The organism is Bacteroides sp. MSK.18.37 (assembly GCF_019129155.2).
GTDB lineage: Bacteria > Bacteroidota > Bacteroidia > Bacteroidales > Bacteroidaceae > Bacteroides > Bacteroides ovatus.
In genome coordinates this window covers 5,536,464-5,594,134 of the sequence record NZ_JAHOIB020000001.1, presented here as the reverse complement: position 1 = coordinate 5,594,134, position 57,671 = coordinate 5,536,464, and the positions used below count along the sequence as shown (strand labels likewise).

General features: G+C 41.9%; 41 protein-coding genes and 1 pseudogene (2 of these 42 cut by a window edge). 21 read left to right on the top strand and 21 right to left on the bottom strand.

Annotated elements, in window-relative coordinates:
- On the bottom strand, nucleotides 1-1,956 hold the 5' portion of the coding sequence (gene uvrA / locus KSX81_RS21580; protein ID WP_004317904.1) for an excinuclease ABC subunit UvrA. Its footprint begins 870 nt before the window's first position; 1,956 of the gene's 2,826 nt are visible here — the first part of the coding sequence; the start codon lies at nucleotides 1,954-1,956; its stop codon lies off the left edge, out of view.
- 158 nt (nucleotides 1,957-2,114) lie between these two features.
- Between uvrA and KSX81_RS21575 the strand changes: the two genes are divergently transcribed.
- Nucleotides 2,115-3,881, top strand: a complete 1,767-nt coding sequence (locus KSX81_RS21575; protein WP_004317903.1) for a LysM peptidoglycan-binding domain-containing protein — start codon at nucleotides 2,115-2,117, stop codon at nucleotides 3,879-3,881.
- A 7-nt stretch (nucleotides 3,882-3,888) separates the two neighbouring features.
- A complete protein-coding gene (locus KSX81_RS21570) occupies nucleotides 3,889-4,623 on the top strand; it encodes a porin family protein (protein WP_004299987.1) in 735 nt (244 codons plus the stop codon).
- A gap of 129 nt (nucleotides 4,624-4,752) precedes the next feature.
- On the opposite strand, the gene KSX81_RS21565 is transcribed toward KSX81_RS21570, so the two are convergent.
- From KSX81_RS21565 to KSX81_RS21545, 5 genes are all read right to left on the bottom strand, one after another.
- Entirely contained in the window at nucleotides 4,753-5,196 is a 444-nt protein-coding gene (locus KSX81_RS21565) for a DUF4293 domain-containing protein (protein ID WP_004317902.1), read from the bottom strand.
- A gap of 108 nt (nucleotides 5,197-5,304) precedes the next feature.
- Nucleotides 5,305-5,640 (bottom strand): DNA-directed RNA polymerase subunit omega, encoded by a 336-nt coding sequence (locus KSX81_RS21560; RefSeq protein ID WP_004299989.1) that lies wholly within the window; start codon nucleotides 5,638-5,640, stop codon nucleotides 5,305-5,307.
- 14 nt (nucleotides 5,641-5,654) lie between these two features.
- Nucleotides 5,655-6,458 (bottom strand): outer membrane protein assembly factor BamD, encoded by an 804-nt coding sequence (locus KSX81_RS21555; protein WP_004299990.1) that lies wholly within the window; start codon nucleotides 6,456-6,458, stop codon nucleotides 5,655-5,657.
- Between the two features lie 330 nt (nucleotides 6,459-6,788).
- Nucleotides 6,789-7,214 (bottom strand): amino acid-binding protein, encoded by a 426-nt coding sequence (locus tag KSX81_RS21550; RefSeq protein ID WP_004299992.1) that lies wholly within the window; start codon nucleotides 7,212-7,214, stop codon nucleotides 6,789-6,791.
- A gap of 130 nt (nucleotides 7,215-7,344) precedes the next feature.
- The gene (locus tag KSX81_RS21545) at nucleotides 7,345-8,643 is read right to left on the bottom strand and encodes a phenylacetate--CoA ligase family protein (RefSeq protein ID WP_004317901.1); all 1,299 of its coding nucleotides are present in this window, start codon (nucleotides 8,641-8,643) and stop codon (nucleotides 7,345-7,347) included.
- A 135-nt stretch (nucleotides 8,644-8,778) separates the two neighbouring features.
- Between KSX81_RS21545 and uvrB the strand changes: the two genes are divergently transcribed.
- Nucleotides 8,779-10,809 (top strand): excinuclease ABC subunit UvrB, encoded by a 2,031-nt coding sequence (gene uvrB / locus KSX81_RS21540; RefSeq protein ID WP_217725801.1) that lies wholly within the window; start codon nucleotides 8,779-8,781, stop codon nucleotides 10,807-10,809.
- Between the two features lie 399 nt (nucleotides 10,810-11,208).
- Here uvrB and KSX81_RS21535 read toward each other — a convergent pair whose 3' ends face one another.
- Nucleotides 11,209-11,913: an SGNH/GDSL hydrolase family protein gene (locus KSX81_RS21535; protein WP_004299998.1), complete on the bottom strand. Its 705-nt coding sequence runs from the start codon at nucleotides 11,911-11,913 to the stop codon at nucleotides 11,209-11,211.
- A 943-nt stretch (nucleotides 11,914-12,856) separates the two neighbouring features.
- On the opposite strand from KSX81_RS21535, the gene KSX81_RS21530 reads away from it, so the two are divergent.
- From KSX81_RS21530 to KSX81_RS21515, 4 genes and pseudogenes are all read left to right on the top strand, one after another.
- On the top strand, nucleotides 12,857-13,492 hold the full coding sequence (locus tag KSX81_RS21530; protein WP_004300005.1) for a vancomycin high temperature exclusion protein: 636 nt from the start codon (nucleotides 12,857-12,859) through the stop codon (nucleotides 13,490-13,492).
- A 108-nt stretch (nucleotides 13,493-13,600) separates the two neighbouring features.
- Nucleotides 13,601-14,407: pseudogene (locus KSX81_RS21525) on the top strand (KilA-N domain-containing protein).
- A 3-nt stretch (nucleotides 14,408-14,410) separates the two neighbouring features.
- Complete coding sequence (locus KSX81_RS21520; RefSeq protein WP_004303639.1) at nucleotides 14,411-14,887, top strand: hypothetical protein; 477 nt, start codon at nucleotides 14,411-14,413, stop codon at nucleotides 14,885-14,887.
- 271 nt (nucleotides 14,888-15,158) lie between these two features.
- Entirely contained in the window at nucleotides 15,159-15,587 is a 429-nt protein-coding gene (locus KSX81_RS21515; RefSeq protein ID WP_004300008.1) for an Hsp20/alpha crystallin family protein, read from the top strand.
- 97 nt (nucleotides 15,588-15,684) lie between these two features.
- On the opposite strand, the gene KSX81_RS21510 is transcribed toward KSX81_RS21515, so the two are convergent.
- The 5 genes from KSX81_RS21510 to KSX81_RS21490 all read right to left on the bottom strand — a co-directional run bounded on the left by KSX81_RS21510 (nucleotide 15,685) and on the right by KSX81_RS21490 (nucleotide 21,659).
- Nucleotides 15,685-16,800, bottom strand: coding sequence for an ABC transporter permease (locus tag KSX81_RS21510; protein WP_004303641.1), 1,116 nt, complete (start codon nucleotides 16,798-16,800; stop codon nucleotides 15,685-15,687).
- A 77-nt stretch (nucleotides 16,801-16,877) separates the two neighbouring features.
- Entirely contained in the window at nucleotides 16,878-17,981 is a 1,104-nt protein-coding gene (locus KSX81_RS21505) for an ABC transporter permease (RefSeq protein WP_004300010.1), read from the bottom strand.
- 2 nt (nucleotides 17,982-17,983) lie between these two features.
- Nucleotides 17,984-19,453, bottom strand: a complete 1,470-nt coding sequence (locus KSX81_RS21500) for an ATP-binding cassette domain-containing protein (RefSeq protein WP_186968161.1) — start codon at nucleotides 19,451-19,453, stop codon at nucleotides 17,984-17,986.
- 24 nt (nucleotides 19,454-19,477) lie between these two features.
- Nucleotides 19,478-20,383 carry an HlyD family secretion protein gene (locus KSX81_RS21495; protein WP_004325720.1) on the bottom strand — a complete coding sequence of 302 codons (906 nt, stop codon included), beginning with the start codon at nucleotides 20,381-20,383 and terminating at the stop codon, nucleotides 19,478-19,480.
- Nucleotides 20,384-20,399: 16 nt separating this feature from the next.
- Entirely contained in the window at nucleotides 20,400-21,659 is a 1,260-nt protein-coding gene (locus KSX81_RS21490) for a TolC family protein (RefSeq protein ID WP_217725802.1), read from the bottom strand.
- A 159-nt stretch (nucleotides 21,660-21,818) separates the two neighbouring features.
- Here KSX81_RS21490 and KSX81_RS21485 point away from each other — a divergent pair, with 159 nt between their 5' ends.
- On the top strand, nucleotides 21,819-22,715 hold the full coding sequence (locus tag KSX81_RS21485; protein ID WP_217725803.1) for an AraC family transcriptional regulator: 897 nt from the start codon (nucleotides 21,819-21,821) through the stop codon (nucleotides 22,713-22,715).
- Nucleotides 22,716-22,718: 3 nt separating this feature from the next.
- On the opposite strand, the gene KSX81_RS21480 is transcribed toward KSX81_RS21485, so the two are convergent.
- The 5 genes from KSX81_RS21480 to glmS form a co-directional block, all read right to left on the bottom strand.
- Complete coding sequence (locus tag KSX81_RS21480; RefSeq protein ID WP_217725804.1) at nucleotides 22,719-23,765, bottom strand: mannose-1-phosphate guanylyltransferase; 1,047 nt, start codon at nucleotides 23,763-23,765, stop codon at nucleotides 22,719-22,721.
- A 206-nt stretch (nucleotides 23,766-23,971) separates the two neighbouring features.
- Nucleotides 23,972-27,199: a carbamoyl-phosphate synthase (glutamine-hydrolyzing) large subunit gene (gene carB / locus KSX81_RS21475; RefSeq protein WP_217725805.1), complete on the bottom strand. Its 3,228-nt coding sequence runs from the start codon at nucleotides 27,197-27,199 to the stop codon at nucleotides 23,972-23,974.
- Nucleotides 27,200-27,201: 2 nt separating this feature from the next.
- Complete coding sequence (gene carA / locus KSX81_RS21470; protein ID WP_032845223.1) at nucleotides 27,202-28,347, bottom strand: glutamine-hydrolyzing carbamoyl-phosphate synthase small subunit; 1,146 nt, start codon at nucleotides 28,345-28,347, stop codon at nucleotides 27,202-27,204.
- A gap of 27 nt (nucleotides 28,348-28,374) precedes the next feature.
- Nucleotides 28,375-30,258, bottom strand: coding sequence for an amidophosphoribosyltransferase (locus KSX81_RS21465; protein WP_217725806.1), 1,884 nt, complete (start codon nucleotides 30,256-30,258; stop codon nucleotides 28,375-28,377).
- A 28-nt stretch (nucleotides 30,259-30,286) separates the two neighbouring features.
- Nucleotides 30,287-32,131 (bottom strand): glutamine--fructose-6-phosphate transaminase (isomerizing), encoded by a 1,845-nt coding sequence (gene glmS, locus KSX81_RS21460; RefSeq protein WP_217725807.1) that lies wholly within the window; start codon nucleotides 32,129-32,131, stop codon nucleotides 30,287-30,289.
- 362 nt (nucleotides 32,132-32,493) lie between these two features.
- Here glmS and gltB point away from each other — a divergent pair, with 362 nt between their 5' ends.
- The 4 genes from gltB to KSX81_RS21440 all read left to right on the top strand — a co-directional run bounded on the left by gltB (nucleotide 32,494) and on the right by KSX81_RS21440 (nucleotide 41,332).
- Nucleotides 32,494-37,044, top strand: a complete 4,551-nt coding sequence (gene gltB, locus KSX81_RS21455; protein ID WP_195645707.1) for a glutamate synthase large subunit — start codon at nucleotides 32,494-32,496, stop codon at nucleotides 37,042-37,044.
- Between the two features lie 126 nt (nucleotides 37,045-37,170).
- Nucleotides 37,171-38,511, top strand: coding sequence for a glutamate synthase subunit beta (locus tag KSX81_RS21450; RefSeq protein ID WP_004303693.1), 1,341 nt, complete (start codon nucleotides 37,171-37,173; stop codon nucleotides 38,509-38,511).
- Between the two features lie 214 nt (nucleotides 38,512-38,725).
- The gene (gene asnB / locus KSX81_RS21445; RefSeq protein ID WP_004317886.1) at nucleotides 38,726-40,393 is read left to right on the top strand and encodes an asparagine synthase B; all 1,668 of its coding nucleotides are present in this window, start codon (nucleotides 38,726-38,728) and stop codon (nucleotides 40,391-40,393) included.
- Between the two features lie 171 nt (nucleotides 40,394-40,564).
- On the top strand, nucleotides 40,565-41,332 hold the full coding sequence (locus tag KSX81_RS21440) for a glycerophosphodiester phosphodiesterase family protein (RefSeq protein WP_004300081.1): 768 nt from the start codon (nucleotides 40,565-40,567) through the stop codon (nucleotides 41,330-41,332).
- 246 nt (nucleotides 41,333-41,578) lie between these two features.
- Here KSX81_RS21440 and KSX81_RS21435 read toward each other — a convergent pair whose 3' ends face one another.
- Nucleotides 41,579-41,875, bottom strand: a complete 297-nt coding sequence (locus KSX81_RS21435) for a thioredoxin family protein (protein WP_004300083.1) — start codon at nucleotides 41,873-41,875, stop codon at nucleotides 41,579-41,581.
- Nucleotides 41,876-42,289: 414 nt separating this feature from the next.
- Here KSX81_RS21435 and dapF point away from each other — a divergent pair, with 414 nt between their 5' ends.
- The 6 genes from dapF (at nucleotide 42,290) to KSX81_RS21405 (ending at nucleotide 49,460) form a co-directional block, all read left to right on the top strand.
- Nucleotides 42,290-43,099 (top strand): diaminopimelate epimerase, encoded by an 810-nt coding sequence (gene dapF / locus KSX81_RS21430; RefSeq protein WP_122138857.1) that lies wholly within the window; start codon nucleotides 42,290-42,292, stop codon nucleotides 43,097-43,099.
- Nucleotides 43,100-43,159: 60 nt separating this feature from the next.
- Nucleotides 43,160-44,392 carry an LL-diaminopimelate aminotransferase gene (locus KSX81_RS21425; protein ID WP_032854219.1) on the top strand — a complete coding sequence of 411 codons (1,233 nt, stop codon included), beginning with the start codon at nucleotides 43,160-43,162 and terminating at the stop codon, nucleotides 44,390-44,392.
- Nucleotides 44,393-44,524: 132 nt separating this feature from the next.
- Entirely contained in the window at nucleotides 44,525-45,286 is a 762-nt protein-coding gene (locus KSX81_RS21420; RefSeq protein WP_217725760.1) for a hypothetical protein, read from the top strand.
- A gap of 144 nt (nucleotides 45,287-45,430) precedes the next feature.
- On the top strand, nucleotides 45,431-45,787 hold the full coding sequence (locus KSX81_RS21415) for a P-II family nitrogen regulator (protein WP_004300089.1): 357 nt from the start codon (nucleotides 45,431-45,433) through the stop codon (nucleotides 45,785-45,787).
- A 48-nt stretch (nucleotides 45,788-45,835) separates the two neighbouring features.
- Nucleotides 45,836-47,224, top strand: a complete 1,389-nt coding sequence (locus KSX81_RS21410) for an ammonium transporter (RefSeq protein WP_217725761.1) — start codon at nucleotides 45,836-45,838, stop codon at nucleotides 47,222-47,224.
- Nucleotides 47,225-47,270: 46 nt separating this feature from the next.
- Nucleotides 47,271-49,460: a glutamine synthetase III gene (locus KSX81_RS21405; RefSeq protein WP_007761654.1), complete on the top strand. Its 2,190-nt coding sequence runs from the start codon at nucleotides 47,271-47,273 to the stop codon at nucleotides 49,458-49,460.
- Between the two features lie 79 nt (nucleotides 49,461-49,539).
- Here KSX81_RS21405 and KSX81_RS21400 read toward each other — a convergent pair whose 3' ends face one another.
- Nucleotides 49,540-50,118: an HdeD family acid-resistance protein gene (locus KSX81_RS21400; RefSeq protein WP_004303713.1), complete on the bottom strand. Its 579-nt coding sequence runs from the start codon at nucleotides 50,116-50,118 to the stop codon at nucleotides 49,540-49,542.
- A 173-nt stretch (nucleotides 50,119-50,291) separates the two neighbouring features.
- Here KSX81_RS21400 and KSX81_RS21395 point away from each other — a divergent pair, with 173 nt between their 5' ends.
- The 3 genes from KSX81_RS21395 to KSX81_RS21385 all read left to right on the top strand — a co-directional run bounded on the left by KSX81_RS21395 (nucleotide 50,292) and on the right by KSX81_RS21385 (nucleotide 54,085).
- Nucleotides 50,292-52,361 carry an RNA degradosome polyphosphate kinase gene (locus tag KSX81_RS21395; RefSeq protein WP_032846627.1) on the top strand — a complete coding sequence of 690 codons (2,070 nt, stop codon included), beginning with the start codon at nucleotides 50,292-50,294 and terminating at the stop codon, nucleotides 52,359-52,361.
- A complete protein-coding gene (locus KSX81_RS21390; protein WP_004317877.1) occupies nucleotides 52,358-53,284 on the top strand; it encodes an exopolyphosphatase in 927 nt (308 codons plus the stop codon). Before KSX81_RS21395 ends, KSX81_RS21390 begins: the two co-directional genes overlap by 4 nt.
- Before the next feature lie 153 nt (nucleotides 53,285-53,437).
- Nucleotides 53,438-54,085 carry a GNAT family N-acetyltransferase gene (locus KSX81_RS21385; protein WP_004303716.1) on the top strand — a complete coding sequence of 216 codons (648 nt, stop codon included), beginning with the start codon at nucleotides 53,438-53,440 and terminating at the stop codon, nucleotides 54,083-54,085.
- Nucleotides 54,086-54,929: 844 nt separating this feature from the next.
- Here KSX81_RS21385 and KSX81_RS21380 read toward each other — a convergent pair.
- Both KSX81_RS21380 and KSX81_RS21375 read right to left on the bottom strand, forming a co-directional pair.
- Nucleotides 54,930-57,275, bottom strand: a complete 2,346-nt coding sequence (locus KSX81_RS21380; protein ID WP_032854220.1) for an LruC domain-containing protein — start codon at nucleotides 57,273-57,275, stop codon at nucleotides 54,930-54,932.
- Between the two features lie 366 nt (nucleotides 57,276-57,641).
- Nucleotides 57,642-57,671: the 3' end of an SLC13 family permease gene (locus KSX81_RS21375; RefSeq protein WP_004300098.1), read on the bottom strand. 1,830 nt of this gene lie beyond the right edge of the window; 30 of the gene's 1,860 nt are visible here — the last part of the coding sequence; the start codon falls outside the window, past its right edge; its stop codon occupies nucleotides 57,642-57,644.

The window sequence follows — 57,671 nt, the reverse complement described above, 5'->3', positions numbered from 1 at the left end:
TTCATTAATCAAGGTGGATTTTCCACTTCCTGATACACCAGTTACGCAAATCAGTTTACCCAACGGAAATTCAACATCTACATTCTTCAGGTTATTCCCCTTCGCTCCTTTCAGCCAGATAGATTTCCCATTTCCTTTTCTACGCTTGGCAGGGATTTCTATCTTCATCTTGCCATTCAGATATTGCGAAGTCATCGTATCTGTATTCAGCATCTCCTGCGGGGTTCCGGCGAAAACGACTTCGCCTCCGAGACGTCCGGCTTTCGGACCCATATCGATGACATAATCGGCAGCCAGCATCATATCCTTATCATGTTCCACTACAATCACGGAGTTCCCCATGTCGCGGAGTTCTTTCAACGAGTTGATAAGACGCAGATTATCACGCTGATGCAGACCGATACTCGGCTCGTCGAGAATATAAAGTACATTCACTAATTGCGAACCAATCTGTGTAGCCAAGCGGATACGCTGACTCTCACCACCGGAAAGACTAACAGAGCTACGATTCAATGCCAGATAATCCAGACCCACGTCCAGCAAGAACTTCAAACGTGTGCGAATCTCTTTCAGAATCTCCACCGATATTTTCTTCTGCTTATCGGACAGGAACTCATCCACCTTCATCAACCAGTCGTACAACTCGTTGATGTCCATATTCGCCAACTCATTGATATTCTTATCATGGATACGAAAATGCAAAGCTTCTTTATTCAAACGAGCCCCTTTACATTCGGGACAAACCGTTGTTTTGGCAAATTGTTCCGCCCATTTCTGTGCTGTTGCAGAAGCATCCTTTTCCTGCAACATCTGAATATACTTCACCACTCCTTCGTAAGTAACAAAGTAATCGGAGGAAGTACCGATCAGCGAACTCTTGATTTTAATCCGTTCATCAGAACCGTACAAGACTTCATCAATCGCATCGTCCGGTAACTCCTTTATCGGAGTTTTCAGTGTTGCGTCGTACTTCTCGAGCAAAGCACCGATTTGCCAGAAAATCATCGCATTCTTATATTTTCCCAAAGGTGCTATCGCTCCTTCATAAATGGAAAGTTCACGATCGGGAATCACTTTGTCCACATCAATCTGATTGACTACTCCCAATCCCTTACACTTCGGACATGCTCCTTGCGGTGAATTGAATGAGAAGTTATGCGGAGCCGGTTCACGATAAGACAATCCGGTGACGGGACACATGAGCCGCTTACTATAATGACGGATACTTTCAGATTGGGCATCCAGAATCATCATCAACCCATCTCCCTGGCGCATAGCGGTTGCCACACTCTGTTTCAAGCGCCGGTCATCTTTCTCCGCTACCACTAATTTATCAATAACCACTTCTACATCGTGATTTTTATAGCGGTCGAGTTTCATACCATGCGTGATTTCACGCACTTCTCCGTCCACCCGCACATACAGGTATCCTTTTTTACGTATTTGTTCGAAAAGTTCCCTGTAATGTCCCTTACGTGAACGAACTAGCGGAGCCAGCAGATATATTTTCTTTCCTTTATAATCTTTCAGAATCAAGTCCAGAATCTGCTCTTCGGTATATTTCACCATCTCCTCACCCGACAGATACGAATAAGCCACTCCCGCACGGGCATACAGCAAACGGAGATAATCATATATCTCCGTAGTCGTTCCTACGGTAGAACGGGGATTTTTATTCGTTGTTTTCTGTTCAATGGAGATAACCGGACTCAAACCTGTTATCTTATCGACATCCGGACGTTCCAGATTGCCCAAGAAGTTACGGGCATACGCTGAAAAAGTTTCGATATAACGACGCTGTCCTTCGGCAAAAATCGTATCGAAGGCTAAAGAAGATTTTCCACTACCGCTCAATCCGGTGATAACAGTCAAACTGTTACGGGGAATTTCGGCATCAATATCCTTTAAATTGTGCACGCGCGCACCGTACACATTAATATATTCTGTTTCCTGCATATTCATATCCTTCCATAAATGTTGCAAAATTAATGTTTCCGCCCGAAATATGCTCCTAAAAAAGCACAATATTATTTTCTTAACTCAAATCTTATGAAGATATAGGGCATTATTTGTACCTTTGTTCCTTGATTTCAAGAACCAATAGTTATAATTTGATGAAACCGATAAACCGTATATTCTTATTTTTGCTTTTTATAAGCGTTTCATATGCTATCAGTTATGCACAAGAAAACCAATCATATTTCTTGCATACCATCGAAAAAGGACAAAGTTTATACTCCATCTCCAAGATGTATAATGTCACTACATCAGACATTATACGTCTGAATCCGGGCTGTGACGAAAAGATCTATGCCGGACAGACAATCAAAATTCCTACGGGAAAAGAGAGTCAGAAGGGAGAAACATTCCATACGATTCAAGCCGGAGAAACACTATACAAACTGACAACCATGTATAATGTATCCGCCAAAGATATTTGTGAAGCAAACCCCGGTTTGAGTGCCGAAAATTTCCGCATCGGACAGGTCATCCTGATTCCGCAGAAAAAAGAAGAGCAAACTGCTACTGCAACTCAAACGCCTACCGAACAGACCACCATTCAAGGTCCTGTTGTGCCGAAATGCAAGGATATGCATAAGGTAAAACGCAAAGAGACTATTTTTAGCGTGAGCCGTGAATATGGAATCAGCGAGCAGGAGTTAATTGCAGCTAACCCGGAACTGAAAAAAGGCATGAAAAAGGGACAATTCCTTTGCATCCCTTACCCGGCAGCAACGACCGTGCAACCTACACAGAAGGAAGATCCTTACGCTATTCCTCCCAGCAATAGCGAGCTTTTCCGCAAAAGTAAAGAGACTCCCCAAAAGCTGTCTACCATTAAAGCAGCTTTATTGTTGCCTTTCCAGGAAGACAAACGCATGGTGGAATATTACGAAGGTTTCCTGATGGCAGTAGACAGTCTGAAGCGTACAGGTATTTCTCTTGATCTATATGTATATGATTGCGGAAAAGAGGTTTCTACATTAAATACGATTCTTGCCAAGAACGAGATGAAAAGTATGAATATCATCTTCGGTCCGATGCATCAGAATCAAATAAAGCCATTGTCCGACTTCGCAGAGAAGAACGACATACGCCTGGTGATTCCTTTCTCTCAAAAAGGAGAAGAGGTATTCAACAACCCAGCTGTTTATCAGATCAATACGCCTCAATCTTACTTATATTCAGAAGTTTACGAGCACTTCACCCGTCAATTTCCCAATGCAAACGTTATCTTCATAGAACCGGCGAGCGTTGATAAGGAGAAAGCGGAATTTATCAGCGGCTTGAAACAAGAGTTGAAAAGTAAAGGAATTCCAATGAGAACCGTCAGTGAAAGCGCAACGAAAGAAACGTTGAAAGCAGCGCTCCGCAGTGATAAAGAAAACATCTTTATTCCGACATCAGGCAACAACGTCTTACTAATTAAGATACTTCCTCAACTGACGCTGTTAGTCAGAGAGAATCCTGCAGAGAATATTCATCTGTTCGGCTATCCGGAATGGCAGACCTATACCAGAGATCATCTGGAAAACTTCTTTGAATTGGATGTATATTTCTATTCTTCATTCTATACGAATACGTTGTTCCCGGCAGCTGTGCAGTTTACCAATGCTTACCATAAATGGTATAGCAAAGATTTGGCAAGCAAATACCCTAATTACGCAATGCTGGGTTTTGACACCGGCTTCTTCTTCCTGAAAGGATTATCGCTTTATGGCTCGGAACTGGAAAACAATCTGCCTAAAATGAACCTGACTCCTATCCAGACCGGATTCAAATTCGAGCGTGTAAACAACTGGGGAGGATTTATTAATAAAAAGGTGTTCTTCATACGTTTCACTAAGAATTTTGAATTAGTAAAACTTGACTTCGAATAATACGAAAATGATAAAGATAAAACCATTTTTGATCGCAACACTCCTACTTACAGGATTTGCCCTTCCTGCTGTCGCTCAAATCGGAGAAGCACGAAACAATTTATCGGTAGGTATCAATGGAGGTGTCAATTTAAACAGTGCTTCTTTTACTCCCACCATCAAGCAAAATAGCCTGATGGGAATTACCGGAGGTTTGACAGCACGTTATATATCCGAGAAGTATTTTGCCATGATTTGTGGCGCACAGGTCGAGTTGAATGTCTCGCAACGAGGCTGGGACCAATTATTTGAAACAATATCACTGGACGCCAACGGATATGAAGTCACTTCGAAGGACCCTACTAAAACTTACACCCGCAAAATGACTTATATAGATATTCCTTTCCTCGCTCACCTCGCTTTCGGACGAGACAGAGGATTGCAATTCTTTGTCCATGCAGGTCCTCAAATCAGCTTTCTAATCAGTGAATCGGAAACAATAAAAGGTATTGATATGAATAGCTTATCTGATACACAGAAAGCCCTGTACGGAGTTAAGATTCAAAATAAATTTGACTATGGTATTGCCGGTGGTGGTGGTGTAGAACTTAGAACAAAGAAAGCTGGTAGCTTCATCGTTGAAGGCCGTTATTACTTTGCCCTGTCTGATTTCTACAGCACTACTAAGAAAGATTATTTCGCCCGTGCAGCGCATGGAACCATTACCATAAAGCTCACATATTTATTTGATTTGAAGAAATAACCCCTCTTTCAAGGAGGAAGAGATTAAAACCTCTTATTTAAAGATCTCATTCACAACGAACTAAAAAAAATCCCCACTAACTCTAAACGAATTAGCGGGGATTTCTATTTCTGGGGGCTTTAGCCCTTTTTATCGCAATCTATCCGCAGCTTTTACCATCACCTCATCCCGTCCGATAGCACGGATAACCAGTATGTTCAGGATGATAGAAACAAGCGGCAAACACAATGCCCAGCCTATACGGAACATATTTTCATCATTCTTCAATGCAAAATAAAAAGCAAGGGCAGCAATGTAATAACCTACCAATAATAAGCTATTGAAAATTGTCATACGAATCTGCAGCATACGGTTCTTATACAAAAAGATAGTAGCCACAGCCACGATGGTGCTAACCATCAGAATTCCGAATAAGCCCCATGTAGACTGAATAGCACCGTTTACTTCCAATCCTAATGCCTTAAAAGGATGTTCTCCCATCGCATCAATGAAGTAGCCCATCGGCAAACACATGGCTGTAATCAGCAATCCTACAACAATCAATAAATAAACAGTTTGAATTCGTTGAATCATAAGTATTCTAAATAGTAGTTGAGTTAAACAATAATAGCCAAGCAATAAGGATCAGGGATCATCATCCCACTTACTACTTGACTATCAAATTCTTCGTCAGAAAATAAATTACTGAAGTTTTTCTTTCTCCTTAGCCGGATTTCTATAATATATTTTCCCTTCGATGTATTCTTGCGTAGCAATCAAGTCCGGTTTCGGCAATTTCTCATAATAACGAGAAATTTCGATTTGCTCTCTATTTTCAAACACTTCTTCCAAATTGTCATTGTAAGAAGCAAACTCTGCCAGTTTCTTAGAAAGATCGTTTTTGATTTCTACACTGATCTGATTAGCACGCTTACCAATAATGGCAACTGTTTCATAAACATTACCTGTATCAGCACAGAGTTCCATCATGTCACGGGTTACTGTTGTAGCAGGAGCATTCGTTTTTTTGTAGTCCATAAATCTATTTAAATTTAGTCTTTAATTACTTTCTGTGATTCATTGAATATCTTCTCGGCTTCTTTCAAATATTTACTTTCAGGAAATTCATTCTTAAAAGCGTAATATTCATCAATCGTTTCGCGGTAACGATCCATCTTCTTGTCTTCAACGCTATAGATAGCCATTTCGTGTCTTGCACGCAGAACCAAAATGGAAAGTTCTTCACGATAATCAGTATAAGGATAATCCTTCAATGCATTTTGAGCTGTGATTACACAAGACTCATAGTTATTGCCTAAATAATTACCCAGATTATAATATAGCCTTGCTGAATAAAGCTCTTTCAAAACCAGCTTATCCTGTAAAGCAAAAATCATATCCTGTGCTTCCTGCTTTTTTGTGCTGTTCGGGAAATACTCCATGAACATCTGCAACTGCTGGATAGCCTGATAAGTGCTTGACTGATCCAAACGTGGTTCCGGAGTATCCAGGAATAAAGCCTTACCTGCATGGAAACGTGCCAATTCGGTAAAAGTACCACGAGGATATGTATTGAAATAGGTGATAAATGTCTGGGCAGCTGTCTGATAATCTTTCTGATTATAGTAGCTCATTCCCAACATATACAAAGATTCTTCCGCTTTATCGGTTCCTTTCAGAATGGTTATCAACTCATTCAGCAACGTAGCTGAACGATTATACTGTCCCTTCGCAAAATAGTTTTTGGCGGCTTCGTACTTGTATTCGTAATCGGTGCTTTTCAGCAATTTATTATACTCCCCACATGATGTAAGAGTAGCCGCTGCAAGCAAAGTTATAATGATATTTTTCTTCATCCTATTTAAAAATAATGCGCAAAGTTACTTATTCGCTGGGAATTTAGCAATTAATCTGTGTTTTTTAATACATAAAAGGCGTTAAACATCGACAAAAGGAGAGAAAATGACGTCGAATTACAAACGACAAACTATAAACAGCAGATTATAAACGAATCACAATAGTGACGGTATGTGTTCGGGATAGTGACGGTATCGTTGGCATATACCGTCGCTATCTTCACCGGATAGCGTCACTATATTTATAGTAAAAACGGTAAGCAATTGCGTTGTCCTTGAATTGGATAACACAACTGTTTACCGTTCATTATTCATTGCTCACTGTTATATTTACAGCTTATACAAGTCACTTGCAGCCAATAGATCGACTTTCTTTTCTTTCAATACCTCGATACACTTATCCAGGTTGCTGGGGCGAATCACTACGTTTGCAATATGATTATTGGCAAACGAATACATATATTCAATAAATACGCCCTCTTCTGATAAATATCCCAGCACTTTTGCCAAAGCACCTGGTATATTGGGACAGCTTATACCTACTACATCAGTCACATTCACTGCAAAATGATTATCTTTTAAAGCTTTGTATGCTCTATCCGGATCGGATACAATTCCACGCAAAATACCAAAATCAGCATTTTCGGCAATGCACAAGGCAGAAAGATTGATATTTTCTTTCGCCAGCACTTCAGTCACTTCCGTCAAACGGCCTGACTTATTTTCCAAAAAAATAGAAAGTTGTTTTGCTACCATATTTATTAAAGTATTAAGTAATAAGTATTAAGTATTAGGTAACAAGCATTAGGTATTAGGTAACAAGTATTACCGTAGTTCCAAGATCACCCGCATGGTCAATACTTAATACTTAATACCTAATACTTATTTACATTTTTCTGTTATCAATTACACGTTTCGCTTTACCTACGCTGCGTTCAATGCTGCGAGGCTCTACCAGTTTCACGTTGACTCCCAGTCCGAGTACGCTTTGCAAACGTCCTCCCAGTTTCTTCTTCAAAGCCAGCATTTTGTTGATCTCATCCGAATAGAATTCCGGACGTACTTCAACCTGGAGTTCCATTGTATCGGTATTGTTTTCACGACCTACTATCAACAAATAATGCGGTTCAAACTCTTCCATTTCAAGAATGACTGATTCAATCTGCGTCGGGAATACATTCACACCGCGGATAATCAACATATCATCACTACGTCCCAAAATACGATCCATACGTACCAATGTACGGCCACAGGAACATTTATCATGATGCAAGGCCGTCAAATCACGCGTACGGTAACGAAGCAACGGCATACCCTCTTTGGTTAAATGAGTAAATACCAGTTCGCCCGTTTGACCGGATTCCACCGGTTGCAATGTATTCGGGTCGATGATTTCCGGGAAGTAATGGTCTTCATTCAAGTGAGTCCCGTGCTGACATTCGCACTCGTACCCGACACCCGGTCCGGCAATCTCACTCAAGCCATAAATATCGTATGCTTTGATTCCCAACTTTTCTTCTATCTCATGACGCATATTTTCCGTCCAGGGTTCTGCACCGAAAGCACCGACTTTCAGTTGGAATTCTTCACGCGGCAAACCGGAATCTTTGATTGCATCTGCCAGATAAAGCGCATAGGAAGGAGTACAACAAAGCACTGTCGATCCGAAATCATGCATCAAGGTTATCTGTTTTTCCGTGTTACCACTGGACATCGGAATAACAGAAGCACCGATATTTTCGGCTCCTGCATGTGCTCCCAATCCGCCCGTGAACAGTCCGTATCCATAAGATACCTGAAAAATATCAGAACGCCCCGCTCCATAAGCGGTAAAAGCACGCGATATACATTCCGCCCATGTAGACAAGTCCTTACGGGTATATCCGACAACCGTCGGTTTTCCGGTTGTTCCGGAAGAAGCATGAATACGTACAATTTGACTCATCGGCACGGCACAAAGTCCGAACGGATAATTATCTCTTAAATCATGTTTCGTGGTAAACGGCAGTTTTACAATATCATCAATACTATTGATGTCATCGGGAGTAATCCCCATTTCCTGCATCTTCTTTCGATAGAAAGGCGTGTTGTGATAAACGTAATCTACAATTTTCTTGAGTCGTATGCTTTGAATCTTGCGAAGACTTTCGCGGTCCATACACTCAATGCTCTCATTCCAAATCATGTGTTTCTGGTATTACTAGTTGTATGAATCTGTTTTTTGATATTAATATGTTGCAAAGTAAAGGATTTATTTGGAAAAATGATTTGTTATCTCGATTATTTTACCGAATATTGCTCCACTTTTTAGGATTTAACTATGAATTATGAACTAACATCAGCTTATAAACCTACCGGAGATCAGCCGGAAGCTATAGCACAACTTACTGAAGGGGTACTTCAGGGAGTTCCCGCACAGACTTTATTGGGAGTGACCGGGTCGGGAAAAACATTTACCATTGCCAATGTGATCGCCAATATCAATAAACCCACCTTGATTTTGAGCCATAACAAAACACTGGCTGCCCAGCTCTACAGTGAGTTTAAAGGTTTTTTCCCAAACAATGCGGTAGAATATTACGTTTCTTACTATGATTATTACCAGCCGGAAGCTTATCTGCCGAACAGTGATACATATATAGAGAAAGATCTCGCCATCAATGACGAAATCGACAAGCTCCGACTCTCTGCCACTTCCGCCCTACTCTCCGGGCGAAAAGATGTGGTAGTGGTTTCTTCCGTATCTTGTATCTACGGTATGGGAAATCCTTCGGACTTCTACAAAAATGTCATCGAAATAGAACGGGGACGGATGATGGACCGCAATGTGTTTCTACGTCGTTTGGTAGACAGTTTGTATGTTCGCAATGATATCGACTTGAACCGTGGCAATTTCCGGGTCAAGGGCGACACGGTGGATATTTATCTGGCTTATACCGACAACCTGCTCCGCGTCACCTTCTGGGGGGATGAAATTGACGGCATCGAAGAGGTAGACCCTATCACAGGAGTCACTATCGCACCATTTGACGCCTATAAGATTTATCCGGCCAACCTGTTCATGACTACCAAAGAGGCTACTCTCCGTGCTATTCATGAAATAGAGGATGATTTGACCAAGCAAGTAGCTTTCTTCGAATCTATCGGCAAGGAATACGAGGCCAAACGATTGTATGAGCGAGTAACTTACGATATGGAAATGATCCGGGAATTGGGACATTGTTCCGGAATTGAGAATTATTCCCGTTATTTCGACGGCCGTGCTGCCGGTACCCGCCCCTATTGTTTGCTCGATTTCTTTCCGGATGATTTCCTGATCGTTATCGACGAAAGCCACGTAAGCGTACCCCAAATCCGTGCAATGTATGGAGGAGACCGTGCGCGAAAAATCAATCTTGTGGAATATGGTTTTCGATTGCCTGCCGCTATGGACAACCGTCCGTTGAAATTTGAAGAGTTTCAGGAGATGGCAAAACAAGTAATCTACGTCAGTGCTACACCGGCGGATTATGAATTGATTCAGTCGGAAGGAATCGTCGTGGAACAGGTGATTCGTCCTACCGGTCTGCTTGATCCTATCATCGAAGTACGTCCGAGTCTCAATCAGATTGACGATTTAATGGAAGAAATCCAGCTCCGTATTGAAAAAGAAGAACGCATACTCGTCACTACACTAACCAAACGAATGGCAGAAGAACTGGCAGAATATCTTCTTAATAATAATGTGAGATGTACCTATATCCATAGTGATGTCGACACACTGGAACGTGTGAAGATTATGGATGATCTCCGGCAAGGAGTTTATGACGTACTTATCGGGGTCAACCTGCTTCGTGAGGGTCTCGACCTTCCGGAAGTGTCTCTCGTCGCTATTCTCGATGCAGACAAAGAAGGATTCCTCCGCTCCCACCGTTCGTTGACACAAACTGCGGGACGTGCCGCGCGTAATGTGAACGGTAAGGTAATCATGTATGCTGATAAGATGACGGATAGTATGAAACTGACGATTGATGAAACGAACCGTCGCCGCGAAAAGCAGTTGGCATACAATGAGGCAAACGGAATTACCCCGCAACAGATTAAAAAGGCCAGAAACTTGTCTGTATTCGGTAATGCAAAAGAGGCAGATGAGCTGTTGAAAGAAAGACATGCTTATGTAGAACCTTCTACTCCGAATATCGCAGCAGATCCGATAGTGCAGTATATGAGTAAAGCGCAGATGGAAAAGAGTATCGAGCGTACCCGCAAACTGATGCAGGAAGCAGCCAAGAAACTTGAATTTATCGAAGCCGCACAATATCGTGACGAATTATTGAAACTGGAGGACTTGATGAAAGAGAAATGGGGATAAAATTTCCCCATTGTTCACCTATTATAGCCTGATTGTTAAGGGCTGAAACTCTTAACAAACCTGTAACTTCGCATTTAGTCTATTAATTAGTGTTATAAAAACACCAATTAAGGGCTGATAATTTGCAAAGTTACCGGAATCCCGTATCTTTGCACTGTGTTTTTCATAGTATTAGATTTAAGGTTAACAAAGGTTGGAGCAAGGCGTTGCTCCTTTTTTTATGTCTATACGTCACCTTCAATGAAAAATATAAAATTGAAAAGACATAATGTACCACTCTCTAAAGCATAAATTAAGGAGGATTGCAGATATAGACTGATCGTTCATTACGACTGAATCTATTCATGCAATCCTCCCATTTCTTATAGTTGGATTATTCCTACTTCAAGCGATGATAAATCAAAGAGCCTTCTCTATGGCATTTTTAATCAACGGTTCCATAATATCATACCCTTCGCTCGTTGGGTGAACTCCATCTTTAGTATATTGAGGATTCAAGGCCTGATTTTCGTCAACCACCATTGCCTTGTAATAATTAACAAACGGAATTTTATTTGCTCTTGCATAAGCCTCTATCCGGTCATTTAAAGATTTAATTTTCTGCGGAACATCTTTTATTTCCATTCTCCACTTAAATGCAGCAGCAGGCAATACGGAAGTCAAAATTACTTTTATTTTATTTGCTTTTGCCAGTTCCGCCATAGAAACAATGTTTCCGAATGTATAATCTTCATTATACGCTTGTGTATTTTCAGCGACATCATTTGTTCCAGCATTAATCACCACTAAAGCAGGAGAAAGATTAATCACATCTTCCCGGAACCGTAACAAGAATTGATAGGAAGTCTGCCCACTGATTCCACGGCCAATGTAACCATTTGATTTGAAAAAATCCGGATGAGTCCTTACCCATCCTTCCGTAATGGAATTTCCCATAAAAATAACCCGTTTGTCTTTCTTTGTCGCTTGTGGAAGTGCAGCATTTTCTTTTGAATAACGACGTAGATTAGCAAAATCATTTTTCTGTGCATAGCTTTCTCCTATCGAGAAACTCAAGCAAACAACAGCCAATAATATCCATTGGCCCCATCTTCTTTTATTCATGTTTATATTAAGTATTAGTAATATTATATTTCATGCAAAGATAAAAAGAAAAGCGATGCACTATACTTTGTATGGCCATTTTTTGTGCATTTCCATGCCATAATGTGCTGATAAATGTCAGACGGGAGAGATTTTTTCTGCATATTTGTTATTGTTTTCAGTTTTCCTGCAAAAATACGCCATACGCGGGGAGCTTCTAAACTCATCGGTTCTTTTCAGTTGGTTTCGGTTCTAAATAGTCATATACGTTCGCATATTAATAACCTTTCTTTGGGGAAGCAAAAGTTAGAGGCTCCATTTACTTGAAACAAAGCCTCTGAATGTATCAAACGGAGGCTCTGCCGCATGAGTTTAGAGCCTCCATTTGGGGGATAAAAAAGCGCCTTTTTGCCGAACGCATAGTGGAACGCTCTCCAAAGGCAGATAACTCGCTATATGGCAGCCGGTTACACCTACCTAAAAAAGTCCCCCTTGAACACTTACCGGTATTATTATAAATATATAAATAATAAACTATATATTAAAATATATAGTTCGATTTTTCTATTTTTTGAATCTTTATAACGCAAATCGCATGTGCTAAAATTTATTTGTAGCTTTGCTTTTTTCGAATAAATTCAGCTGTTAAATCAGTTCATAGTAATTATTAAAAAAGTTGATGAAGAAAGAAGAATGGAGCATCCACATTTGTCTATCGCCCAAAACATCGAATAACCGTTAAGGCGAAGGTACTTTTTCTTAATCAATGTTATATAACATACGTTTTTTCTTGGATTATTTGCTAATTTCACGATAGTCCGTATCTTTGCACTGTGTTTTTCATAGTATTAGATTTAAGGTTAACAAAGGTTGGAGCAAGGCGTTGCTCCTTTTTTTATGTCTATATGCTTGATTTCCTAAAAAAGAATGGTATTTTTGTGAAGTCACAATTATTATCCGAAACATGAAACGCAAACTGCTTTATACCACTCTAATAATTGCTATCCTGTGTGTAATCAGCATAGTTGTATGTAACAGGACGATCAAGAAACACACAGTCTCCAAACTATATACGGAAGTAAATACCATCCCTTCCAACAATGTAGGATTACTTCTCGGAACTTCTCCCAAGTTGAAAAGTGGAAATAACAATTTATACTTCGATTATCGGATTCTTGCAACAGTGGAGTTATATAAAGCCGGAAAAATTAAATATATCCTCATCAGCGGCGATAACCGTAAAGAGGATTACAATGAACCGGAAGAAATGAAGAAAGCACTCATGCAAAAAGGTATTCCTGAAAAATCCATTTATTTAGATTATGCCGGATTCCGGACTCTCGACTCTGTTGTACGTGCCAAAGAAGTGTTTGGACAAAATCGTCTGACCATCATCTCCCAACGTTTCCATAACGAACGAGCGATCTATCTTGCAGAGAAAAATGGAATAGACGCCATCGGGTACAACGCCCCAAATGTAAATGCTTATGCCGGACTGAAAACTAACATCCGGGAATTACTTGCAAGAGTCAAAATGTTTATAGATTTAGGTATAGATAAACAACCTCATTTCTTGGGAGAGAAAATAATAATTGAATAAGCGAGATACCTCCGATGCATGGAAGTGAGTTTAACATATTCTGAATAAAAAGTGATATACGTTTCTTTATTCCCAAATATAGCTCTACCTTTACTGAAAAATCAGAATATGGCAAAGATTACAGTTCAGAAAACAGATGTTACTATCCTAAAAATCAACGATACAGATTACATTTCCTTAACCGACATAGCTAAATACAAGACGACAGATGCCAATGCTGTTATTGCCAACTGGCTACGTAATAGAATGACCATTGAATATTTAGGATTATGGGAGATATTGTACAACCCCCATTTTAAACCCCTCGAATTCGAGGGGTTTAAAAAAGAAGCAGGACTAAATGCGTTTACTCTTTCCCCTCAAAAATGGATAGAAACCACCTGTGCTATTGGAATTATATCCAAATCAGGACGATATGGGGGCACTTTTGCTCACAAAGACATTGCATTCAAATTTGCAAGTTGGATTTCCGTTGAATTTGAATTATACATAGTAAAAGAATTCCAACGTCTCAAAGAGCAAGAGCAAGCTCAACTTGGTTGGTCGGCAAAGCGAGAATTATCTAAAATTAATTACCATATTCATACTGATGCAATCAAACAACATCTTATCCCTCAAGAAATCACTTCACAGCAAACATCTATGATTTATGCCAGCGAAGCTGATGTCCTTAATGTAGCCATGTTTGGAATGACAGCCTTAGAATGGCGGGATACACACCCTGATTTAAAAGGAAATATCCGCGATTATGCCTCAATCAACGAACTTATCTGCTTATCAAATATGGAAAACTAAAATGCAGTTTTCATAAACGAAGGTTTGGCACAAAAGGATAGACTCATCAAATTAAATCAAATAGCAATTCAACAAATGAACATATTAGAAGATATTAAAAATAAAAAGTTATTGAAATAATTTATGGAACAACAAATTCAACTCAACGATCACAACAAGCAGGAATACCCTCCTATGCATACAGCAGAGCATTTACTCAATGCCACCATGGTGAAAACCTTTGGCTGCCCACGTTCTCGCAATGCCCACATCGAAAGAAAAAAAAGCAAATGTGACTATATACTTTCGTCATGTCCGACAGCGGAACAAATCCAGTCTATTGAAGATAGAGTGAACGAGGTAATCAGTCAGAACCTACCTGTGACTGTTGAGTTTATGACTCATGAACAGGCCAAAGATATTGTAGATTTAAGTAAGCTACCTGCCGATGCAAGCGAAACTCTTCGCATTGTCCGCATTGGAGATTATGATGCCTGCGCCTGCATCGGATTGCATGTATCCCACACTTCTGAAGTGGGTACCTTCAAAATCATTAGTTATGATTATGACGAAGAAAGGCAAACACTAAGAATAAGGTTCAAACTGATCGAGAAGAAGTAAACAGGTTATCAAATTAATATCTATCTTATATAAAATAAATAAAAACAGGATACATTTTGTCATTTATATTGCAAAAATGACATTATAAAAATGACAAATAGACAATTTTAGTCTCTAAAATCTCTTGGCATAAGGTTTGCATTTATAGAAGCGAACAACGGTTCGAGAGCGGACGATGGAAGGCGGGATAACCGATACCATCGGAAGTGAAAATGCCGAAGTTCTAAATTTATTAATTGAATGTTTAACTTAAAGATAGGAGACTAAAATTATGATGCCTGTTAGAAGAACTCAAAGTTGGTTACCAAGTATCTTTAATGATTTCTTTGATAACGATTGGATGGTAAAAGCAAATGCTACTGCACCTGCAATTAATGTTTTGGAAACAGAAAAAGAGTACAAAGTGGAATTGGCTGCTCCTGGTATGACGAAGGATGATTTCAATGTTCGCATTGATGAAGACAACAACCTCGTTATCAGCATGGAGAAGAAGACTGAAAACAAGGAGGAAAAGAAAGACGGTCGCTATCTGCGTCGCGAATTCTCATACTCTAAGTTCCAGCAAACAATGATTCTACCGGACAATGTGGACAAAGAAAAAATTGCTGCATCCGTAGAACATGGTGTTTTAAACATCGAACTTCCGAAACTCTCTGAAGAAGAAGTGAAGAAGCCCAATCGGCAAATCGAAATAAAGTAATACGGTAACCACTTGCTGTTCACCGGAAACGGTGATAAGAAGTAATAAAACAGCTCTTTCCCTGAAAAGGAAACGAGCTGTTTTTATATTATTATCCTTAGTTATTCTTCCGATAACTAATCACTGCCCAACTATTAAACACTACTGCAAAAAACAACAATACTCCAAACTGTGGCAGTAAATCAAAGAAACCACTCCCCTTTAAATACACCATTCGCATCACTTCCATAAAATACCTCAAAGGATTGAGCCTAGTAATTAGTTGAGCCCATTCCGGCATACTGCTAATGGGAGTAAACAAACCACTCATCAAAATTACAACCAACAAACAGAACCACATAACAAACATAGACTGTTGCATCGTTGCCGAGTAGTTGGAAATAACAAGTCCGAAACCGGACATTACCAGAACGAAAAGAACTGCGAAAAAGTAAATCAATAGAAAATGACCGACCGGCACTATGCCATAAATTAACCAAGCTAATATGAAACATACAGTCAGCACCACAAAACCAATCAACCAGTAAGGCAGGAGCTTTGCCAAAATAAAGATAAACTTCGGAACCGGCGTCACATTGATTTGCTCAATCGTTCCTACTTCCTTCTCGCTAACTATATTCAATGCAGGCAAGAAACCACAAATCAAAGTTAATAACATGACCATCAATGCCGGAATCATATAGAGTTTATAGTTCAGATTCGGATTAAACAACCCCTGTGTATCAATGCCTATCGAAGGGAAAGCACCGGAGACTGTAGCAGTTGCAGGATATTCCGAACGCAGCTCGGCTGCATAATCATTAATAATAGAAGATAGATAAGAACTCCCCAGCCCTCCTTTTGTCCCATTCACAGCATTGGCTGCTATCAGTATGTGGGTATCTTCTCCATTCATCCAATCCCGTTCCAGATGCCGCGGAATTTCCATCACAATATCCGCCGTTCCAATTTCAATATTCCGTAGGCCTTCTTCATACGAAGCCGGCACTTCCACCAGACGGAAATAGGTAGAGGCGGCAATCTTATTGACTAAACGTTGTGAAATAGCCGAATGGTCATTATCCACAATATTCAGCTGTATATTCTTGATTTCCAGATTTACCGCCCAAGGCATCAGCAGCATAATCATGCATGGAAATACAAGAATCAATTTCGGAAGAAACGAATTGCGAAGCAATTGTTTAAACTCTTTTTCTATCAGGAACTTTATCATAAATAATTCTTCCATTTATCAATCTGCCCATTAGCACACTGTATAGTATTCATGCAGCCAATTGGCATATCGACATATTATTCCAATCTATACTTAAATTTCTTGATACTGATCGTAATAAGTACCGTCGCCATCAATAACAAGATACCAATCTCTTTATACACCAATGCAACTGGTACTCCTTCAATCATCAGTTTACGCACAGCCTGTATATACCAACGTGCCGGAAGTATATCCGAGATCCATTGAAGTATCACCGGCATACTCTCTATAGGGAAAATCATGCCCGATAAAAGCATTGTGGGCATCATCAGCATCAATCCGGAAACCAGCATGGCCGCAACCTGTGTACGTGTGACCGATGAAATCAATAAGCCCAATGCCAAGGATACGAAGATAAACAGCAAAGATACGGTGATTAACCAGAACAAACTTCCTACCACCGGAACATCCAACACAAAGACCGAAAGCAAAAGGATCGTTATCAGATTGACAAACGACAGCACAAAATAAGGTACAGCCTTTGCCAAAATAATAAATAGCGGCTTCACAGGTGAAACCAATAATACTTCCATCGTACCTGTTTCTTTCTCACGAACAATGGAAATCGAGGTCATCATGGCGCAAATCAGCATCAGGATCAGGCCCATCACTCCCGGAACAAAGTTATAAGCACTCTTCATCTGCGGGTTGTAGAGCAATTTGATATCAGGAGTCAGGCGGGCAGCCGACATATTCGGGGGAATCATCTCCTGGCCTACCATAGAAACGATTCCTGTCGCATAATTAACTTGCGAAGTCGACATATTGGGATCTGTTGCATCTACTATCAGCTGTACACGAGCATCACCCGTATAGAGATCATCCGCAAACCGTTCGCTAAAGACAATCGCCATATCAACTTCATTCTTTAGGAAAGCAGCTTCCATTTCCTGGGGCGAATGAAAACGTGCAGTAACGGTGAAATACTCACTGGCATCCAAACGATCAATTATTTTTCGCGTTACCACATCATTAGAAGGATCGAGCACCGCCAACCGAACATTCTTCACTTCCGTGCTGATAGCAAAACCGAATAGAATAATTTGCACGACAGGCATCCCCAACAAAATCAGCATGGTTCGCCGGTCACGGAAAATATGATAAAACTCTTTCTTTATAAAAGCTATAAACTGTCTCATAATCAATCTGCTTTGCGCACCGCACCGCGGGCTAATTTCTGAAAAACGTCATCCATCGTTTCCGCACCGAATTGTTGTTTCAGACGGGCAGGTGTATCAAGTGCTTTTATCTGACCGTCCACCATGATAGATATCCGGTTGCAATATTCCGCTTCATCCATATAATGGGTAGTGACAAACACGGTAATACCCTGATCGGCTGCCTGATAGATCAATTCCCAGAACTGTCTTCTCGTAGCAGGATCTACTCCGCCTGTCGGCTCATCCAGAAAAACGATTCTCGGTTCATGGAATATTGATACTGAAAAAGCCAATTTCTGTTTCCATCCCACCGGAAGGCTCTTCACCAGAGTATCCCGTTCGGCAGTAAGCTCCAAACGATCCAACAATTCTTCCGTCTTCCGTTCTATGTCTTGTTCCTTCATGCCATAAATTCCGGCAAACAGACGGATATTCTCCCACACTTTCAGATCTTCATATAGCGAAAACTTTTGGCTCATATATCCGATATGTTTCTTAACTTGTTCGGCCTCCCGGTAAATATCATATCCTGCCACCTTTCCGATGCCTGATGTCGGTTTACTTAATCCGCAAAGCATACGCATAGCTGTCGTCTTTCCTGCTCCATTAGCACCCAGAAAGCCAAATATCTCGCCCCGGTTCACCTGAAAGGAGATATGATCTACTGCAGTAAAATCTCCAAAACACTTTGTCAACTGTTCCACCTCAATGACCGGAGCTACTTCATGCTTCACTTCCTCCCGCTCCAAGGAAGGAGGGCAAAGGATAGACGCAAATTGATGAAGAATACGTTCGGGGGTATCAATGCCATGAATCTGTCCATGATTGATGAAAGCAATCCGGTCACATTGCCGGGCCTCATCCATGATGGGAGTAGAAACAACAATGGTAATACCCTGTTCCCGTAAGTTTCGGAGCATTTGCCAGAATTCCTTACGCGACACGGGATCTACTCCGGTAGTGGGTTCATCCAGAAATAAAATATCCGGTTTATGGATCAATGCACAACTCAATGCCAGTTTCTGCTTCATACCACCTGACAAAGCCCCTGCCCTTCTTTTCCTGAACGGTTCTATCTGTTGGTAGATATCTTTAATTAAATCATAATTCTCCTGAACTGTCGTATGGAACACGGTAGCAAAAAACTCCAGATTCTCTTCTACGGAAAGATCCTGATAAAGTGAAAAACGACCGGGCATATATCCCACTTTCGTACGAATCTGTTTATAATCCGTTACCACATCCAGCCCGGCAACCATGGCCGTTCCTTTATCCGCCAGCAACAAAGTAGTCAGAATACGGAATAAGGAACTCTTACCGGCACCATCAGGCCCTATCAGACCAAAGATTTCTCCCCGTTCCACAACGAAAGAAACTTCTTTCAGCGCCTCCACTGTTCCATAGTTCTTGCCGACTTCTTTCACAACCACTATGGGTTCTCCCTTTTCCATCTCCTCTCCTTTAATTTTTAATCATTAATTTTTCAATGTCACTCCTCCGTACATACCAATCTTCAATGCTCCGTCATTCTTCACGGCAATTTTCACTGCATATACCAGATTAGCACGTTCGTTTTTCGTCAAAATCGTTTTGGGAGTGAACTCCGAACGGTCGGAAATCCAGGTCACTACCCCCGGATAAGCTTTCTGCTCCGAGTTTCCATAATCAGCATACACAGTTACCTCATCTCCCAGTTTCACTTGCGACAACTGTTCGGAGGTAATGTAAGCCCTCAAATACATGCGATCCACTTCAGCCACTTTAAACAGCGGTTTACCTATCGCCGCCAATTCACCGGCTTCTGCATATTTTGCCAATACGGTACCTTCAATAGGCGACTGGACATGACATTTAGCTAATTGATCCTCCATCTGTGCAACTTGTATGGCAACCGAATTTCCTTGTTCTATCAGGCTGTTCGTACTATTCTGCAATGACGATTCCTGTGCGACAAGCTGCCTTTCAAGCAATTTGACTTGTGCGTCCCAGTCGTCCAACTGTTTCTGATTCGCCGCTCCAGCGGCAAGCAGGTTTTCCACGCGTTTCTTTTCACGTTCTGCTGTTGCTATTTGCTGTTTGGTAGCAGCTATCTGTTTAGCAAGATCCGGACGTTGGCTTTCCACTGATTTCATACTGGCCTCCAGTTGTAATTTCTTCAAATACAATTGCACCGTATCCACCAATCCAATCTCCTCACCTGCTTTCAGTCTTGTTCCCTCTTCTACCTCCAGTCGCAACAGCTTTCCGGCAGCTTCGGCAGAGACTATCACTTCCGTGGCTTCAAACGTGCCGGTTGCATCATAGCCGGGTATTCCCTTACCACAAGCAGCCAACATAATCAATGCCACTCCATACATTCCTATCTTTGTCATTCGTTCCATATCTAAAGAAGTTATATTAATCATTCGTAGTATATTTCAATTGATAAATTCCCATTAACCGTTGAATTTCATGCAGCGCTTTCGACTGACGTGCCAAACTCTCATTGGTCAATTCCCGAAGCATCTCGGTCACCGTCAATGTTCCATTCGCCACTTTGGCCTCTGCCGATTTGCGAATATTGGTACGCAAACGGATAATCTCATCATCATCCTGCATTTGCTTTTCCAATGATTGGATGGCCTGATCCTGTTGTGTCATCTCCAATCTTGTATTAAAAAGAAATACATCCCGGTTATTATCCAATTGCCGGCGTTTATTTTCAATTACCTTCCGGTCATTCTTTAAGGTGTACAAACTACCGAAATTCCATGAAAGGCGAACACCCGCAATATAGTAGGGAGAAAATTCATTTTTCAGCATATTCAACCCGGGGTTTCCATAAGCTCCCTGCACAAATAATCCGAACTGTGGAAGATGACGCACATTCAAAGCTTTCTCCTGTACTTGCAATCCTACTCCTTGCGCATTGAACAAAGATAATTCCGGACGACGAATCTCACTGACAGCCGAAATGTCATCTTGAGGAACAGGTTTCTCCAAAACCGTTTCCTGCGACAATTTCTCTCCTACCAGAAGTGAAAGCATCTTCAAATATGCCATACGCGATGAAACCAGTTCAACTCTTCTCTGCTTTGTGTTCAACTGCTCCACTTTCACAGCATCCAAATCGGCCTGATTGGCAATGCCATTTTCTACGTAGGCAGTAATCTGGCGATAATTTCTCTCCAGTTCATCTTGCAACAATGCATTCTGTTTCAGCTGCTCGTCCAACAAAAGAATCCCAAAATAAAGGTCATTTACACGACTATTTAGCGCATACATATCCACATTCAGTTTTTCTTTCTCTATCTCCGCTTCCGCAGTCGTTTGTTTCTTCTGCATCCGGATTCCTCCACCATCCCAGATTTTCTGTTGTAACTCCAACATCACCTGATACTGATCTTTCGGCAGTCCTTTCAAATCCACTCCGGGAAGCTTCACCGGAATTTCCGTTACCTCACTCTGATAAGAAGCTTTAGCCGAAAGGGCAAACTGTGGCAAATATCCTTTTGCCGCATTCTCAAGATTATATTCCTTTGTTTTCTCCACCAGACCATACTGATATACCAACGGATAATTTTCCTGCGTCTTCCGTTGACATTCTTCCAAGGTAATCTGCGCATACGCTCCCGCTATATACAGTAAAAAGGAGAAACTGAAAATCATTCTTTTCATGTCTATTATTTCTTTGTTTTCTTCGAAGGACAAAGATAGGTATTTCAAAGACACCAGTCGTTTCCAGGGGTTGGCAAATATGTTCCGTTAGTCCGATAAAATAGAAAAAAGAGATTAAATATACTGTATTTTATTACCTTTGCCGGAAAAAGAAGAGATATGGAGAAAAAAGAACCGATAGAATTTGCACTCAAATCATTAGACAATTTTACCATTGCCCGTCATAACGAATATCATTATATATCTTCTAATTTCGCATTTATCAATAGCTTTACGGGAATGGAAGCAACGCCTTTTTCACTCGATCAACCGTATCGTATTAAAGAAGGGCGTATTGCATTCGTCAAACAAGGTTCTGCCCGGGTTCTCATTAATCTGATCGAACATACCATCCAACCGGGACACATCGCAGTAGTCACCCCCAATTCCATCATCCAAATCATAGAAGTATCTCCTGATCTTGATATGCAAATGATAGCAACCGATCATGATTTCCTCCCCATATCCGGAAAAGACGATTTCTTCTCTTACCTTCTCCATCATCAGAAAAACATTTTATTGCCACTACTTCCACGAGAACAGCAACAAGTGAAAAACTATTTCACTTTTATTTGGGGAGTATTGCAGGAACCGACATTCCATAAGGAAGCTATACAACATCTTTTAGCCAGTCTCATCTATTATTTAAGATATATCGTTCAAAACAGCATTGAACTGAATCCAGCCCAACTGACGAGACAGGAAGAGATTTTCCAACGTTTCATCGCTCTCGTCAATACATACAGCAAGAAAGAGCGTAACGTGATTTTTTATGCGGATAAGCTATGTCTTACTCCGCGTTATCTGAATACAGTTATCCGGCAGGCCAGTCAACAAACAGTAATGGACTGGATAAACCAGTCCATTATACTAGAAGCAAAAGTGTTGCTAAAACATAGCAATCTGCTCGTTTATCAAGTTTCTGATGAATTAAATTTCCCTAATCCTTCTTTTTTCTCGAAGTTCTTCAAACGAATGACAGGAATGACACCACACGAATATCAGCAAACGAAATAATCTTTATTTCGAGAACTCTTTAATCCGTTGTTCCTCTTCCAGTTTACAAATCAGTAATGTATTATCTTTCTCCGCGATGATATATCCATCTAATCCTTGAACAACAACTCGTTTTTCTTCGCTGGCATGCACAATACAATTCTTACTGTCATACAAACGTATATCGGTTCCTACCGTAGCATTTCCCGATTTATCCTGTGGCAAAAGACCGCGAAGTGCTCCCCATGTGCCTAAGTCCGACCAGCCGAAAGAAGCCGGCAAGACGTAAATTGCCTCCGCTTTTTCCATCACTGCATAGTCGATAGAAATACTTTCGCAAGTCGGGAACAGCTTTTTGATTGTTTCATTCTCTTTCTCCGTATAGAAATCCGGGAAAATACGGTCAAAAATCTGCGCGATACCCGGAGCATATACACGCATCACGGAAGTGATAGTACGCACGTTCCACACAAAGATTCCCGCATTCCAGAAGAAATTACCTTCCGCCAAATACTTTTCTGCTGTCTCTTTATCGGGTTTTTCCTTGAATGCGTCTACTGTATAAATTTCTTTATCAGTCAAAAGTTGGTTAGCGGCAGCAATATATCCGTATCCGGTTTCCGGACGAGTTGGCCGGATACCTATCGTTACAATAGCGCTGCCATCATCTGTGAAACAAAGGGCTTTCTCCATCACTCTACGGAATTCTCCCGTATCAATGACTAATGCATCCGAAGGAGTTACTACAATGTTAGCATTCGGATGTTTTTTCTTGATCTTCCAGCAAGCAAAAGCAATGCAGGGTGCAGTATTGCGCGCACAAGGCTCCGCCAAAATATTACTTTCCGGAATTTCCGGCAACTGATCCCGAACAATATCAATGTATTTTTCAGAAGTTACGACCCACATATTTTCCCTGGGGCAAACACCGTCGAAACGATCTGCCGTCAACTGAATCAGCGACCGGCCACATCCCATTACATCAATAAATTGTTTAGGACATTCCGGAGTGCTCATCGGCCAGAAACGGCTCCCTATGCCACCAGCCATTATTACAACATGATTATCCATACCTGTTATTCTCCTGTTAAAAAAATATTCTTTTAAAATAGGTGTGCAAGTTACGCTAAAATGTCCAAAACAGCAAATAAAGACCAAGAGTATTTAATTTTCCAACTGAATAATCGAAAAAATATATTTCTACAATAAAAGACAAAGGCCGCTCCCGAATAATAGGAACGACCTTTGTCTTTTCATCTCAATAAGATATGATCATCTTATTTATATTCTGCCCAGCTCTTGATAGCTATATCATCCACACTCATCGTACAGAAGGCATTGATAAATGCACTAGCCAGACGGGCATTCGTAATCAACGGTATATTCAAGTCAATGGCAGCACGACGGATTTTATACCCATTACTTAATTCTCCGGCAGTCAAGTTCTTTGGTATATTGACTACCATATCTATTTCCTTACTATGAAGCATCTCCAACGCCTGCGGATGTCCCTCTTCACTCGGCCAATAAACATGAGTACTCTCAATACCGCTCTCGGCAAGCGCTTTATGTGTACCGCCCGTCGCAAAGAGTTTATATCCCTTATTCACCAACATACGGGCTGCATCCATCATATCGGCTTTCTGTTTCATGGTACCCGTGGAAAGCAAGATATTCTTCTTCGGAATACGATAGCCCACGGAAAGCATCGCTTTGAGTACGGCACAGGAAGTATCCATTCCGATACAACCCACTTCACCGGTAGAAGCCATATCTACTCCCAACACCGGATCGGCCTTCTGCAAACGGTTAAAGGAGAATTGGGAAGCCTTGATTCCCACATAATCCAGTTCGAAGAGATTCTTTTCCGGTTTCTCCACAGGCAGACCGAGCATCACTTTCGTTGCCAGCTCGATAAAGTTAATCTTCAACACTTTGCTGACAAACGGGAAAGAACGACTGGCACGCAGATTACATTCAATCACCTTGATATCGTTGTCTTTCGCCAGATACTGAATATTAAACGGACCGGAGATATTCAAAGCCTTGGCAATCTCACGGCTGATACGCTTAATACGGCGAACAGTTTCTACATACAGCTTTTGCGGCGGGAACTGAATCGTTGCGTCGCCGGAATGTACTCCCGCAAATTCGATATGCTCACTTATAGCGTATGCTACAATTTCTCCATTCTGCGCCACCGCATCCATTTCCACTTCCTTGGCGTGTTCGATAAACTGGCTTACTACCACCGGATGTTTCTTCGATACATTGGCTGCCAGTTTCAAGAAACGTTCCAATTCTTCCTGGTTGGAACAAACATTCATCGCAGCTCCCGAAAGCACATAAGACGGACGAACAAGTACAGGGAAACCTACCTCTTCAACGAACTCCTGAATGTCATCCATAGAAGTTAATTCACGCCAACGGGGCTGATCCACACCGATACGGTCAAGCATGGCAGAGAATTTCTCACGATCTTCGGCATTATCAATACTCTTCGCACTCGTACCTAGAATATTGATCTTCTGTGCATCCAGACGCAAAGCAAGGTTATTTGGAATCTGACCGCCGGTAGATACAATTACCCCATGCGGATTCTCCAGTTCCAGAATATCCATCACACGTTCAAAAGTCAATTCATCAAAGTACAAACGGTCGCACATATCGTAATCCGTAGATACGGTTTCAGGATTATAGTTAATCATGACACTGCGCCATCCCTCTTTGCGAATGGTATTCAAAGCCTGTACGCCACACCAGTCGAATTCTACGGAAGAACCGATACGATAAGCACCGGAACCTAATACGACAATAGATTTATGGTCGCCCAGATAATGCACATCATTTGCTACACCGCTATAAGTAAGATACAGATAATTGGTTTGTGCCGGATACTCGGCTGCCAGTGTATCAATCTGTTTCACTACCGGAAGAATGCCTGCCTCTTTACGGTGTTTGCGGATATAAAGAATCCCATCTTCCATATCCCCTTCGTAACCGATGGCACGGGCAATCTGGAAATCGGAGAAACCTTGAACCTTAGCTTTACGAAGCAATTCGTTCGGCAAATCGGCAATCTGTTTGTGATTGTTTCCCCAACTATGCAGTTCTTCGGAAGTCTTCATAATATTCATTAACTTCTGCAAGAACCATTTATCAATCTTAGTCAATTCGTGCACCTGATCGATGGTGTAGCCGGCGCGAAACGCTTTCGAGATCACGAAAATACGTTTATCGGTCGGTTCGCGCAAGGCTTTGTCAATGTCGGAAATAACCAATTCTTTGTTCTCCACAAAACCATGCATTCCCTGTCCGATCATACGAAGACCTTTCTGGATAGCTTCTTCAAAAGTGCGTCCGATAGCCATCACTTCACCCACAGATTTCATAGAAGAACCCAACTCTTTATCTACACCGTGGAATTTACCTAAATCCCAACGAGGAATCTTACATACGACATAATCCAATGCCGGTTCGAAGAAAGCGGAAGTAGTCTTGGTTACAGAGTTCTTTAGGTCGAAGAGTCCATAACCCAATCCCAATTTGGCAGCAACGAAAGCCAGCGGATAACCGGTTGCCTTAGATGCTAAAGCCGACGAACGGGAAAGGCGGGCATTTACTTCGATCACCCGGTAATCTTCGGATTCGGGATCGAAGGCATATTGTACGTTACATTCACCCACGATACCGATATGGCGGATGATACGTATTGCCAATTCCCGAAGTTTATGATACTCTTTATTGGTAAGCGTCTGTGAAGGAGCAATAACGATAGACTCACCGGTATGAATACCCAGCGGATCGAAGTTTTCCATATTACAAACGGTGATACAGTTATCGAAGCGGTCACGTACCACTTCATATTCCACTTCTTTCCAGCCGCGTAGTGATTTCTCCACCAATACCTGTGGGGAGAAAGAGAATGCTTTTTCTACCAACACATCCAGTTGTTGTTCATTATCACAGAAACCGGACCCCAAGCCTCCTAACGCATAAGCAGCACGAACAATCACCGGATAGCCCAGTTCTTTTGCTGCGCGACGTGCATCTTCCGCATTTTCTACGGCTTCACTCTTGATGGTTTTTACATTGATCTCATTCAATTTCTGAACAAAAAATTCACGGTCCTCGGTATCCATAATGGCCTGTACCGGAGTACCCAGCACTTTTACATTATATTTTTCAAGAATACCTTCTTTATACAATGCTACTCCACAGTTCAGAGCCGTCTGACCACCGAACGCCAGCATAATACCTTCCGGTTTTTCTTTCTGGATCACTTTCTCTACGAAGTACGGAGTCACCGGAAGAAAGTAAATTTGATCTGCCACTCCTTCGGAAGTCTGCACCGTAGCAATATTCGGATTGATAAGAATGGTTTCAATACCCTCTTCTTTCAAGGCTTTAAGTGCCTGTGAACCGGAATAGTCAAATTCACCAGCCTCACCGATTTTCAGGGCACCTGAACCTAATAGCAATACTTTCTTTATATTTTCTTTCATTGTTACAATAGTTTTACAAATTCGTCGAACAGGAATTCCGTATCCGTAGGTCCACTCGCAGCTTCCGGGTGGAATTGCGCAGAGAACCAGGGATTCTTTTTATGTTTGATTCCCTCGTTGGACCCATCGTTCATATTGATAAACAACGGTTCCCACTCTGCACTCAACGTATTATTGTCTACGGCATAACCATGATTTTGTGAAGTAATGAAACAACGTTCCGTACCTACCATACGCACCGGCTGATTGTGGCTACGATGTCCGTATTTCAATTTATAAATCTTGGCTCCGCCCGCTTTTGAAAGCAACTGGTTACCCATACAGATGCCGAAGATAGGCAGTTTCTCATTTACCATCGCCTTCCGTATATTCTGTACCGCAGCATCACAAGTATCCGGGTCACCCGGTCCGTTGGAGATAAACAACCCGTCAAATTCGAGTCCGCTATAATCATAATCCCAAGGTACACGGATCACTTCTACATTACGTTTCAGCAGACAACGAATAATATTTGTCTTTACACCGCAATCTACCAGGATAACCTTCTTAAATTGAGAATTGAAAGTTGAGAATTGAGAATTAAGCTGCGCATAGGAACTATTTACGGAGAAAGTTTGTGAAGTTCCGGCAGGAAAATAGCAAATAATCTCTTTGCAAGATACACGATCTACATAATTAACGCCTGCGTATACTGCTTCAGGCACATTATCCGGTTCATCATCGAAAACGATTTTTCCCATCATTACTCCATGTTCACGAAGAACCTTAGTCAGCTCGCGCGTATCAATGCCTGTGATACCGGGAATCTGCTCGCGTTTCAACCAGTCACCGAGACTTTCCACCGCATTCCAATGGCTGTATTCATAAGAATAGTCACTTACGATAATCGCTTCCGCGTGGATTTTCTCACTTTCCATGAAAGTGGCAAGTCCATTCGGTTCGATGGTAAAAGGAGGAACACCGTAGTTGCCTACCAGAGGATAGGTAAGCGTCATCAACTGTCCGGCGTATGAAGGGTCAGTAAGGCTCTCCGGGTATCCGGTCATGGCAGTATTAAAAACTACTTCGCCTGCCACCGGCTTCTCGTAGCCAAACGACTTACCGGAAAACCGGCTCCCGTCGTCAAGGATTAATGTCACATTTCTCATTCTTATTATTGAATCGTTGTATGGTTGTTAGAATTGATACATTTGTTCTATATAGTCGATGAACGCCCGGTTCACCATTTTCACACCTCCCGGTGTAGGGTAGTTACCGCTAAAATACCAGTCGCCTTTATGACGCGGACAAGCCTCGTGCAATCCCTCCAACGGTTGATAGACAATTTCCACTTTCGCCTTTGTTCCCTTGGGAGTCAGCAGTTCCACCATCTTGCCAGAGATTTCCTCATCGGTGAACGGAGCATAGATATCCTTCACATAGTTTATCATCTGCTCTTTCGGCAGTCCCACCTGATCTTTCGATTTACGGTAGGCAGCCGCAATCACATCTTTCATATCCCGCTCCTTTAAAAGTTCGACAGCAGCCCTGAAAGCGATAAACTCACTCATCTTTGCCATATCGATACCGTAATAGTCAGGATAACGCACTTGCGGAGAAGAAGATACTATCACAATCTTCTTCGGACCGAGACGGTCGAGAATACCGATAATACTTTGTTTCAACGTAGTACCACGCACAATGCTGTCGTCAATAATCACCAGATTATCAACACCGGGTACCAGACTTCCGTATGTAATGTCATACACATGGGCTGCCAGATCATTACGACTGTTTCCTTCGGCAATAAACGTACGGAGTTTGATATCCTTGATCGCCACCTTTTCGCTACGGATACGGCGGGAAAGAATGACTTCCAGTTCCTCCATATCCGGATGATGCCCTAATGCAGCAATTTGCTGCACTTTCTCCTCATTCAAGTAATCGTCCAGTCCCTGTAACATTCCGTAGAAAGCCACCTCCGCAGTATTGGGAATAAAAGAAAAAACCGTATGATCGATGTCATTATTGATAGCTTTCAATATTCTCGGAACCAACTTTTCACCCAACCGTTTCCTTTCCTTATAAATATCGACATCACTCCCACGGGAGAAATAGATACGTTCAAAAGAACAGGCATGATTTTCGCGCGGCTTGTTAATTTGCGAAGTACGGATTTTACCTTCTTTGCTGATTAACAATGCTTGCCCCGGTTGCAATTCTTTGATTTCCTCAAACGGAACATTCAAAGCCGTCTGGATCACCGGACGTTCGGAAGCAAGAACAGCTATCTCATCATCCTGATACCAGAATGCAGGCCGGATTCCCCACGGGTCGCGGATGGCGAAGGACTCGCCGCTCCCGGTCAATCCGCAGATCACGTATCCCCCATCCCATTCGCGGCTGGAAGTGCGCAACACGTTTGCCAAATCAATATATTCTTCTATATAATGAGTGATTCCCATGCCCGTAAGCCCCTCGGCTTCGGCAAGATTGAATACACGCTCCACTTCACGGTCAAGACGGTGTCCCACCTGCTCCAACATGATATATGTATCGGCATATTTACGCGGATGCTGACCAATGGCAGTGATACGGGCAAATATCTCGTCCACATTTGTCATATTGAAATTTCCGCAGAGAGCCAGATTCTTGGCGCGCCAGTTATTTCTTCTTAAAAATGGATGCACATAAGAGATTCCGGATTTTCCCGTCGTGGAATAACGAAGATGTCCCATATATACTTCACCGGCAAAAGGCAAAGTTCGTTTGGCATACGCTGCATCGTGCAACTGTTCGGGAGTGAGATCCTTAAAATTGTTTTGAATATTTTCAAAGATTTCCGTAATGGCTCCGGAACCTAAAGCGCGTTCACGAAACATATATTCTTCACCCGGATTTGCTTCCAGTTTCACACATGCCAGTCCCGCACCTTCCTGTCCACGATTATGCTGCTTCTCCATCAACAGGTAGAGTTTATTAAGACCATACATCCATGTCCCGTACTTTTTCTCGTAATACTCTAACGGTTTGAGCAAGCGTATCATGGCAACGCCACATTCATGTTTCAATTGTTCCATCTCTCTATATACTAGTTACTACTTAAAGTTACTCTACTGTTACCGACTTCGCCAGATTTCTCGGCTGATCCACATCCATCCCTTTGCATACCGCAATGTGGTAAGCAAGAAGTTGCAGAGGTACCGTAGTAATTAACGGATCGAGACATTCGATTGTTTCAGGAAGTTCGATACTACAGTCAGCGATTTTGCTGATAACGGTATCTCCTTTCGTCACAAATGCAATCACTTTTCCTTTCCGTGCCTTAATCTCCTGAATATTACTTAATACTTTCTCATACAACCCATTCTGCGTAGCAATCACCACTACCGGCATTTCCGCATCGATCAGGGCAATCGGTCCATGCTTCATCTCCGCAGCCGGATAACCTTCGGCGTGAATATACGATATTTCTTTCAATTTCAATGCACCTTCCAGAGCAACGGGATAACTATATCCGCGTCCCAGGTAAATAAAATTATGCGCATAAGTGAAAGTTTTCGATAACTCCGCCAAAGTATCATTCAAATCCAACACCTCTTTCATTTTTTCCGGAATATGATTTAACTCCTGTACGATTGAAAGATAATGCTGTTCGTCAATGGTTCCTTTCGCTTTGGCAAGTGTCAATGCCAACATCGCCAATACAGTGACCTGTCCGGTAAATGCTTTGGTAGAAGCCACCCCGATTTCTGGACCCACATGAATATATGAACCGGTATGAGTGGCACGGGGAATAGAAGAGCCAATCGCATTGCAAATACCATATATAAATGCCCCGCGGCTTTTCGCCAATTCCACAGCAGCCAATGTATCTGCCGTCTCGCCACTCTGGGAGATTGCTATCACCACATCCTGCCCGTCAATCACCGGATCACGGTAGCGGAATTCGGAAGCATACTCCACTTCCACCGGTATGCGGCAAAAACTCTCAATCAGATGCTTACCGATCAGTCCGGCATGCCAGGAAGTTCCGCAAGCAACAATAATAAACCGTTTGGCATTCAGCAGCTTTTCCCGATGATCTATCACAGCAGAAAGCACCACATTATCAGCTTCCACATTGATACGTCCGCGCATGCAATCACGAATACAATCGGGCTGTTCGAAAATCTCTTTCAACATAAAGTGCGAATATCCCCCTTTTTCCAACTGACCGAGGTTGAGTTCCACCTTCTTTATTTCAGGTATCATTTCGACATTGTTCAAGTTGACTACCTTCAACTCCTTCCCCAGATTCAAAACAGCTATTTCCCCGTCTTCCAGATAAACCACTTTATCAGTATATTCTACAATCGGAGTAGCATCTGAAGCAAGAAAGAACTCATTCTCTCCAATCCCCACTACCAATGGACTGCTCTTACGGGCAGCAATAATCTCATCGGGATGCTCCTTATCAAGAATCGCAATCGCATAAGCACCAATTACCTCCCCTAACGCCAACTGAACAGCCGTCAACAGACTGACCTGATTAGTGACTTTCATGTATTCTATTAATTGAACGAGGACTTCGGTATCTGTACTACTTTTAAAAATATAGCCTTTGGCTTGAAGTTTTTCTTTAAGAACGGCGTAGTTTTCAATAATACCGTTATGAATGAGAGCGAGCTTTTCGGAAGAAGAGTAATGAGGGTGGGCGTTAACAGAACAAGGTTCCCCGTGAGTAGCCCAACGGGTATGGGCAATTCCGATTGTACCGGAAATATCTTTCTGTGTGACGAAATTTTCAAGATCAGAGACTTTTCCTTTCGTCTTATACACATTTAACTGTTGGTCATCACTAATGATTGCTACCCCCGCGCTGTCATATCCACGATACTCCAGTCGCTTCAGCCCTTTGATAAGGATAGGGTAGGCTTTTCGTTTACCAATATAGCCTACTATTCCACACATATTATGATATTTTTATTTCGCCTGCAAATATACACATTACAAATAACATAAAGACAACAAAAAGCATATTTATTTGACAGAAACGCATAAAAAAGTTGCAAACACATCAAAAAGTTAAATAATATATTATTTTTAGCTCAAAAAGAAACAAATTACAATCAGCTTCAAATAAGGATAAATAAGCTAACAAATTAAAAGCAAATTTCCTGTTTTTAATAACAAATTAAAAGAATAAAGATTCCTATTCTCATTTCGCGTCACACAAAAGCTAAATTTCACTATCATTTTGAAATTAAAATATTAACTTTGCCAAACAATTTGATACATCAAACAGGTATTATCATACAATAAAGCTAGTAAGAATGAAGAAACAAGAACTTTTTAACAACGTAACAGAAGGATTCCCTTACCAACGACAGCCCCAACAGGTGGGCTTGTACGATGCGGCATACGAACACGATGCCTGCGGTGTCGGTATGCTGGTTAACATTCATGGAGAAAAGTCACACGACATTGTTGAGTCGGCTTTAAAGGTATTAGAAAACATGCGCCATCGCGGTGCCGAGGGTGCGGATAACAAGACCGGTGACGGTGCAGGTATCATGCTGCAAATTCCGCATGAGTTTATTTTATTACAAGGTATTCCTGTCCCCGAAAAAGGACGGTACGGCACAGGGTTATTGTTTTTACCGAAAAACGAAAAAGACCAGGCAGCTATTCTAAGTATTATTATTGAAGAAATTGAAAAAGAAGGACTCACATTGATGCATTTGCGCAATGTGCCCACCTGCCCCGAAATCCTGGGAGAATCGGCTCTGGCAAACGAACCGGACATCAAACAAGTGTTCATCACCGGATTTACGGAAACGGAAACTGCCGACCGGAAGTTATATCTGATCCGGAAAAGAATCGAAAATAAAGTCAGATTGTCATCTATTCCGGCAAAAGACGATTTTTATGTTGTGTCACTCTCTACCAAAAGCATTATATATAAAGGTATGCTTTCATCATTACAGCTGCGCAACTATTATCCGGACCTGACAAATAGCTATTTTACCAGCGGACTGGCATTGGTGCACTCTCGTTTCAGTACCAATACATTCCCTACATGGGGATTGGCACAGCCGTTCCGTCTGCTGGCACACAACGGTGAAATCAATACCATCCGTGGTAACCGAGGATGGATGGAAGCCCGTGAAAGTGTACTCTCCACTCCCACTTTAGGTGATATAAAAGAAATCCGCCCGATTATACAACCGGGTATGAGCGACAGTGCTTCTCTGGACAATGTACTGGAGTTCCTGGTGATGTCAGGATTGAGCCTGCCACATGCCATGGCTATGCTCGTGCCGGAATCTTTCAACGAGAAGAACCCGATCAGTGAGGATCTGAAATCATTCTACGAATACCACTCCATCCTGATGGAACCGTGGGACGGACCGGCCGCACTACTATTCAGCGACGGACGATTTGCCGGAGGTATGCTCGACCGCAATGGCCTGCGCCCTGCCCGTTATCTGATTACTAAAAACGATATGATGGTAGTGGCTTCGGAAGTCGGTGTTATGGATTTCGAACCGGGAGACATCAAAGAAAAAGGTCGCTTACAGCCCGGCAAAATCTTGCTGGTAGATACGGAAAAAGGCGAGATCTACTATGACGGCGAACTGAAAAAACAGTTGGCTGAAGCCAAGCCTTACCGCACCTGGCTATCTACCAACCGAATCGAACTGGATGAACTGAAAAGCGGGCGCAAAGTTCCTCATCACGTAGCAAACTACGACCGGATGCTTCGTACTTTCGGCTACTCCAAAGAGGACATCGAAAGGCTGATTATGCCGATGGCAAGCACCGGAGCAGAACCGATCAATTCAATGGGTAACGATACGCCACTCGCCGTACTTTCAGATAAACCACAGTTGCTTTACAACTATTTCCGTCAGCAATTTGCACAGGTAACCAATCCGCCCATTGATCCCCTTCGTGAAGAACTGGTGATGTCATTGACGGAATACATTGGAGCAGTCGGTATGAATATTCTGACGCCCAGTGAAAGTCATTGCAAAATGGTACGCCTGAATCATCCGATTTTAAGCAATACCCAACTGGATATTCTTTGTAATATCCGGTATAAAGGCTTCAAAACAGTCAAACTACCCATGTTGTTTGAGGTTGCAAAAGGGAAAGCCGGACTGCAGGAAGCACTGACCCATCTTTGTAAAATGGCGGAAGAATCCGTGACGGAAGGTGTAAACTACATTGTCCTGACCGACCGTGAGGTGGATATTACCCATGCTGCCATTCCATCATTGCTGGCAGTAAGCGCTGTTCATCACCACCTGATTTCAGTTGGTAAACGGGTGCAAACGGCATTGATCGTAGAAAGTGGTGAAATACGTGAAGTGATGCACGCCGCGTTATTGTTGGGTTTCGGAGCAAGTGCCCTGAATCCTTACATGGCATTCGCTGTCCTCGACCGACTGGTAAAAGACAAAGATATTCAGTTGGATTATACCACTGCTGAAAAGAACTATATCAAATCCATCTGTAAAGGCTTGTTTAAAATCATGAGTAAGATGGGTATCTCTACGATCCGCTCCTATCGTGGTGCTAAGATTTTCGAAGCTGTCGGTTTGAGTGAAGAATTGAGCAAGGCTTATTTTGGAGGACTCGGTTCACCGATCGGAGGTATCCGTCTGGAAGAAATAGCCAGAGATGCCATTGCTTTCCATAAAGAAGGATTTGAAAGTATTAAAAATGAAGAGTTATTAAAAAATAACGGTTTGTATGCTTTCCGTAAAGATGGAGAAAAGCACGCATGGAATCCGGAAACAATCAGCACTCTGCAATTGGCTACACGACTGGGGAGTTATAAAAAATTTAAAGAGTACACCCATCTGGTAGACGAAAAAGAGAAGCCTATTTTCCTTCGTGACTTTCTGGGATTCCGTCGTAATCCGATTTCAATCGATCAGGTAGAACCGGTGGAAAACATTCTGCATCGTTTCGTCACGGGGGCTATGTCTTTTGGTTCTATCAGCAAAGAGGCTCATGAGGCAATGGCTATTGCCATGAATAAAATTCACGGACGCAGTAATACCGGTGAAGGTGGCGAAGACGCTGCCCGTTTCCAACCGCTGCCCGATGGCAGTTCTTTACGAAGTGCAATCAAGCAGGTAGCTTCCGGTCGTTTCGGTGTAACGGCAGAATATCTGGTTAATGCGGACGAGATTCAGATTAAGATAGCACAGGGAGCAAAACCGGGTGAAGGCGGACAACTACCGGGATTTAAAGTGAACGATGTGATTGCGAAAACACGTCATTCCATTCCGGGAATTTCGCTGATTTCTCCTCCGCCTCATCATGATATTTATTCGATTGAGGATTTGGCACAATTAATCTTCGATTTGAAAAATGTAAATTCACAGGCCAAAATCAGTGTGAAACTGGTAGCAGAAAGCGGCGTCGGTACGATTGCTGCGGGTGTGGCAAAAGCAAAGGCGGACCTAATTGTCATCTCTGGTGCTGAAGGGGGAACAGGTGCTTCTCCGGCTTCTTCCATCCGCTATGCGGGTATCTCGCCGGAATTAGGATTGAGCGAAACACAGCAAACACTGGTTCTGAACGGACTTCGTGGCCAAGTAGTTCTGCAAGCCGACGGACAACTGAAAACCGGACGTGACATCATCTTAATGGCACTAATGGGTGCCGAAGAATATGGCTTCGCCACCTCGGCATTGATTGTATTAGGGTGTGTAATGATGCGCAAATGCCATCAGAATACTTGTCCGGTGGGAGTTGCCACACAGAATGAAGAGTTACGTAAACGCTTTCATGGACGCAGTGAATATTTAGTAAACTTTTTCACATTCCTGGCACAGGAAGTCCGCGAGCATTTGGCTGAAATGGGATTCACCCGGATGGATGACATCATCGGGCGTACAGACTTAATCGAGCGCAAGTCCGATGCCAATGACCCAAATCCGAAACATGCTTTAATCGACTTCACCAAATTGCTGGCACGTGTTGACAACAGTGCGGCTATCCGTCATGTCATCGACCAGGATCATGGAATTTCTGCTGTAAAGGATGTAACCATCATCGATGCTGCACAAGAAGCTATCGAACATGAGAAAGAGATTTCTTTAGAATATACGATTGCCAATACAGACCGTGCAATAGGTGCTATGCTTTCCGGAGTAATCGCCAAGAAATATGGTGCCAAAGGATTGCCGGAACATACGCTGAATGTAAAATTCAAAGGTTCGGCAGGTCAATCTTTCGGAGCTTTTCTCGTACCGGGAGTTAACTTTAAACTGGAAGGTGAAGCGAATGATTACCTGGGTAAAGGATTGAGCGGCGGGCGTATCTCCGTATTGCCTCCTATCCGCAGCAATTTCGAAGCCGAAAAAAATACAATCGCCGGTAATACCTTGCTTTATGGCGCAACAAGCGGTGAAGTATATATCAACGGCCGTGTAGGAGAACGTTTCGCTGTTCGTAACTCCGGCGCAGTTGCCGTCGTAGAAGGCGTGGGTGACCATTGTTGCGAATACATGACCGGAGGTCGTGTGGTAGTCCTCGGACAAACCGGACGTAACTTTGCAGCCGGTATGAGTGGCGGTGTAGCTTATGTATGGAACAAAGACGGCAACTTCGATTATTTCTGTAACATGGAAATGGTGGAACTGTCACTCATCGAAGAAGCCAGCTACCGGAAAGAGTTGCACGAACTAATCCGCCAACATTACCTCTACACAGGCTCGAAACTGGCACGCACTATGCTCGACAACTGGAATCATTACGTAGATCAATTCATCCAAGTAGTGCCCATCGAATACAAAAAAGTACTACAGGAAGAACAAATGAGAAAGTTACAACAAAAAATTGCAGATATGCAAAGAGACTATTAGATTTACAATTTGACTATTTACAATTTACTATTTGAATGTATAGTATAGTCTGTAAATAGTCAAATAGCAAATGACAAGATAGTCTAGAAATAGTAAATAGTAAATCGTCAAATAGTAAATAACAAGATGGGAGATCCTAAAGCATTTCTAAATATACCTCGACAAGAGGCGGGATACCGCCCTGTAAACGAGCGAATCGCTGACTATAGTCAGGTAGAACAGACTTTGAATACAAACAGCCGTAAATTGCAGGCGTCACGCTGTATGGATTGCGGTGTACCTTTCTGTCATTGGGCATGCCCGATAGGAAATAAACAACCGGAATGGCAGGATGCATTATACAGGGGAAAATGGAAGGAGGCATACGAAGTATTGTCGTCTACTTGCGATTTTCCTGAATTTACAGGACGTATTTGTCCTGCTCTTTGCGAGAAATCGTGTGTGTTGAAACTTTCCTGCGATCAGCCGGTGACTATTCGCGAGAATGAAGCAGCTATCGTAGAAGCGGCTTTTCGTGAAGGATATATACAAGTAAAGACGCCGGAAAGAAACGGAAAGAAAGTGGCGGTGATTGGTGCAGGTCCTGCTGGATTGGTGGTGGCTAATCAGCTGAATTTAAAAGGATATAGCGTTACTTTATTCGATAAGGATGAAGCGCCCGGAGGATTATTACGATTCGGTATTCCTAATTTCAAACTGGATAAAAATGTAATTGACCGACGGATGAAGATATTGGCTGCAGAAGGAATACAGTTTGAGATGGGAGTAGAAATAGACGTTAATCATTTACCGGAAGGATTCGATGCTTACTGCATCTGTACCGGAACCCCCACTGCACGTGACTTGAGTATTCCGGGACGTGAACTGAAAGGGATTCATTTCGCACTCGAAATGCTGGCACAACAGAATAGGATTCTGGCAGGACAGACTTTCCCGAAAGACAAGTTGGTAAATGCCAAAGGCAAAAAGGTTCTCGTGATAGGTGGCGGAGACACTGGTTCCGACTGCATCGGAACCAGTGTGAGACAGGGAGCCGTCAGTGTCACTCAAATCGAAATCATGCCGAAACCTCCTGTCGGCTACAATCCGGCTACTCCTTGGCCACAATGGCCGGCAGTCTTCAAAACGACTTCCAGCCATGAAGAAGGTTGTACACGCCGCTGGTGCCTGGCTTCCAATCAGTTCCTCGGAAAGAATGGAAAAGTGACAGGTGTAGAAGTGGAAGAAGTAGAATGGATTCCGGCAGCAGATGGCGGACGTCCCACAATGAAACCAACAGGGAAGAAGGAAGTCATCGAGGCTGATATGGTATTATTGGCGATGGGATTCCTGAAACCGGAACAACCCAAATTTGCAAAGAATGTATTTCTTGCCGGTGATGCCGAGACTGGTGCCAGCTTAGTAGTACGCGCCATGGCAGGAGGACGAAAGGCTGCTGCGGAAATAGATGCTTATCTAATACAATAAGGTTTGCAACAGTGTACAACAAGAAGCTCGATTGCTATTATCGGTTCGTTCCATATCTGTAGAACTAAAGAATAACAGATATGGAACTAAAGGAAAACAGTTGTGGAACTAAACGATAACAATTATGGAACGAATTAAGAACAGCTAGTCAGCTTCTTAGAAATAGCGAATAAACAATCAACAGATTACATTACCCCCTCTAAAAATTAAAGTTATGTGTGGAATAGCAGGTATACTCAACATCAAAGTTCAAACGAAAGAGCTAAGAGATAAAGTACTGAAAATGGCCCAGAAGATCCGTCATCGCGGACCGGACTGGAGCGGAATCTATGTAGGCGGAAGTGCCATCCTGGCACACGAACGTCTTTCTATTGTCGACCCGCAGAGTGGCGGACAACCGTTATACTCTCCCGATCGTAAACAGGTGCTCGCCGTCAACGGTGAGATTTACAATCACCGTGATATTCGCGCTAAATATGCGGGAAAATATAACTTTCAGACCGGAAGTGACTGTGAGGTAATTCTTGCCCTTTACAAAGATAAAGGCATCCATTTTCTGGAAGATATTAGCGGTATCTTTGCTTTCGTTCTTTATGATGAGGAAAAGGATGAATTTCTAATTGCCCGTGATCCGATAGGGGTTATTCCTTTATATATAGGAAAAGATAAAGAGGGAAAAATCTACTTCGGCAGCGAGTTGAAAGCCCTTGAAGGATTTTGCGACGAATATGAAATATTTCTCCCCGGACATTACTTCTATAGTAAAGAGGGAAAAATGAAACGTTGGTATTCGCGCGACTGGACAGAATATGAAACCGTAAAAGAGAATGATGCACAAACCGTTGATGTGAAAATAGCATTAGAAGAGGCTGTACACCGCCAGTTAATGAGTGACGTACCGTACGGAGTGCTTCTTTCGGGAGGGTTGGATAGTTCTGTCATCTCCGCCATTGCCAAAAAATATGCGGCAAAACGTATAGAAACAGACGGAGCGAGTGATGCGTGGTGGCCTCAACTCCACTCCTTCGCCATCGGACTAAAAGGTGCTCCCGATTTGATTAAAGCACGTGAAGTGGCTGAATATATCGGTACTGTCCATCACGAAATAAACTATACTGTTCAGGAAGGTTTGGATGCCCTGCGTGATGTCATTTATTTCATCGAGACATACGATGTAACCACGGTACGCGCTTCCACTCCCATGTACCTACTGGCACGTGTCATCAAATCGATGGGTATCAAAATGGTGTTGAGCGGTGAAGGCGCCGATGAAGTTTTCGGTGGTTATCTGTATTTCCACAAGGCTCCCACTCCACAGGCATTCCACGAAGAAACAGTACGTAAACTTTCAAAGTTGCACATGTACGATTGCCTCCGCGCCAATAAAAGTTTGTCAGCATGGGGAGTAGAAGGACGTGTTCCTTTCCTTGATAAAGAATTCCTCGACGTAGCCATGAACCTGAATCCGAAAGCTAAAATGTGCCCCGGAAAGGAAATTGAGAAACGGATTGTTCGCGAAGCCTTTGCCGAGATGTTACCGGAAAGTGTGGCGTGGAGACAAAAAGAGCAGTTCAGTGACGGTGTAGGATATTCATGGATTGACACATTGAGGGAAATCACAGCTGCTGCTGTGAGCGATCAGCAAATGGAACATGCTGCCGAACGCTTCCCTATCAACACGCCACAAAATAAAGAAGAATACTATTATCGCAGTATCTTTGAAGAGCATTTCCCCAGTGAAAGTGCAGCACGCACCGTACCCAGTGTTCCCAGTGTGGCCTGCTCCACAGCAGAAGCGCTGGCGTGGGATATTGCTTTCAGGAATCTGAATGAGCCTAGCGGACGTGCGGTGAGAGGAATACACGAAGAGGCCTATACTTAACTGATAAGAATAACAGAATCTGCTCTTTCTGTTATTCTTTTGTAACATTTCTATTTTAAAACCTCAAGGATTAACGCAGATTAGCATATTATTGTCTGATTTGCGTTTTCTTTTTTATAATTTTGAGGCCAAACCAAATTAAATCTATCAAACTTTTAAAAGACCAAACAAATGAATTTAAAAAAAATGATGATGGCTTCTGCCCTTCTAATGGTTGCTTGCTGTATGCAGGCACAGACAAAAGTGATAGCCCACCGTGGATTCTGGAAAACTCCGGGATCATCACAAAACAGTATTTCATCACTTCTAAAAGCAGATTCCATCGGTTGTTACGGTTCAGAATTTGACGTATGGATCGCTAAGGATAACAAGTTGGTGGTCAACCATGATCCTGTATACAAGATGAGACCGATGGAGTATTCCAAAGGTGACGCACTGACCGGACTTAAATTATCCAACGGAGAAAACTTACCCAGCCTGGAACAATATCTGGAAGCCGGGAAAAACTGTAATACCCGACTGATTCTCGAACTGAAAGCACATAGTAACAAGAAACGTGAAACCAAAGCCGTACAGGGAATCCTTGCCATGGTGAAGAAAATGGGACTGGAAAACCGCATGGAATATATCACGTTCTCCCTGCATGCCATGAAAGAGTTTATCCGCCTGGCTCCTGCCGGTACTCCGGTATTTTACCTTAACGGGGAACTGTCTCCCAAAGAATTAAAGGAACTCGGTGCTGCCGGTCTTGATTATCACATGGGAGTGATTAAGAAACACCCCGAATGGATCAAAGAAGCTCATGAACTCGGCTTGAAAGTAAATGTGTGGACTGTGGACGAAGTGGAAGATATGAAATCGCTGATCGAACAGAAAGTAGATTTCATTACCACCAACGAACCAGTCATCTTACAAGAAGAACTGAAAAAACATCAATAAGATAAAATCATTACAAAGTAAACTATTTAATATCCGTCTTTAAAGAAACAGCTCGTTCCTTTAAAAGAAACAGGATGTTTCTCGGTGTCGAACGGGTGGTTCCTTTAAAAGGAACCACCCGTTTCTTTTAAAGGAAAAATGAGCTTTTATAACAAACTAAATACCAGCATATTAAGAACACTCATTTTTTTCATCTGAAAAAGAAAAGGTCATTTTCATATATGCCAATAAAAGATTACAAACGATTTACTGGAAATCATCTAATACCTCTTTCAGCTCTCCTACCGTAAGCTCTCCTACCTGTCTCCATAATTCATGTCCCTTATGCAATAAAAGAAAGGCGGGCACTGTTTCTACATTATGCGCATCGGCTATTGTTCTATTTTCTTCAGCATTCACTCTTATCAATTCTACAGTTCTCTTTTCGTAAGTCCGAAGCACAGGACCTATCCACTCATAATGAGGTGACCAGTCGGCATAAAATACTACCAACACCAAATGGTTGGTCTTAACTGCTGTTTCTAATTGTTTCTCTATATTCATATCTCTACGTTTTTATATTAATGATAGTGCTAAAACAATGAATACAGAAAAAGGTTCTTCAGCATATCCGGTGAGCAATATGATAGATAAATAGGGGTTTTCACTTTCATATCGTCAAAAGGAAAAGGATATATTTCTTGTTTTTATAGCTGATTTCACCGATTATCAAGGCTAAATATTCTTCATATATTATGGAAGAATATGCAAAACAATTCATCCAAATAACAGTTTATTAATATATAAACAGGTATAATTTCAAATTATAACTAAATGTGGCCGTATATAAAGCGATTATAAGTTTGAAGAAAATAAATAGATATTAGATATACTTTTTAGCAAAATATAAAGCAAAAAGTCATATCTTTGCATCGTAATAAAACAAAAGGTTACAACAATCAACAAATATAAATCAAAATGACAACAAAGATTAAGTTCACAAAAATGCATGGAGCGGGAAATGACTACATATATGTAGACACAAGCCAATATCCGATAGCCGACCCTGCAAAGAAGGCAATCGAATGGAGCAAGTTTCATACAGGAATCGGAAGTGATGGACTTATATTGATTGGTGTCTCTGATAAAGCGGATTTCAGCATGCGCATTTTCAATGCGGACGGTTCGGAAGCTATGATGTGCGGTAACGGAAGCCGTTGTGTAGGCAAATATGTATATGAATACGGCTTGACTGACAAAACAGAAATTACGCTGGATACACAATCAGGAATAAAAATCCTGAAACTGCATGTAGAGGGAAAAACAGTTAGTGCAGTCACCGTAGACATGGGTAGCCCGTTGGAAACAGAAGAGATTCAGTGGGGAGGAAAGTATCCTTTCCGGTCGACCAAAGTATCAATGGGTAATCCGCATCTCGTCACATTTGTTGAGGACATCACCCAGATTAATTTACCGGAAATCGGTCCTGAACTGGAGAATCATCCTCTTTTTCCCGACAGAACCAATGTGGAGTTTGCACAGATTGTCAGCAAAGACACCATACGGATGAGGGTGTGGGAAAGAGGATCGGGAATCACTCAAGCTTGCGGGACAGGTGCTTGCGCCACAGCAGTAGCCGCCTTCATCAACGGACTTACAGGAAGAAAAAGCGATGTAATCATGGATGGAGGGACAGTCACCATTGAATGGGATGAAATCTCCGGGCATATATTAATGACCGGACCGGCAACCAAAGTTTTCGATGGGGAGATTGAGGATAAGTATTAAAAAAGTATTAAGTATCAGGTATTGAGTATTAGATTTTGCAGAACTTAAAACAATAACAAGATGGCATTAGTAAACGAACATTTTTTGAAGTTACCGGGAAGCTATTTATTCTCGGACATAGCGAAAAAGGTAAATACCTTCAAGATAACACATCCTAAACAGGATATTATCCGGTTGGGTATCGGTGATGTCACCCAACCGCTTCCGAAAGCGTGTATCGAAGCCATGCACAAAGCGGTAGAAGAGCTGGCCAGCAAGGATACATTCCGCGGATATGGTCCTGAACAGGGATATGATTTTCTGATTGAAGCAATTATAAAAAATGACTTTATTCCACGTGGGATTCACTTCTCGGCGTCCGAGATATTTGTCAGTGACGGTGCCAAAAGCGATACCGGAAATATAGGCGATATTCTTCGCCATGACAATAGCGTAGGTGTTACAGATCCCATCTATCCGGTTTATATAGACAGCAATGTCATGTGCGGACGCGCCGGAGTGTTGGAAGAAGAGACGGGCAAATGGAGTAATGTTACTTATATGCCTTGCACAAGTGAGAACAACTTTATTCCGGAAATTCCAGACAAACGGATAGACATTGTTTATCTCTGCTATCCGAACAACCCGACAGGAACAACCTTAACCAAACCGGAACTGAAGAAATGGGTGGACTATGCCTTGGCAAACGATACATTGATTCTGTTCGATGCCGCTTATGAAGCATATATCCAAGACGAGAATGTCCCCCACTCTATCTATGAGATTAAGGGAGCTAAAAAGTGTGCGATCGAATTCCGTAGTTTTTCAAAAACGGCAGGATTTACCGGAGTACGCTGCGGATATACCGTGGTTCCGAAAGAACTCACCGCCGCCACTCTGGAAGGCGACCGCATACCGCTCAACAGATTGTGGAACCGCCGCCAGTGCACCAAGTTCAACGGTACTTCTTACATTACCCAACGGGCTGCAGAAGCCGTTTACAGTGCAGAAGGCAAAATACAGATTAAAGAAACAATCGACTATTATATGACCAACGCCCAAATTATGAAAGAGGGATTGGAAGCCGCAGGACTGAAAGTGTATGGAGGAGTCAACGCTCCCTACTTATGGGTGAAAACTCCGAACGGGCTTTCGTCATGGCGATTCTTCGAACAGATGTTGTATGAAGCCAATGTGGTCGGTACCCCCGGTGTAGGCTTCGGACCAAGCGGTGAAGGATATATCCGGCTAACTGCATTTGGTGAACGCAACGACTGTATCGAAGCGATGAGAAGAATAAAAAACTGGCTATAAGAATTTTGAATAACTTCTCCTAGTCTATTCATAACCAGTGGTTTTTCAATTTACTTGATAGTATTTCGCGCGCTACTATATATACATGGACCGTACATCCACATTTTTCTAACTATTAAAGGTAAAAAGACGATGAAAACGACGATTAACAAAAAAATGAGGGTAATAACAGTAGCATTATTACTGTCAGGGCTTGTCCCGTCTACAATGATAGCACAAGATAAGGTAGAAGCTTCCGTTGGAGCAGATCTGGTAAGTGGTTACATCTGGCGCGGCCAGGATTTAGGCGGAGTGAGCGTTCAACCCTCACTGGAAATCTCTTACAAAGGTTTCTCACTCGGAGCATGGGGATCGGTAGGATTCGAATCGACGGACACAAAAGAGTTCGATTTAACTCTTGGTTATTCGATAGGCGGTTTTAGCGTTTCAGTGACGGATTATTGGTTTAATACCCAAGTAGAAACTGGCATAGACGATGATGGAGAAACGATCTTTGCAACTAACAAGTATTTTAAATACGGAGCTCATTCAACGGCTCATGTATTTGAAGCACAAGTCGGATATGACTTCGGACCACTGGCAGTCAACTGGTATACAAATTTTGCAGGTGCCGACGGCGTGAAAGAAAATGGCAAAAGGGCTTATTCTTCTTACCTCGCACTTAGCGCACCATTCAAATTGGGAGGTCTCGACTGGACAGTAGATTTAGGTATGGTTCCTTGGGAGACAACTTTCTACAATGGCTATACAAGTGGTTTCTGCATATCAGATGTAAGTCTCGGAGCTTCCAAGGATATCAAAATCACAGATTCCTTCTCCGTTCCGGCATTTGCCAAGGTATCTGTCAATCCACGGACAGAAGGAGCCTACTTCGCATTCGGATTAAGTTTTTAAGAGAGAGAATTTAGAATATCAAAGAGCGTATAGGGATCGGGTAGTTAGAGTTTAGATTTTATCGGTTTGTTGTATGGTAACCTACTATGGCTGCCACACCCTATACCTCTTTCTTTTACAGGTCAACACTAATATTTAAGGTATATGAAAAAGATTGAAGCTATTATCCGTAAAACCAAATTCGAGGACGTGAAAACAGCTCTCCTCGAAGCGGACATCGAATGGTTCTCTTACTACGATGTAAGAGGCATCGGGAAAGCCCGGGAAGCCCGTATCTATCGCGGTGTCATGTACGACACAAGTTCTATCGAACGTATCCTGATCTCTATTATAGTACGCGACAAGAATGCAGAAAAGACCGTACAAGCTATTTTAAAATCCGCACACACGGGAGAAATTGGAGACGGACGTATTTTCGTTATTCCTATTGAAGATGCCATCCGCATCCGTACCGGCGAGAGAGGAGATATCGCACTCTACAACGCAGAACAAGAAAGATAATTCTTTCTCCCCAACAGCTATCCGTATAACTAATAATGTAAAATCATCATGAGTAGACATATTATATATGCCATTTCCAAAATTGGAATCATGGCAGCCATCATTATGGCCTGTTTATTTACTCCCAGTGCTTATGCACAAGACACTGCAAAGTTATCAGAAGAAATAACAATAGTAGAAGAAACTCCTGTTCTCAACAGCGGCAACACAGCCTGGCTTATCGTAGCTACCATTCTCGTTTTATTAATGAGTATTCCCGGTATCGCATTGTTCTACGGCGGATTGGTACGCCAGAAAAATATATTGAGTATCATCATGCAGACATTACTCATTGTCGGCGTAGTCAGTATATTATGGGTCGCTTTCGGATATAGTTGGGCATTCGGTACCAGTTTTATGGAATCAGGCAATCCGTTGGGAGCCATTATAGGAGGATTCGACAAAGCATTCCTCCACGGAATCACCATCAATACGTTAACAACCGGGGATATTCCCGAACTGACATTCGTCATGTTCCAATGTATGTTCGCCATCATCACGCCTGCACTTATCCTGGGAGCATTTGCCGAAAGAATCAAATTCTCCGGATACATGGTATTTATTATCCTCTGGGTAATATTGGCTTACTTCCCGATGGCACATTGGGTATGGGGAGGCGGATTCCTTCAGCAAATGGGAGCCATCGATTTTGCCGGTGGTACGGTAGTGCATATCAATGCCGGAATTTCAGCCCTTGTTATGGCGATCATGCTGGGGAAAAGAGAGGATTACCGGATCGGTCACCCGATTACTCCGCATAACATCACCTTCGTATTCATGGGAACGTCTTTCCTGTGGCTGGGATGGTTTGGATTCAATGCAGGAAGTGGCTTGGCTGCCGACGGACTTGCAGCCAACGCTTTCATGGTAACGCATATTGCCACAGCTGTTGCAGCAGTCACTTGGATGCTTATTGACTGGTTCTGCAATAAAAAACCGACAACGGTAGGTGCATGTACAGGTGCAGTGGCCGGATTGGTTGCCATTACCCCGGCAGCGGGTACGGTAGATTTATTGGGTGCTTTCTTTATCGGTCTGATTACTCCGGTTATCTGCTTTTTCATGGTAGCGGTAGTGAAACCCAAATTCAAATACGACGACGCACTCGACGCGTTCGGGGTACACGGAATCGGTGGTATCGTAGGTTCTATCCTTACCGGAGTCTTTGCCACTCAATATATCACTGGTGAAGGCGGCGTAGAAGGAGCTCTTTATGGTGACTGGCATCAGTTGTGGGTGCAGATTGTCGCAACAGTAGTCTCTATCTTATTCAGTGCGGTCATCACTTTTGTTCTTTACAAAATGGTGGATTCACTCATCGGTATCCGCGTCGACAGACGGGTGGAAGAAGAGGGACTTGACATCTATGAACATGGAGAATCCGCATACAACAGTTAAAACAGAGAAACTCTAACATATTTAACAACAAATCAAATCAGGTATTATGTCAAAACTTAGATTCAGAGTAGTAGAGACAGCTTTCAAAAAGAAAGCTGTTGAGGTAGCAACCCCTGCCGAACGTCCTTCGGAATACTTCGGAAAGTATGTATTCAACAAGGAAAAAATGTTCAAATACCTTCCCAGTAAGGTATACAATGCACTGATTGATGCAATTGACAACGGTGCTCCGCTAGATCGCAGCATTGCCGACGAGGTAGCTGCCGGCATGAAGAAATGGGCTATCGAAATGGGTGTCACTCATTACACACACTGGTTTGCACCGCTGACCGAGGGTACGGCAGAAAAGCACGATGCTTTCGTCGAACATGACGGTAAAGGTGGCATGATGGAAGAATTTACAGGCAAACTGCTTGTGCAACAGGAACCGGATGCTTCTTCTTTCCCGAATGGCGGAATCCGCAATACATTCGAAGCGCGTGGTTACAGTGCCTGGGATCCTTCATCACCTGCTTTTATTGTAGATGATACGCTTTGCATCCCGACCGTGTTTATCGCATATACCGGTGAGGCTCTCGACTATAAAGCGCCTTTATTGAAGGCTTTACGCGCCGTAGATAAAGCAGCCGTAGACGTATGCCATTATTTCAATCCGGAAGTTAAGAAAGTGGTTGCTTATCTAGGCTGGGAACAGGAATATTTCCTAGTGGACGAAGGTTTATATGCCGCACGTCCGGACTTATTGCTGACCGGACGTACTTTGATGGGACATGACAGTGCCAAGAACCAACAGTTGGAAGACCACTACTTCGGTGCTATTCCCACCCGTGTGGCTGCCTTCATGAAAGACCTTGAAATTGAAGCTCTGAAACTGGGTATTCCTGTCAAGACCCGTCACAACGAAGTTGCTCCAAACCAGTTTGAGCTGGCTCCCATCTTTGAAGAATGTAACTTGGCCAACGACCATAACTTGCTGATTATGTCATTGATGCGTAAGGTAAGCCGTCGCCACGGTTTCCGCGTACTGCTTCATGAAAAGCCATTCAAAGGTGTCAATGGTTCGGGTAAACACAACAACTGGTCTTTGGGCACTGATACAGGTATCTTATTGATGGGACCGGGCAAGACTCCGGAAGACAATCTGCGTTTTGTTACATTCGTTGTCAATACATTGATGGCAGTTTATCATCATAACGGACTACTGAAAGCTTCTATCTCCAGTGCTACCAACGCCCACCGTCTGGGAGCGAATGAGGCACCTCCTGCAATTATCTCCTCTTTCCTTGGAAAACAGTTGTCGCAGGTATTAGATCATATCGAAAACAGTACGAAAGATGATTTAATCAGCCTTAGCGGTAAACAGGGAATGAAGTTGGATATTCCGCAGATTCCTGAATTACTGATCGATAATACAGACCGTAACCGTACTTCTCCATTTGCTTTCACAGGCAACCGCTTTGAGTTCCGTGCCGTAGGTTCCGAAGCAAACTGTGCTTCTGCCATGATTGCATTGAACTCGGCCGTAGCAAATCAATTGGTGAAGTTTAAGAAGGACGTGGATGCGTTGATTGAAAAGGGAGAACCCAAAGTTTCCGCCATTCTTGAAATCATCCGCGGATATATCAAAGAATGTAAAGCCATTCATTTCGACGGTAACGGTTACAGTGACGAATGGAAGAAAGAAGCTGCCCGTCGTGGACTGGATTGCGAAACCAGTGTTCCTGTTATCTTCGACAATTACCTGAAACCGGAAACAATTGCCATGTTCGAAGCTACCGGTGTAATGACCAAGAAAGAACTGGAAGCCCGTAACGAGGTGAAATGGGAAACTTATACGAAGAAGATTCAGATTGAGGCACGTGTATTGGGTGACTTGGCAATGAATCATATCATTCCGGTTGCCACTCAATACCAGACGGACTTAATTAATAATGTCTATAAGATGCAATCTCTTTTCCCGGCAGAAAAGGCAGCGAAATTGTCTGCTAAGAACCTGGAGCTTATTGAAGAGATTGCCGACCGTACAGCTTTCATCAAGGAGCATGTAGATGCAATGATTGAGGCTCGTAAGGTTGCAAACAAGATAGAAAGCGAACGGGAAAAAGCCATTGCCTACCACGACACGATTGTCCCGGCACTGGAAGAAATCCGTTATCACATCGACAAGTTGGAACTGATTGTTGACAATCAGATGTGGACGCTTCCAAAATACAGAGAACTGTTATTTGTGAGATAGAAAAAAAATTATCTATTTCTTTTGTTGGTTGTTTTAAGTTTGCGGGGAGGAGTGCTGTGAAGCAGTCCTCTTCTTTTTTTTATTCGATAATCTTTGCGTCTTCAATATCATCATCGTCATGCATAACCGGAGCCTTCGGGCGGCGACGGGCAAACTTGAACCAGTTTATCAATTCGGAAAGAGAATAAACCAAACTGCTGATACCAATAATTATAAATGCAGTATTACGCGCTCCTGTCGGATTGAACAAAGCGATAATACCCGCAATAAGAATCAGCGAAGGAATCAGATAAAAAGCTCCCGGAACGGGCATCCACCGACGAGCCATCGACAAAGAAGCAATCTGTTGCACTCCTCCCATAATCAGGATAAATCCCAATAAAAACATCAGGACATCTGCAAAGAATTCAGGCATCACAATCAACCAAAGTCCGAATAATAAGCTACCGATTCCTTCTATCGGAAAACGGGGAGCTGCTTCACCTTCCGGTCTTTTCCGGCCGAAATAGCCAAAAAGGCTGATAACACCGGGAATCAAGAAGGCAACACCTACCGTAATGACAATATAACTGGCAGCCGCATTGGGCCAAATCACGAGTACCAATCCAATCACAAGTGCGAAGAGAATGCGAATAAGGGAATAATTCATTGTTTTCATAAATTCTATATTTTTTAACCGAGTCTGTTCCAATACTTTTGCGAATATAAGTGTTTCTACTGATATATAAAAATAACAAATAAACATTGTAATAAGTTCGTAATAATATCGTTATGACGATTACATCTCACATTGATATTTTTGCAGAAATTTTAAACAGTTCCTTTTTCACAATGAAACAAAGCGAAATAAAAAAGAAATACCCTTATGTAGAGCGTGACATCAGTTGGATGTACTTCAACCAACGTATTCTGCTAGAAGCCGCCCGTCCAGAAGTGCCACTGCTGGAACGACTCACTTTTCTTGGCATCTATTCAAATAACCTGGATGAATTCTTCCGTGTCCGTGTAGCGACTCTGAACCGGATCGTAGAATATGCCGATAAAAACATACAAGCAGAACAAGAAACCGCCGCCTGCACTCTGAAACAAATAGGAAAGCTGCACAATCGTTACTACAAGCAGTTTGAGGAGATATTCGCTTCCATTATGGAGGAATTGAAGAAAGAGAATATCTACGTCATCAAAGATGCGGAAATGACGGACGAACAGAAAGCATTCGTCACTTCTTTCTATCGCAACAAACTGAATGGTTCTACCAATCCGCTTTTCCTCAATGGAACCCGCCCGCTGGACGATCAGACAGATGAGGATATTTACCTTGCCATCCGTCTGCTGCGCAAAGATGAAACGGGAAAGATAAAGGAGAAAGACTATGCAGTGATTGAACTGCCGACCGGAGACTTCGGCCGTTTTATTCAATTACCTGATTCGGATGGAAAAACATATCTCATGTTTCTTGATGACGTGATCCGCTATTGTTTGCCGATGATTTTTGTTGGCATGAAGTACACAGATTATGAGGCGTACACTTTCAAATTCACTAAAGACGCCGAAATGGAAATTGACAGTGATCTGCGAACAGGGGTACTTCAGAAGATTTCCAAAGGTGTGAAAAGCCGGAAGAAAGGGGAACCGATCCGTTTCGTCTATGACGAACAAATTCCTAAAGACTTGCTGAAAAAGTTGACCGGCCGCCTGAACGTGGATAAGAATGACACGCGTGTAGCCGGAGGACGCTATCACAATTTCAAGGATTTGATGAAATTTCCGGTTTGCGGTCATCATGAACTGAAATATCCTGTTTGGGAACCTATCTTCAAGCCTGAACTGAATGGCATGGAAAGTCTGCTCACTTTGATTCGTCGGAAAGATCGTTCCTTACATTATCCTTATCATAGTTTCGATACTTTCATCCGTGTGTTGCGAGAAGCCGCTATCAGTAAAGAAGTAAAAAGTATCAAGATGACGCTTTATCGTTTGGCTAAAGACTCCAAAGTGATAAAGGCTTTAATCAGTGCAGCCAAAAACGGGAAAAAAGTCACAGTAGTTATCGAACTGTTGGCACGTTTTGATGAAGCGTCTAATATCAACTGGAGCAAGAAAATGCAGGATGCGGGGATTCATGTTATTTTCGGAGTAGAGGGTTTGAAAATTCATTCTAAATTGCTGCATATCGGCACTCGGCACGGAGATATCGCCTGCATCAGTACAGGAAATTTCCATGAAGGAAATGCACGTATGTATACTGACTATACCATTATGACTGCTCACCGTCCCATTGTCCGGGAAGTCAATGCCGTATTCGATTTTATCGAAAAGCCTTATACTCCTGTTGATTTCAAAGAATTGCTCGTTTCTCCCAATGATATGCGTAAACGATTCATTGCGCTTATCAACAAAGAGATAAAAAATAAGGAACAGGGAAAAGAGGCTTATATCCTTGCTAAAGTAAATCATATTACTGACCGTGCACTTGTTGAAAAGCTATACGAAGCCTCAACAGCGGGTGTTCAAGTGGAACTGGTAGTACGCGGTAACTGTTCTTTAGTGACAGGCGTTCCGGGTATCAGCGAGAATATACACATCAATGGTATTATCGACCGTTATCTCGAACATTCGCGCATTTTCATCTTCGCCAATGGTGGAGAAGAAAAATACTACATTGGTTCTGCCGACTGGATGCCTCGCAACCTGGATAATCGTATTGAGGTGGCGGCACCGGTCTATGATAAAGAAATCCAGGCAGATTTAAAACGAATTGTCTGCTACGGATTCCGGGATACGGCAAAAGGAAGAATTGTGGATGGTACAGGCGAGAACCGGGAAAAAGAACGGGAAGAGAACAGTGTCCCATTCCGCTCACAAGAAAAATTATATAACGAATACAAGAATACATTATGATAAGTATGAAGAAAGTTAATTATGCGGCAATAGATATAGGCTCTAATGCGGTGCGGCTGCTGATAAAATGTGTAAACGAGGAGAATGCGCCCGAATTAATGAGTAAGGTACAGCTCATCCGTATTCCGTTACGGTTGGGAGAAGACGCCTTTACTGTGGGGGTTATCTCTACAGAAAAAGAGAAGAAACTGATTCGGCTGATGAAAGCCTACAAACAATTAATGAAGATATATGATGTGGTAGACTATCGTGCGTGTGCCACCTCTGCCATGCGTGATGCACGTAATGGCAAGGATATCGTTCAGCAGATCGTCAAAAAAACGGGTATCCGTGTAGAAATCATCGACGGGCAGGAAGAGGCGCATATTGTTTACGACAATCATATCGAACAGTTATTTGCTTCAGGACAAAATTACTTGTATGTAGATGTAGGAGGTGGTAGTACGGAAATTAATCTCATCAGCAACGGTGAACTGAAAAATTCCCGTTCATATAATATAGGTACGGTACGTATGCTTAGCGGTATGGTAAAGGAAGAAGAAAAGGAAGCTTTGCGCACTGACCTGATAGGGCTTGCCACAGAATATACCCCTATCAGCATCATCGGTTCGGGAGGAAATATTAATAAGTTATTTCGTTTAGCGGACAAGAAAGACAAAAAAGCGTCTCTCCTACCCATCGAATCACTGCAAGATATATATGAAACATTAAAAGCCCTCTCTACCGAACAACGTATTAAGCAATATAAGTTGAAACCGGACCGGGCCGATGTTATTGTTCCTGCTGCAGAGATATTTCTCGAGATAGCTACTCATGTAAAAGCTACCGGAATTATTGTACCTACCATCGGACTGTCCGACGGTATTATAGACAGCTTGTACACGCAAAACATGAACAGGCCTGATTCTCCGCAATCTCGATGAATGAATATATAAAAAACTCCTGATACTAAGTCTGGATATACTAGTATCGGGAGTTTTTGTCTCATCTTGCTATAATGTATAGATTCATCTTTAAAAGAGTTAGGTATTCGGATTTTGTTCTTTATATTTGTGCAACTATATATTTGAAACAATATGGATATAAAACTTAGAATTGAGCAATCTTCGGATTATCATGAAACCGAAAACATTACACGGGAAGCATTCTGGAATCATTATTCTCCGGGATGTGACGAACATTACCTCCTTCATATTATGCGTAACCATCCTAAGTTTGTGCCGGAGCTCGATATTGTTGCAGAACATAATAACAAGATTGTCGGTAATGTTGTCTGCCTCAAATCATTTATCATGGCAGATGACGGTAACCAATATGAGGTTTTGAGCCTGGGGCCCATTTCTGTCCTCCCCGAATACCAACAGCAAGGTATCGGAGGAAGAATGATTGCACTTACCAAAAAATTAGCTTCCGAAATGGGATTTCGTGCTATTTTACTTTGTGGTGACCCGGATTATTATCTCCGACAAGGATTCATTCCTGCCGAAACATTAGGGATTCGCACTGAAGACAATATGTATGCTACTGCTCTTCATGTTTGTGAATTATATGATAATGCTTTAGCCAATGTAAAAGGCCGTTATATAGAAGATAAAATATATCAGATTGATAAATCTGCTGCTAATGAGTTCGACAAGCGATTTCCTCCAAAAGAAATTGTAGTTGGTACTCCGTCACAAAAACGGTTTAATCAGATAGTAGTGATGCAGAAAAAAGCGAATTAAGGTTGAATAACCTAAATCGCCTGATTTGTACATCTCTGGAGCTCGGTCCTGCTATGATATTAAGCAACTATCATTCAATATAGTTACCATTCTTCGTATCTTTGCAGTTACAAAACATTCAACATGAGAAATTTGAATTTACAAAAAGATACTACTGACACTTTGTAATTCTTAATCTATCAGGGATCGCTTCTTTCCTCCCTTTGGCTGAAGTAAAATTTTTCTGCCACTGTAGAGGGCTTTATTCAATTCACTATTCTACAATTAAGCATGATATATATACATTTTAATACGCGCACAGCATTTCTACAATCAAACGGGCATCACATGTACTAATAAAGTTCCCTTTTACTTTTTTCTTTTTACCATTATCAAAGCCCCAAATAGAAAAATCAATGGAAAGAAAGTAGGAAATTCTAACAACATTTACGATATAGCGACACTATCCCAATGGTTTGTTTACTTCATCCATAGCTTTTGATGACATTATCCGCATCTTTTACTTACTTTATCCTTATGTTTTTTACAAATATAGCGGCGCTTTTGATGTAAATATGCGGTGCTTTACGCAATAAAGGCATTGTTTTTCAATAAATCATGGGGATTTTCCTGCTAATAGAGAAGAATGATAGAACATGAGAGATAGCAAAACCCTTGATTACACGAACAATCGTCAGAATAATCAGAGATTCTAAAACTTTATGTATTTACTTTGTCATCGAATGGGTAATTACATAAAAAAGGGGAGCATTAAGGCAGCACTTACTTCCTACAATCTCCCCATAATCAATGCACACAAGTTCTTTTCGAATAAAACTGTTTGCAATATTTCTCTTTAATAGTTTTAGTACTGAATCACTTTATCACTACTAACTGTCTTATACCAATCAGTAGTTGAGCTCTGATCGTGTGCCCAATCTGCAAATTTAGAATATGCGTTCGTTATCACTGTTGTTTCTGTTGGATAAGCAAATTTATCAGGAACACACAAAGCCCATGTATTATTAACTGCCTTGATTACCTCAAGCACCTCATTATCCGCCAATTGTCCATTCGCCGTAGCCGAATTAAAATGAGTCAAATGGATTTCTGTTCTCTTTTGACCTATCCCCTGATAAGCAATGAAGAAGTCTAAACCATCTGTCACACTAGGGACGGATATTTCATTTTTAAGTTTGACGTTCACTTCAAGAGTATATATATCTGTAAGAGGAGTGCTAGCATTCCCAGTATTCAACATGGGGCGTTGTGCTCCTGTATATCCATATACATAATGTGCGTCTCCAAATAAAGGAATCACAAGTTCATTGCCATTGGCTTCATAAGATGCATTTTCAAATATACCAGAATTTAATGAGCCGGTACGTTGAGCAGCGCCTGCACCAAAACTTATCTCTTCCACATTATTTTTGTCTATTCCTCGTATTCTCAAACCAGCACCTAATTGTTTCACGGCACCAACTGCCCGAAGGTCAATTTTATATTTTAGTTCTTTCACATCATTACCGGCTGCAGGCAAAGTTACATTCAACACAATATCATTGAAATCGTAATCTCCTGCTTTCGGATAGTTATCTTCGAAAGCATAAGAATAAACTGCATATCGAATTTCTACATCATCCGGTTTTTCATCAGAGTTATACCCTTCTTTAACACAGTCACCGTCAGCAGGAAGTATAAATTCTGCTTTGCCCGGATTACAATAGGTAGCACCTTGCTGTAATCCCTTATTTACTAGCCATGCAAAAGGAGACCAGTTATAATGTGCTTCGCCTTTATATGTTTGATCTGTTATTTCACAAATGATATTATTACTTACTTTAGAAGCAGATTGAGCCAGACCGGAAGTATTATCTATTTCGTGAATTCTTAATAAGGCAGTTCCTTGTGTCGGACCGGTAACTGTTCTGAATAAATTAGCTTTGCCCGTACAAGTCAACATGGATTGTGCTTCCATCACGATATTATTATCATTTCCATTACCCGTCAATTCTTTGCAAATAGCTTCGGAAGTATTTCCCATAACAAGCGTACCAAATTGTAATTTTCCAGCTTTCAGATAACAACCGTTTTTAATATTAGTATTATTGTTGCCATCTATATTTTCGACTTCAATGGTTCCATGATTTATCAATGTCGTACCATTTGTAGAAGCATTATAAGAATTCAGTTTAAGTGTTCCATAATTCACAAAATCAACTCCGTTTCCACTTCCATCAATTTTCAAAAAGTCACAATCAATCGTACCCGCATTATAGTTTGTACGCCCAGCCGAACTATTTGTTATCTGAATACCTCTGTCACCAACAATACTTCCTCCCTGCATCACAGTTATATAAGAAGCCCGCGTTAATATCAGACTCCCATTTTTAGCAATCTCTATCTTTCCACCATTCTCAACGATAATTTCTGTAATATCAGAAAATTGATTACTATTCTCTATAACCCATGTGCTTCCTTGAGGAACGATTACTTTCACAGCACTTATTTCTCCATCTCTATTTCCAGTTGCACTAAATCCAGCTTTAAAAGTTCCTTCCTGAATCTTAAACCAACGCTCACTTTCTGTAAAAACAGGAAATTGACCATAACTTCCACCCCAGCCAGACTTTGCAGAAAGATCCCAATTAGCCTGAATGACAGTAGAAATTGCCTTTTTAGCACTAATAAAATCGGCTGTATAAGGAGCTTCCATGACTGGTATACTAGTCGTCACAGCTCGTGATATAGAACGTGTTGGCGTACCTTTGTCTCCAAAGTGCGCTGTCACTGTACCATTTTCAATCGCTGTCGGTTGGACCAGATAACGTTTGTGTTCATCTATACGCGCAACAAACACTTTATCAAGAGATGTTGCGCAATCCATCACCACATCCAAAGTCATACTTTGAGTGGCAGTTCCTTCCGCTAAGAGTTTTGCTGTACTTTCCGGGCTTAATGGATCGGCATCAAATATCTGTATCTTATAATCTACTCCTTGATCCCCATTGATTGACACATGTGCCGTTACACTTCGTGACATTGTCCAATCACCATCAGAGTCGATGTTTTTTACAGGAAAAGTTTCTTCGTAAATTTGTTTCAGTTGATCTGCATTAAACAGATTTTTCTCATTATCAACGCAACTAATAAAACTGATAGAAGATACTAACAACGAAAAAGTGAAGATTTTTACAATGCTTTGTTTCATAATCTTTAAATACTTAAGTTTGCTTTATTTGCACAAAAAATAAAAATCATTACGAATCAACAATCAGCAATGAATGTACAAAGATAGTTGTATTTACAAATAAGAAACGGATAAAGTTGTATTTTTCGACCTACGGTTAACATCTTTTAAAAGATAAGGCTTTAATTACTCCCAATAAAAAACGACCTATTACATTATTGAATATTAAAAGCTTAGAAGTACAAATATGCAATATGCAATCAAAAAAAAGAGTTGCAGATTCTATGCAACTCTCAATTAAACGACAAAGATCCAGTGTTACAAAGCACTACAACTACAAAATACCGAGCTCTTTCATCTCCTTATTAAAAGGATAAAAATTAAAAACTAAAAGGGGAAAATCAATGGTAATACAAA

What these genes read in the sequence shown, in the direction of transcription:
- KSX81_RS21495 (WP_004325720.1), bottom strand. Translation starts at nt 20,383, where the DNA reads ATGGAACGAATGACAAAGATAGGAATGTATGGAGTGGCATTGATTATG.
- KSX81_RS21535 (WP_004299998.1), bottom strand. Translation starts at nt 11,913, where the DNA reads ATGAATAAAAGAAGATGGGGCCAATGGATATTATTGGCTGTTGTTTGC.
- KSX81_RS21410 (WP_217725761.1), top strand. Translation starts at nt 45,836, where the DNA reads ATGAGTAGACATATTATATATGCCATTTCCAAAATTGGAATCATGGCA.
- gltB (WP_195645707.1), top strand. Translation starts at nt 32,494, where the DNA reads ATGAAGAAACAAGAACTTTTTAACAACGTAACAGAAGGATTCCCTTAC.
- carB (WP_217725805.1), bottom strand. Translation starts at nt 27,199, where the DNA reads ATGAAAGAAAATATAAAGAAAGTATTGCTATTAGGTTCAGGTGCCCTG.
- uvrB (WP_217725801.1), top strand. Translation starts at nt 8,779, where the DNA reads ATGAATTATGAACTAACATCAGCTTATAAACCTACCGGAGATCAGCCG.
- KSX81_RS21420 (WP_217725760.1), top strand. Translation starts at nt 44,525, where the DNA reads ATGAAAACGACGATTAACAAAAAAATGAGGGTAATAACAGTAGCATTA.
- KSX81_RS21570 (WP_004299987.1), top strand. Translation starts at nt 3,889, where the DNA reads ATGATAAAGATAAAACCATTTTTGATCGCAACACTCCTACTTACAGGA.
- KSX81_RS21480 (WP_217725804.1), bottom strand. Translation starts at nt 23,765, where the DNA reads ATGGATAATCATGTTGTAATAATGGCTGGTGGCATAGGGAGCCGTTTC.
- KSX81_RS21485 (WP_217725803.1), top strand. Translation starts at nt 21,819, where the DNA reads ATGGAGAAAAAAGAACCGATAGAATTTGCACTCAAATCATTAGACAAT.
- glmS (WP_217725807.1), bottom strand. Translation starts at nt 32,131, where the DNA reads ATGTGTGGAATAGTAGGCTATATTGGTAAACGAAAAGCCTACCCTATC.
- KSX81_RS21415 (WP_004300089.1), top strand. Translation starts at nt 45,431, where the DNA reads ATGAAAAAGATTGAAGCTATTATCCGTAAAACCAAATTCGAGGACGTG.
- KSX81_RS21510 (WP_004303641.1), bottom strand. Translation starts at nt 16,800, where the DNA reads ATGATAAAGTTCCTGATAGAAAAAGAGTTTAAACAATTGCTTCGCAAT.
- KSX81_RS21465 (WP_217725806.1), bottom strand. Translation starts at nt 30,258, where the DNA reads ATGGAACAATTGAAACATGAATGTGGCGTTGCCATGATACGCTTGCTC.
- KSX81_RS21450 (WP_004303693.1), top strand. Translation starts at nt 37,171, where the DNA reads ATGGGAGATCCTAAAGCATTTCTAAATATACCTCGACAAGAGGCGGGA.
- KSX81_RS21550 (WP_004299992.1), bottom strand. Translation starts at nt 7,214, where the DNA reads ATGGTAGCAAAACAACTTTCTATTTTTTTGGAAAATAAGTCAGGCCGT.
- KSX81_RS21405 (WP_007761654.1), top strand. Translation starts at nt 47,271, where the DNA reads ATGTCAAAACTTAGATTCAGAGTAGTAGAGACAGCTTTCAAAAAGAAA.
- KSX81_RS21520 (WP_004303639.1), top strand. Translation starts at nt 14,411, where the DNA reads ATGGAACAACAAATTCAACTCAACGATCACAACAAGCAGGAATACCCT.
- KSX81_RS21565 (WP_004317902.1), bottom strand. Translation starts at nt 5,196, where the DNA reads ATGATTCAACGAATTCAAACTGTTTATTTATTGATTGTTGTAGGATTG.
- dapF (WP_122138857.1), top strand. Translation starts at nt 42,290, where the DNA reads ATGACAACAAAGATTAAGTTCACAAAAATGCATGGAGCGGGAAATGAC.
- KSX81_RS21435 (WP_004300083.1), bottom strand. Translation starts at nt 41,875, where the DNA reads ATGAATATAGAGAAACAATTAGAAACAGCAGTTAAGACCAACCATTTG.
- KSX81_RS21400 (WP_004303713.1), bottom strand. Translation starts at nt 50,118, where the DNA reads ATGAAAACAATGAATTATTCCCTTATTCGCATTCTCTTCGCACTTGTG.
- KSX81_RS21530 (WP_004300005.1), top strand. Translation starts at nt 12,857, where the DNA reads ATGAAACGCAAACTGCTTTATACCACTCTAATAATTGCTATCCTGTGT.
- KSX81_RS21545 (WP_004317901.1), bottom strand. Translation starts at nt 8,643, where the DNA reads ATGATTTGGAATGAGAGCATTGAGTGTATGGACCGCGAAAGTCTTCGC.
- KSX81_RS21425 (WP_032854219.1), top strand. Translation starts at nt 43,160, where the DNA reads ATGGCATTAGTAAACGAACATTTTTTGAAGTTACCGGGAAGCTATTTA.
- KSX81_RS21560 (WP_004299989.1), bottom strand. Translation starts at nt 5,640, where the DNA reads ATGGACTACAAAAAAACGAATGCTCCTGCTACAACAGTAACCCGTGAC.
- KSX81_RS21515 (WP_004300008.1), top strand. Translation starts at nt 15,159, where the DNA reads ATGATGCCTGTTAGAAGAACTCAAAGTTGGTTACCAAGTATCTTTAAT.
- KSX81_RS21440 (WP_004300081.1), top strand. Translation starts at nt 40,565, where the DNA reads ATGAATTTAAAAAAAATGATGATGGCTTCTGCCCTTCTAATGGTTGCT.
- asnB (WP_004317886.1), top strand. Translation starts at nt 38,726, where the DNA reads ATGTGTGGAATAGCAGGTATACTCAACATCAAAGTTCAAACGAAAGAG.
- KSX81_RS21555 (WP_004299990.1), bottom strand. Translation starts at nt 6,458, where the DNA reads ATGAAGAAAAATATCATTATAACTTTGCTTGCAGCGGCTACTCTTACA.
- KSX81_RS21380 (WP_032854220.1), bottom strand. Translation starts at nt 57,275, where the DNA reads ATGAAACAAAGCATTGTAAAAATCTTCACTTTTTCGTTGTTAGTATCT.
- KSX81_RS21385 (WP_004303716.1), top strand. Translation starts at nt 53,438, where the DNA reads ATGGATATAAAACTTAGAATTGAGCAATCTTCGGATTATCATGAAACC.
- KSX81_RS21490 (WP_217725802.1), bottom strand. Translation starts at nt 21,659, where the DNA reads ATGAAAAGAATGATTTTCAGTTTCTCCTTTTTACTGTATATAGCGGGA.
- carA (WP_032845223.1), bottom strand. Translation starts at nt 28,347, where the DNA reads ATGAGAAATGTGACATTAATCCTTGACGACGGGAGCCGGTTTTCCGGT.
- KSX81_RS21575 (WP_004317903.1), top strand. Translation starts at nt 2,115, where the DNA reads ATGAAACCGATAAACCGTATATTCTTATTTTTGCTTTTTATAAGCGTT.
- KSX81_RS21500 (WP_186968161.1), bottom strand. Translation starts at nt 19,453, where the DNA reads ATGGAAAAGGGAGAACCCATAGTGGTTGTGAAAGAAGTCGGCAAGAAC.
- KSX81_RS21390 (WP_004317877.1), top strand. Translation starts at nt 52,358, where the DNA reads ATGATAAGTATGAAGAAAGTTAATTATGCGGCAATAGATATAGGCTCT.
- KSX81_RS21505 (WP_004300010.1), bottom strand. Translation starts at nt 17,981, where the DNA reads ATGAGACAGTTTATAGCTTTTATAAAGAAAGAGTTTTATCATATTTTC.
- KSX81_RS21395 (WP_032846627.1), top strand. Translation starts at nt 50,292, where the DNA reads ATGAAACAAAGCGAAATAAAAAAGAAATACCCTTATGTAGAGCGTGAC.